The organism is Sorangium sp. So ce296, assembly GCF_051529605.1.
Lineage (GTDB): Bacteria > Myxococcota_A > Polyangia > Polyangiales > Polyangiaceae > Sorangium > Sorangium cellulosum_D.
The window spans coordinates 690,962-748,632 of sequence record NZ_CP150325.1; the positions used below are offsets into that span (position 1 = coordinate 690,962).

The following is a 57,671-nucleotide window of genomic DNA, read 5'->3' on the forward strand; positions in this document are numbered from 1 at the left end:
CCGCGACCTTCTTCTCGAGCTCCCGCTCGTGCGCCACGATCTTCCCGATCTTCTCGGCCAGATCGCCGCCCTGCGCCTTCGCGACCTGCCGCGCCCGCGCGAGCTCGGCCTCGACGCCCCGGGCGTACGCGAGCGCGTTCAGCCCCGTCGACGCGAGGATCCGGCGCACCCCCGCGGCCACGCCGCCCTCGCTCGTGATCTTGAACAGCCCGATGTCGCCGAGCGCGCGCGCGTGCGTGCCGCCGCAGAGCTCCACCACCTCCGGCGTCATCGTGAGCATCCGCACGGTGTCGCCGTATTTCTCCTCGAAGATCGCCATCGCGCCCCGCCGCCGCGCCTCGTCCATCGGCAGGATCTCGGTCGTCACCTTCGCGTTCGTGAGGACCTTCTCGTTCACGAGGTCCTCGATCCGCGCGATCTCCTCGCGGGTGAGGGGCCGGTTGTGCGTGAAGTCGAAGCGGAGGATGTCCGGGCCGACCCGCGAGCCCTTCTGCTGCGCGTGCTCCCCGAGCACCTTGCGCAGCGCCCAGTGCAGCACGTGCGTGGCCGAGTGGTTGCGGCGCGTCGCCGACCGCGCCGCGTGGTCCACCTCGAGGTGGACGCGCTGGCCCACCGCGATCGCCCCCTCGCGGACCACGCCCTCGTGCACGACGAGCCCCGCGACCGGCTTCTGCGCGTCCTTCACCTCCACGCGCGCCCCGTCCGCCGTCAGCTCGCCGCTGTCGCCGACCTGGCCGCCCGACTCGGCGTAGAACGGCGTCTCGCGGACGACGATCTCGACCGCTTCCCCCGCCTCCGCGCGCTCCACCAGCGTCCGCACCTTGCGCGCCCGGTCGCCCTCGCCCTGCACCTCCACCCGGAGGATCGCGGCGATCTCGCTGTCGCCCTCCTCGCGCTCGTAGCCCGTGAAGACCACCGGCTGCGCGAGCTTCGCGCGCGCCTCGCGGTGCGCGGCGTCCACGGCGGCGTTCGGATCGATCGGGCCGTCCGCCTCGGCGGCGCCGCGGATGACCGCCTCGGCCCCCTGGACGTCGACGTCGAAGTTCGACTCGGCGCAGATGACCTGCGTCAGATCCAGCGGGAATCCGTAGGTGGTGTAGAGATCGGCCGCCGCGGCGGCCGGGAGCGTCCTCTCGCCCGACGAGCGCATCTCGTCGAAGCGCTCGTCCAGGATCTTCATCCCGCGCTTCAGCGTGGAGCGGAAGCGGATCTCCTCGTCCTCGGTGACGCGGGCGATGAGCTCGCGCCGATCGCGCAGCTCCGGGTACGTCTCGCCCATCCGGCGGACCACCTCGAGCGCGACCTCGTGCAAGAACGGCCGATCGATCCCGAGCCGGTGCCCGTGGCGGATCGCGCGGCGCATCACCCGGCGGAGCACGTACTCGCGCCGCTGCCGCTCGGGCATCACGCCCTCGGCGATCAGGAACGCGGTCGTCCGCGCGTGATCGGCGATGACCCGCATCGACACGTCGTCGTCGGCGCTCCCGCCGGTGTACGGCTTGCCGCTGAGCTCCGCGGCCTTGTCGACGAGCCCCCGGAGCAGGTCGGTGTCGTAGTTCGCCGTCACGCCCTGGAGCACGCTCGCGATCCGCTCCAGGCCCATGCCGGTGTCGATGCTCGGCGCCGGCAGCGGCACGAGCGGGCCGTCCTTCTCGGCGCGCTCGTACTGCATGAACACGTTGTTCCAGATCTCGGTCCAGCCCGTGCCGTCGATGCGCGGCTCCTCGCCGAAGCGCGAGACGTCGGGCTCGTTCCCGTGGAAGAAGTGGATCTCCGAGCAGGGGCCGCACGGGCCGACGTCGCCCATCGTCCAGAAGTTGTCGGCGAGGCCCAGCCGCAGGATCCGATCGTCGCCGAAGCCGGTGACCTTGCGCCAGATCGCCGCGGCCTCGTCGTCGGCCGGAAAGCCCCCCTCGCCGTTGTAGATGGTGACCACGAGCCGCGACGGGGGGACGTCGTAAACCTTGGTCAGGAGCTCCCACGCGAAGGCGATCGCGTCTTCCTTGAAGTAGTCCCCAAAGCTGAAGTTGCCGAGCATCTCGAAGAACGTCTGATGGCGCGCGGTCACGCCGACGTTCTCAAGGTCGTTGTGCTTGCCGCTGATCCGGATGCACTTCTGGCTCGAGGCGGCGCGCTGGTAGGGGCGCTTGTCCTTGCCCGTGAAGACGTCCTTGAACGGCACCATACCCGCGTTCACGAACATCAGCGTCGGATCGTTCTGCGGCAGGAGCGGCGCGCTCGGGACGACCTCGTGCCCGCGCTGGGCGAAGAACTCGAGGAACGTGCGTCGGATCAGATCGGAGCTGGCAGGCGTTGCGATGGGCATAGGAGGAGGCGCGGTCTAGCACGACCGGAGAGCGGCATCCGCCCGCTCGAGGGGGCGAGCCCGGCCGCCGCCGCGGCGGCCGGAGGCCCGGGTCGACCCCCGCCGGCGCGGGCGCCGGCCGATCGAGCGCCGCGGCGCGCTGCCCGAGCACCGCACGCGGCGGTCGAGGACCGCCGCGCGCTGGTCGAGCGCCGCACGCGGCGGTCGAGGACCGCCGCGCGCTGGTCGAGCGCCCGCGGCGCGCCGGGTCAGCGGCCGGCGGGGACGACGCTGCTGCCCGAGGCGGCCTCGAGGGCGAGCGGCGCCCGCTGCAGCGCGCTCTCGATCGCTCCCGCGACGGCGTCGGTCTGCAGCTGGGCGAGCTCTCGCCGGCCGCTGGCGCGCCGCGCCTCGGCGACCGCCTGGGCCGATCCGGTCATCGAGCCCTTCAGCGTCTGGCTCGGCATCTCGCGGATCACGAACTCGACCTTGGCCGCATACCCGATGCCGTCGGCCCCGTGGCGCTTGCTCAGGTGCGTGACCGAGCCGTCCAGCGTGAACGCCGGCAGCTTGCGGCTCTTGCCCTCCGCCGCCACGTCCGCGCCGTCGGCCACGATCTCGATGTCGGCGAACTGCATCACCCGGTTGCGCGTCTGCTGCTTGAGGAGCGACCCGAGCATCGCGTCCTTCACGCCCGAGCGGTTCTCGAACTTGCCCAGGCTGACCAGGAAGCGCGCCTTCGCGGACAACTTGGAGAGCCGCTCGATGGCCGCCTGGATCGGGCGCTTCTGGCTGGGGGTGGACTCGACGGTGAGCGCCGCCTTGAGCGCCGGGACCGCCGCGGGGTTACCGAGCGCGCCGAGCGCGGCCGCGGCCGAGGCGCGCACCGCCGGGTGCGGATCCTTGAGCGCCTTCTCGAGGGCGGGCCTCGCGCCCGGGCTCTTCGAGCGGCCGAGCGCCAGCGCCGCCGCGACCCTCAGCCGGTAGTCCTTGCCGACGGCGATGTCGCGGAAAGCGGAGGTGTCGGCGTCCTGCGCGCTCGACAGGGACGTCGCGCCGAAAACCATCGAAGTCGCCAAGAACATCGCAATGAAGAGACGACGAACCATCACGTCCCTCCGGAGATCGGCGGCTCTCGCCCCTCGCTCTCCTCGGTGATCCACGGAAGTCTCGCGACGCGCCTGGCGTCCAGACGGTCTTATCCTTGGCCAGGACGGTCGCGAGATCAAGGCCCCTTTGGCCCGCGATGGCTCATGCAGGAGGCGTGACGAGCCCGGCAGACGTCGTCGTCACACGCCGGAGCGCTCCGGTCTACCGCCCGGAGCGCTTATTTCCAGACACACTGCCACGGCTGAGCCTGGATCGGCTGACCAGCTCAGAAATCGGCTGACCAGCTCAGAAGAGGATACCGAGATACCAGCGCACCGTCTGTGCGGTCTCGAGATCGATCGGCTGGAGGTTCTTCTCCCCCTGGAGCTGGCCGAGCCCACCGAGCGGGAACAGCACGCCGTACTGCACCGCCGTGTAGAAGCCGCCCATCTTGTCGGGATCGTCGTTGAGCGTCCCGTCCTTCGACTGGAAGTACAGCTGCCCGTTCAGCTCGATGCCGAGATCCCTGGCGTTCCCGGGCGCCTGCACGAACTCCGAGGCGCGGCTCCAGATGGCCGCGGCGCCGAGGCCGGCGCGCTGGCCGTTCTTGTCACGAGCGAAGTCCCAGTCCACGCCGGGGCGGAAGTAATAGGCCCCCTGGACCCGAGACAGGATGTTCCTGAACAGGATCTGGTCGACGCGGTAATCCGGGTGGAAACGGAAGGTCGAGTAGGTGCGATCGGTCGAGTTCTGGGGGTCCATGCCCCCCTCGCCGACGGGCTTCAGGGAGGGCACGTCGTCGTCTCCGGTCGCGTAGCCGAAGCCGAAATGGATCCGCAGGCGGCCTTCCATCTCGGTGAGCTCGGCCTGGGTCGCGATCCCGAACTGCCGGACGCCCCAGCCCGTGTCCTCCGGCGAGAGGGCGTTCGCGTAATCGCTCTCGTCCTGCCCGCGCAGGTCGAGGGACCCGTAGATCATCGCCGCCTCGAGCTCGAAGCGGAACTTCTTGTAGAGGAGCTGGAACCACACGTCGGGGATGACCATCTCCGCGCCCCGGTGCACGTACCCGCTCGCGACGTTGTCGATGGTCTGGCCGAGCGAGGCGGTCTTGTCTTCGCCGCCGCTGCCGGTGTTGTCGTTCGCCAGGGTCTGCTTCCGGTAGGCGAAGTAGACGCCGCCGTTCATGACCGCGTTGCCGCGGGCGAGCTCGAGCTTCTGGAGCTCCGGGTTCTTGCGGCGGACGGCGACGAACACGTACTGATCGACGTCATCGGACTGGGCGAGGTCGTAGGGCTGGCCCTCGAGCTCCTGGAGGGAGGCGCTCGTCGCGCCCTCGTTGGCCCAGTCCCACGCGCCGGCGAAGTAGAGGTCGTATTTCTTGATCCCCGTGACGAACATCAGCCGATCGACGGTCGACTGGTAGTCGGAGTCGTGCCCATCGCCGCTGTTCGCCACCATGCCGAGGCCCCAGTGGTTCGGCATCCGGCCGAAGCGCAGGAGGCCCACGGGGGTCATGTACTCGCCCCAGATCCGCTTGACGGAGATCGAGTCCCTGGTCGAGTTGATGCCGGCGCTCGGCGCCCACTGGGTGCTGGAGAAGGCCCCGAGCGGCGAGTACCCGCCCCGGCGGGCGACGTCGTAGCCGCCGCGGATGCGCCCGCTCGGCTGGTTCGTGTAGCCCTCCGGGGTCGAGCCGAGCACGACGTTGTCGAGGAGATCGACCTGCGAGAGGATCCGCAGGTTGTCGCTGATGTGCAGCTCGGGGTTGAGCCGGAAGCGCATGTTCGCCCCGGCCTGGGTGTCGCTCTTGCACCAGTGGAAATCGCGCGAGCCGCCGCTCGTGGTCTCGCTCGGGTCGCAGAGGTTGACGAAGTGGCTCGAGTCGTAGGAGTTGTCGGCCGGCTGCGGCCAGAGCGCCGCGTTGCGCGGGTCGACGCGGCCGAGGGCGAAGCTGTTGAAGAGCTCCCACCGGAGCCGGTAGTAGCCGTGGAACTCGAACGTCGGCCGCGCGTGGGACCACCAGTCCTCGGCGTACACCTCGCTGGGCCGGGCGCCGATCTCCCCCTGGGTCGCCTTCCGCTCCGTCCCCTCGGCGGCCGCCGCGGGCCCCTCCGACGCGGCCGGCCTGGCCGGCTGGGGCGCGGCCGGCGCGGCCGCGTCGGCCGGCGGCATGAGCGGCTCGCGCGTCGGCGCCGGGGGCTCGAGCGCCTCCACGTCGCTGCCGCCGACCGGCGCCGCGCCGGGCTGCGCCGGGGTCGCCCCGGGCTGCGCCGCGCCGGGCTGCGCCGGCGGCGCGGTGGCCGCCCCGGGCTGCGCCGCGCCGGGCTGCGCCGCGCCGGGCTGCGCGGGGGCCGCGGTGGCCGCGCCGGGCTGGGCGGGTGCGGCGCCGGGCTGCGGAGCAGGAGCGCCGGGCTGCCCGGCGGGCGGCGGCGCCGCCGGCGGCTGGGCCGGCCGGCGCGCCGGCTGGGCGGACGCGGAGGACGCGCCCAGCACGAGCGCGAGCGCGAGGCCCGACCGGAGGCGACGGCGAGGGGTGCCAGGGCTGCACGACGTTCCCGTAGACCGCGACGAGATGGGCATCTGCTTGGTTTCGTTCGCGCGTTTGGCCCCGCGCGCAGGATGAGGTTGATGTTCCGAGCTCTCGGCGGCCCGGAGGCCGGGCGCCGATGTCTCATGCCCGGCTTGTGTGGTCAAGGCGCCGCTCGGCCCCGACCCCTGGAACCCGCCCCCCGGAACGCCCCCGGGCGCCCCCGAGCCGGCGCCCTGCCGCGCGCGCGCCCGGCGCCACCCCGGCCGCCCCCGACCGCGCCCGTCCCGCCGCCCCCGACCGCGCCCCCGACCGCGCGCCCGACCGCGCCCGTCCCGGCGTCTCCGACCGCGCGCCCCGACCGCGCCCGTCCCGGCGTCCCCGACCGCATGCAGCGGCTTCTTTGAGCCCTCTTGGAATTCTGCGCATGATCCGGGAACATCCACCGCGTTGCGTTGGATGCCGCCGCGCGCGCCGGCTGCCGTACTCGCCTCACCGTCCGCGCGAAGCGCCTCCGTCCCAGCGAACGTCCATCCTGGAACGGCCGTGCGCTGCCGGAGGCTCACCGACCGGGAAGATGCCTGAAAGGGGATAGATGAGAACGCTGCGAGCGCTGTGTCTGCTGTCGATCATGGGCGCTGGGGTGGGGCTCGCCTCGGGCGCGGCGCGCGCGCAGGAGGCGGTCCGCGAGGGGGAGTTCTCGGTGCAGCGGTTCGAGCCGGCGCCGGGCTCGAAGAACTACCTGAGCGTCGAGGGCGCCCGGATGGAGGCGTCGCTCGGGATCACGGCCGGCCTGATGTTCGACTACGCCCGGGAGCCGTTCGTCCTCGAGAGCTGCGTCTCGACGACCGACTGCTCGTCCCCGGACGCCCGGGACCACCGGGAGCTGCCGGTCATCTCGGACATGCTGACCGGGAACCTGCTGGCCTCGATCACGCCGACGTCGTGGCTCCAGGCCGGCCTGCGCTTCCCGGTCGCGTACGTGAGCGGCCAGGGGGTCGACGCCGCCACCGGCGCGGCGGCCGCGGAGGGGCTGAAGGCGTTCGGCGCGGGCGACCCGACGCTCGAGGCCAAGGTGCGGTTCTTCGGCGGGCCGCGCGATCCGCTGGTGCTCGGCGCCGCCGCCGACGTGAGCTTCCCGCTCGGGCACGCGACGAGCGAGGGGAGCTACCTCGGCAGCTCGTCGCCGGTGACCGCGGGGCTGCGCCTCATCGTGGACGGCAGCGCGGGGCCGCTCTCGTTCGGGCTCAACCTGCGCGGCAAGCTGCTCCCCGAGGCGGCGCGGATCGCCTCGACCGAGGTCGGCCCGGTCGAGTTCCGGTACGGCGGGGCGCTCGGCTACCAGATCACCCCGGCGCTCCGCGTGCTCGCCGAGGGGTACGGCGCGACGCAGTTCAGCGCGCAGGGCGGCACGAACTCGCTCGAGGTCGACGGCGCGCTCCAGATCGCCCCGCGCGACCTCGGCCTCGTGTTCACGGTCGGCGGCGGCGCGGGCGTGGTCGAGGGCATCGGCGTGCCCGTGGCGCGCGGCATCGCGGGGATCATCTTCGTGCACGAGCCCGGCGACGGGGACGCCGACGGGGTCGGCGACGCGGCGGACCAGTGCCCCGCGCTGCCCGAGGACCGCGACGGGATCGCCGACGAGGACGGCTGCCCCGAGGACGACGGCGACGGGGACGGCATCCCGGACGAGAGCGACCGCTGCCCGGCGAAGGGGGAGGTGATCAACGGGCTCGACGACAAGGACGGCTGCCCCGACGAGGTGGCGGATCGCGACAAGGATCGGGTCCCCGACGCGCAGGACAAGTGCCCGGATCAGGCGGGGCGGGTGCTCCTGCCCGCGCATTACGGCTGCCCCGACAAGGACGAGGACGGCGTGCCGGACCGGGTCGACAAGTGCGCCGACGCGCCCGAGGACACCGACGGGTTCGAGGACGAGGACGGCTGCCCCGACCCGGACAACGACCGCGACGGCGTGCTCGACCAGCAGGACGAGTGCATCGACCAGCCCGAGGTGAAGAACGGCTTCAAGGACGAGGACGGCTGCCCCGACGAGCTCCCCGACAGCGACGGGGACGGGATCCCGGACGACAAGGACCGGTGCCCGAAGCAGCCGGAGAACCTGAACGGCGTCGAGGACCTGGACGGCTGCCCGGACCGCGGCGCGAGCCTGGTGCAGGTCGGCGACGAGGACATCAAGATCCTCCAGCGGGTCGAGTTCGCGCTCAACAACGACAAGATCCAGGGCGCGCAGAGCTTCGCGGTGCTCGACGCCGTGGTGTCGGCGCTGAGCATCCACCCGGAAATTTTCAAGGTGGAGGTCGCTGGCCACACGGACGACGCCGGGCCGGCGGACATGAACCGATCGCTCTCGCAGCGGCGCGCCGAGGCGGTGGTCGCTTACCTCGCGAGCAAGGGCGTCGACCGGGCGCGGCTCGTGGCGCGGGGCTACGGCCCGGACAAGCCGATCGACGACAACAAGACCGCCAAGGGCCGCCAGAAGAACCGGCGCGTCGAGTTCGTCATCGTGCACTCGGTGAAGAAGCCGCAGCAGGCGTCCGCGGAGCCGGGGGCGGCGGCGCCGTCGCCGGCGGCGCCGTCAGCGCCGCCCGCCGCGCAGGCAGCGCCGCCCGCCGCGCCGGCAGCGCCGCCTCGGGCAGCGCCGCCGGCGGCTCCGCTGCCGCTCGCGCCTCCGCCGCCGAAGCCCTGATCCGCCCTGTCCTGCGGCGGAGGGCCGCGTGGACGGGCGGATCTCGCCGTCCTCTCCTCTGGATCTCTCGGCCGAGCTGAGCGAGGCTCCCGCCCGCAGCATCCCGCTCCGCGGGACGGAGCCATGGAGAAAGCGCTCATGAACCGGACACTCATTGCACTACCCCTCGTGCTGTCGTCGCTGTTCGCCGCGGGCTGCGGCCACTCCGAGCAGGAGTGGAAGGCGCAGCTCGGCAAGTACAACGACCTCCAGAAGCGGAGCCAGAAGAGGGAGGCGGAGCTCGAGAAGGAGCTCGCCGACGCGAAGCAGCGCGTCGAGGAGCTCGAGAAGAAGCTCGCGGACCAGGGCGCCGACATCTCGAAGATGAGCTCGACGCTGGAGGACCGCGAGAAGGCGCTGGCGGAGTACAAGGCGCGCGCGAAGCAGCTGGAGGCGATCCAGGCGCGGTTCGACCTGCTCCGGAAGAAGCTCGAGGAGCTGACCAAGCTCGGCCTGGAGGTGCGGGTCCGCAGGAACCGGATGGTCATCTCGCTGCCCGGGGACGTGCTGTTCGACTCCGGGAAGGACAGCCTGAGCAAGGACGGCCAGGAGATCCTGAAGAAGATCGCGGACGTCATCCGGGGCGACAAGTCGCTTGTCGATCGCGACTACCAGGTCGCGGGGCACACGGACAGCCAGCCGTACAAGAACGGCCCTTTCTTCGACAACTGGGGGCTTTCGCTGATGCGGGCGCGGTCCGTGCTGCTGTTCCTCATCGGCAAGGACGGCCGTCTGCCGACGCGGCACTGGAGCGCGGCCGGGTTCGCGGACACGGACCCCGTGGCGGACAACACCACGCCGGCCGGCAAGCAGAAGAACCGCCGGTGCGACCTGGTGGTGGTGCCGGACGTGGACGAAATGCTCGACCTGACGAAGCTCGCCACGAAGTGAGGGCGAGCGGGTGAGCGGGGCTCGCAGGGCGGGCCCCGCGAGCGGCGCGGGGGTGGCGCGGCCGGCAGATTCGTGATTCAGATCACGTCAGCGTAAAAAGTTGGGCGATTTCGGGGACCTGGCTCCTGGGTCGACCACAACGCGTTGAGGTGGCGGGCGTCCGGGGACGCCGGCGACCACAATGCGTTCTGGTGTCCGGGCGTCCGGGGACGCCGGCGACCACAACGCGTTCTGGTGGCGGGCGTCCGGGGACGCCGGTGACCACATCGCGTTCTGGTGCCGGGCGTTCGGGGACGCCGGTGACCACAACGCGTTCTGGTGCCCGGGCGTCCGGGGACGTCGTTGACCACAACGCGTTCTGGTACCCGGGTGTCCGGGGATGCCGGCGACCACAACGCGTTCTGGTAACCGGGTGTCCAGGTTCGCGAACGACGGGCGAACGCCACCACCAGGGCACGCTGGCCACCTCGTGCTCCGCTCTCTAGACTCGCGCTGCGATGCCCCGCTGGTTCAACACGGCAGGCCCCTGCAATCCGGCCGATCACTACATGCTCCCGCCAGAGGAGCGCCTGCCTGGCGTACGCGACCTGATCGACCGCAAAGCCTGCTTCGTTCTGTATGCGCCGCGGCAGATCGGGAAGACGACTTCGCTGCTGACGCTCGCCCAGGCGCTCACGCGCGAAGGGCGTTACGTCGCGATCCGCGTCTCGATGGATGTCGGCGCCCCTTTTCCGGACGACCCCGGTGCTGCGGAGCTCGCGATGCTGAGCGAGTGGCGCGGCCTCGCCGGCTCGCAGCTGCCGGCCGAGCTCCAGCCGCCGCCGTTCCCCGACGCGCCCCCTGGCGAGCGTATCGGCGCCGCGCTCGGGGCCTGGGCTCAGGCGGCGCCGCGACCGCTCGTCGTCTTCCTCGACGAGATCGACGCCCTGCGGGACATCACGCTCATCTCCGTCCTGCGCCAGCTCCGGAGCGGCTATCCCGGTCGCCCCCACGGCTTCCCGCACGCGCTCGCGCTCGTCGGCCTTCGCGACGTGCGCGACGTGCGCGACTACAAGGTCGCCTCCGGCGGAGGCGGCGGCTACCGACTCGGCACCTCGAGCCCGTTCAACATCAAGGTCGAGTCGCTCACGCTGCACAACTTCACCCGCGACGAGGTCGCCTCCCTTTATGCCCAGCACACGGCCGAGACGGGCCAGGGCTTCCAGTCGAGCGCCGTGGATCGCGCCTTCGAGCTCACCCAGGGTCAGCCGTGGCTCGTCAACGCGCTCGCCCGCCAGCTCGTCGATGTCCTGGTCAAGGATCGCGCGCAGCCCATCACCGCCGCGGACGTCGTTCGCGCCAAGGAGATCCTCATCGAGCGGCAGGACACGCACCTCGACAGCCTTGTCGAGCGGCTGCGCGAGCCGCGCGTCCGCGCCGTGATCGAGCCCATGCTCGCCGGCGGCACCCTCGGCCGACCGGCGATTCGCCGTCGATCTGGGCCTCGTGCGCCGCGCAGCGGAGGGTGGCCTCGTCATCGCCAATCCCATCTACCGCGAGATCATCGTACGCCAGCTCACGAGCTGCTTGCGCGAGTCGTGATCAGGGCCTGATCTCAGCCATCCAGCATCGCCCCCCGCTCGCGCGGGGCGATGCTCGTCTGTCCGTCCTGCCAGCTACGGAGCCTGCGGGCAGCAGCCTCGCTCGTCGCAGCCGCACTCCGAGCAGGACCGCGCCGACGTCGTCCCGCAGTGTTCCTCCAGGCGATCTCTCAACGCCTTGCGGGCGCGGTGCAGCCGCACCATCGCGTTGCCCGGCGTGACACCGAGCTCGGCCGCGACCTCCGTGACCGCGACACCGTCGACGATGACGCGCTTCAAGATGAGCGCGTACTCGGGCTTCAATCGATCGGCCTGGAAGAGCACGCACCCGCAGTCGACGCTGTCCTCCTCGACGGAGGAAAGCTCGAGCTCATCGACCGGGAGCGCCACGTCGTGCTTCCTGCGCAGCTCGTCGAGGAGGACGTTGCGCACGACCCGCCCCACCCACGCCGCGGCTCGTGCCGGGTCGCGCACCTGGTCGCTCCGGACAAGCGCCCGCTCGAGGGCGCGCTGGAGCACCTCCTCGGCATCGACGCCTGCCCTGGCCCTGCGTCGCACGCTCTCCAGCAGCGCGCCGCGCTGAGCGGCCAGGGCTTCGCGCACGGCCTGGGCCGCTCCGGTCAGCTTGTCGGGGTCCATGGACACCTCCGATTCTGCTCACGGCGGGCTCTTCTCTCAACCCTCCCAGAAAATTTTGCGGCGCAGCGAGACGGGCCTCCGCGAGCCGCCTCGGCGTCGGCTCGCGGCATCGGCGTAAGGTTGGAGGGGTCGGCCCGTCGATCCTTGCGAGGTGGAGGCCCGCGATGGAGATGATCGGTCGTCCCTGGTTCGCCCTTGTTCTGTACGGCGTCTACATGGCGCTCGCGTTCGGATGGCGGTCGCTCCGGCAGCGCCGCGCGACGGGATCGACGGGGTTCCGCGGCATCTCGGGGCCGCCGGGATCGCTGCCCTGGCTCGGCGGCGTGCTCTTTGCGGTCGCGATCCTCCTCGGCCTGGCCGCCCCGGTCGCGGAGCTCGCCGGCTGGATCGGGCCGCTCGCCGAGCCTGGCAGCCTCGTCGTCGGGCTCGGGGCCGCCGCGATCCTCGCAGGGATCCTCGGCACGCTGTGGTCCCAGGGGGCGATGGGGGCGTCGTGGCGCATCGGCGTGAGCGAGGCGGAGCGCACGAGCCTCGTGACGCGAGGGCCGTTCGCCGTGGTGCGGAACCCCATCTTCAGCTTCATGATGCTGGCTGCGCTCGGGATGGCGCTGATCCTCCCGAACGCCGCTGCGCTCGCCTCGTTCGCGGCGCTGGTCACCGCGATCGAGCTCCAGGTCCGCGCGGTCGAGGAGCCCTACCTGCTCCGCACCCACGGCGAGGCCTACGCCGCGTACTGCGCGAAGGTGGGGCGCTTTCTGCCAGGCCTCGGCCTCGCCCGCCGATAACGGCGGTTTCGTGACGACGATGGCAGGAGCTCGACATCACCAGCACCGGCGAGCTTACGGAGAGGTCGACCGGTGAGCCCTTATGTGCCGCTCAGCCGCCGAGCCACTGCCGCGCGAGCTCGAGCGTGCGGGCGTTGTCCGGAACGTCGCGGAGGAACCGCTCCCGCCAGGTCGAGTCGCTGAGCTTCTCGGCGCGCGCGAGCAGCGCGTCCCTGGCCGACGCGATGGCGGCGCTCGCCTCGGCGTGCCGGCCGCTCGCGGCGAGCGCCTCGGCGTACGTCAGGCGGACGAGGGACTCGCCCTCTTCGAGGGTGCCGAACGATTCCAGCATGGAGCTCGCCTCGGCGGCCGTCCTGGCAGCCTCGTCGACGCGACCGAGGCCCAGCAGCGCGCGCGCGAGGACCGCGTATGCATGGACGCCGGGCGTCGGGGCGCCCGGCGCGAGCGCGACCGCGGCGCGCGCCTCGTCGTCGGCGGCCTCGAAGTCGCCGCCGGCAAGGGCGACCTTTGCAAGGTAGCAGTGAGCAGCGAGCTCCGTGCGCACCAGACCCGCTTGTCGGCTCGACGCCGCAACAGACTCGGCGAGCGCCCGCGCCTCGGCCATCTGACCGCGCCACGCGAGGACCTGCGCCAGGTTCGCTTCCACCGAGAGCTTCAGCTCCTGCAGGTGCATCCGGTCAGCCTCCGCCAGCGCTGCTCGCAGCGCCGAGTCCGCCTTCTCAAAATCGCCGAGTTCCCCATAGATAGCGCCCAAGTTGGCGCGTGTGGCGCAGGCGTTGCGGCGATCACCGGCCTGCTCGAAGGCAAGGCTCGCGGCTTCCATACCACCCGCGCTGGCGGCGAGATCGCCCGTACAGATGGCATAAGAAGCGCGCGCCTCGTGAAGGTGCGCGGCGACCTCGACGTCAAACGAGTCGGCATTCGCACCCGCGCGCTCGACGATGTCGAGCAGCGCGCGCCCTTCCGTGTAGCGACCTACCGTCGACAGCACCCCTGCGCCGGCCGCAAGACAGATGAGCTTGACGCTCTGCGCGTCGGCCATCGCGACAGTGCCCGCAGCCACGGTTGTCCAGCGCTCGATATCATCGAATCGGCCCAGCTTGAAGGACGCAATGACCACCTGCGTGATGGCCGAGAACCATTCCGTCGAGCCACGCTCGAGCCGCTCGACCGCTTCGAGGGCCCGCTCCACGGCTTTGGAGACATCCCCGCGCCAGAGGTGTGCCTCGGCCTGGGCCCGGCGGAGCCTGCCGGCGACTTCTGGCGCCGCCCCGCAGCGGATGCCGCGGTCGGCCCGCTCGATCACCGCGGCGAGGTCGCCACCCCGGAGCGCCTCGTCGGCCGCGCGCAGGTACGCGTCCGCCGCCCGCGCCGGCACCCCGCCGACCTCGAAGTGCTCCGCCAGGGCCATGGCGTCGGCGCCGCCGGCCCGATCCAGCCAGTCGCCCGCGAGGCCATGCCCGACGCGGCGGTCACGCTCGGTGAGCATCTCGTACGCGGCCTCCCGCACCAGCGTGTGGCGGAACTCGTACTCGACCTCGCCGGCGATGCGCGCCTGGGGCCGCCGCCGGATGAGCTCCCGGCGGGCGAGCTCGGCGAGCTGCCGCGCCACCGGCATACCGCCCACCAGGGCCCGGGCTCCGCCTTCCCAGAACGTGTCGCCGAAGACGCTCGCCGCCCGCAGCACGCGCCGCTCCTCGATGCCCAGCGCCTCCAGCCGCGCCTGCACCAGCGCGAGCGCCGTCTCGGGCATCCCCGCGCTCCTGCCCTCGGCGACGGCACGGATCTGCTCCTCCAGCACGAACGCGTTGCCCTCGGCGCGCGCGACGAGCCGCTCGACCTGGTCGGCATCGATGGCATCGCCGAGCACCTCCCGGACGAGCCGCTCGCCCGCGCGCCGGGGCAGCGGCGCAAGGCGGAGCCGGAGCCCGTGACGCTCGGTCCAGAGCGTGGGGAAGAGCTCGTGAACCTCGGGACGGGCGAGCGCCAGCACGAAGAACGGCAGGCTCCCGGCGTGCTGGAGCGCGGCGTCGACGAGGGTCACCGTGGGCAGGTCGCCCCAGTGCAGATCCTCCAGCACGAGGATCAGCGGCCTCCGCTGGCATTCGGCCCAGACGAAGTCCTCGAACACCTCGCGGAGGCGATCGCTCATCAGCATCGGGCTCTGCCGAGCTGTATGCAGCTGCACATCGCCCACGTCGGGGAACTTCGCCCCTACGAGCTCGCCGAGGAACGCCGCGACGTGCGGGGCCTTGGCCCCGAGCGCGCCGAGCCGCTCCACCCGGGCGAGCACCTTGCGCCGACGCGCCTCCAGCGGCTCGTAGTCGAGGATGCCCATGGCGCGGCGCAGCGCCTGGGCCAGCAGGCCGAACGCGGAGCCGGCGGCCATCGGATCGGCCCTGCCGATCCAGATCTCGGCTGCGTCGCCGTTTTCCGTGAGGGAGCGGAGGAACTCCCAGGCGAGGCGCGACTTGCCGAGACCCGGGGCGCCCACGACGACCGCGGCGCTCGCGGAGGGCTCGTCCACGCAATGGCGCCACTCGGCCTCGAGCTGCGCGAGCTCGCGCTCACGCCCGAGGCAGGGCGTCGGCTTGCCGAGGAGCCGCGGGACCGTGTCCGGCTCCTCCTTCGGGCCCCGGAGCCACGCGCCTTCGTCCACGTGCGCCATATCGAAGGACCTGGCGAGCAATCCTGCGGTCGCGCCGTCGAGCCGGATGCCCGACTCCAGCGGTCGAGAGCGCTGCGGAAAGAGCTGCACGACGCGGTCGATTAGCGCGCCGACCGGCAGGCGCCCGGCGACCTCGGCCATCCCTGTGGCGACGGACACCGGAACGCCCCCGAGCTCTGCGCGGAGGGCGAGCGCGCAGTGGGCCGCGCGCGCGGCGAGATCCGTCGGGGCCTCGGCGCCGGACAGCGCGACGAGCAGCCACTGCGATTGCAGGAGCTCGAGGCGCCCGCCGTGGCGCGCCGCGACCTGGCGCAGCGCCTCGGTGCGAGCGGCGCATTCGGCCTCGGAAAGCGTGGCGTCCGCCTCCGCGCTGCCATCGGCAGCAAGGAGGACGCACATGACCCGGCGTTCTGCCGTCGTGATCTCCACGCTCGGCGCGGGCGGCTCCGCGGTATCGCGCGCGCCGGCGGGGGGCCCTGCCTGCGCCAGCGCAGCGAGCTCCTCGGCGACGGCGGCGCCGTCGCGCGGCCGATGTTCCACCGGCTTCGAGAGCATCCGGGCCACGAGCCGCTCGAGCGGCTTGGGGACGCCGTCGCGGAGTTCCCCGAGCCGCGGCGGATCTTCCAGGACGACCTTCATGATCAGCGACAGCGCGTTGTCGCCCACGAAAGGCGGGCGCCCCGCGAGGCACTCGAACAGCATGCAGCCGAGCGCGAACACGTCGGCGCGGGCGTCGATCGTCGACTCACCGCGCGCCTGCTCGGGGGCCATGTATCCGGGCGTGCCGAGGATCGCGCCGGGCGCCGTCAAGCTCCGCGCGAGCCGGAGGTCGCGCGCGATGCCGAAGTCGAGCAGGGTGGCGCGCTCGATGGCCCCGCCCACGAGCATCAGGTTGCTCGGCTTCAGGTCGCGGTGGACAACGCCGAGCCGGTGGATCGCGCCGAGCGTCGTCGCCACGTGCGCCGCCAGGGTGACGCTCTCGGCGATCGAGAGCGGTCCTCCGGCGAGCCGCTCCTCCAGCGTCACGCCGTCGAGCCACTCCATGGCCAGGTACGGACGTCCTGCGCCGGTCATCCCGTGCGCCACGTACTGCACGACCCCTGGCAGCCGCAGCGTGACGAGCGCCTCCGCCTCCCGCGAGAGCCGGCCCAGATCGCGTACGCTCGCGCTCTGCAGCACCTTGAGCGCCACCGCCTGCCCGGACAGCCGGTCGCGCGCGCGGTAGACGTCGCCCATGCCACCGGAGCCGGCGAGCCGCTCGATCTCGAAACGATCTTCGACCACGTCCGCAGGGCGCATCGCTGTTCTTATGTACTGCGAGTGAGCCCCCGTGTCTGTGTTCTCCGAGGGACGGCGCCGCGATATTCCGCGCAACCACCCCCCGTAACTCAGTGAACACAATATCAGGAATTCGACACCACCAGCGCCCGCGCGTACGCAGGGATCGACCTGCTGGCCGCTACGCGTCGCTCAGCCGCCGAGCCACTGCCGCGCGAGCTCGAGCGTGCGGGCGTTGTCCGGAACGTCGCGGAGGAAGCGCTCCCGCCAGGTCGGGTCGCTGAGCTTGTCGGCGCGCGCGAGCAACGCGTCCCTGGCCGACGCGATGGCGGCGCTCGCCTCGGCCTGCCGGCCGCTCGCGGCGAGCGCCTCGGCGTACGTCAGGCGGACGAGCGGCTCGCCCTCTTCCAGGGTGCCGAACTCCGAGAGCAGCGCGCTCGCCTCGGCGGCAGCCCGCATCGCCTCGTCCGTACGCCCGAGCCCAAGGAGCGCGCGCGCCAGCACAGCGATGGCCTGCACGCCGAGCGTCGGGGCGCTCTCCAGGAGCGCGATGGCGGAGCGCGCCTCGCGCTCGGCCGCCTCGAGGTCCCCCAGGCCGAGAACGATGTTCGCGAGGTAGCAGCGAGCGAAGAGCTCGGTGCGCACCATGCCCGCTCCCTGGCTCGACATGACCGCCGCCTCGGCGAGCGCCCGCCCGTCGGCGAGTCGACCACGGCACGCCAGGACACGGGCGAGATTCGACTCCGCCGAGATCTTCAGCTCCTGCAGCCGCAGCCGGTCGGACTCCTCCAGCACTTCGCGCAATGTCGATTCAGCCGCTTCGAAGTCGCCGAGCTCTGCATAGACGGATCCGAGGTTTCCGCGTTCACCACAGGCATTGCGTCGATCCCCGGCCATCTCGAAGGCGAGTATCGCGGCTCTCATGCGGTCCACGCCGGCGCCCAGATCGCCGGTGCAGATCGCATGGTAGGACCGCGCCAAGTGAAGCCGCGTGGCGACCACCTCGAGGCCTCCTGCCTCGACGCCCGCCAGCGCGCGCTCGACAGCCTCGACCAGCGCACCGCCCGCCGCGTAACGTCCGTTGAGCAGCAGCGCGATCGCACACTCGGCAAGGCAGATGAGCTTGACGGCCGTGTCGTCGCCCCGAGCGGCGGTATCCGCCGCGATCGCCGTCCAGCGCTCGACCTCATCAGGCCGGCCCAGCTTGGACGAGGCCAGCACGACCTGGGTGATGGCCGAAAACCACGCGGCCGAGCCGCGCTCCACCAGGCCCGCCGCCTCGCTCCCCCGCTCCGCGGCGAGCGCGAGATCGCCTCGCCACACGTGGGCCTCCGCCTGGATCTGGCGGAATCTGCCGGCGATCTCCCCGGCCGCGCCGCAGCCGATGCCGCGGTCGACCCGCGCGATCGCCGCGTCGAGATCGCCGCCGCGCAGCGCCTCCTCGGCCGCGCGCAGGTACGCCTCCGCCGCCCGCGCCGGCGCCCCGCCGATCTCGAAGTGCTCGGCCAGCACCATCGCGTCCGCGCCGCCGGCCCGGGCCAGCCAGTCGCCCGCGAGGCCGTGGCCGACGCGGCGGTCGCGCTCCGTGAGCATGCCGTACGCCGCGTCGCGCACCAGCGCGTGCCGGAACTGGTACTCCACCTCGCCCGCGATCCGCGCCTCGGGCCGCCGCACCAGCAGCTCGCGCCGCGAGAGCTCCGCGAGCGGCTGCTCGACCTGCGCCCCGCCCACCAGCGCCGCCATCGCCCCTTTCCACGACGTCTCGCCGAACACGCTCGCCGCGCGCAGCACCCGCCGCTCCTCGACATCCAGCGCCTCCAGCCGCGCCTGCACCATCGCGAGCACCGTCTCCGGCATGCCCTCGCCACGGCCCTCGGCCACCGCCCGGATCTGCTCCTCCAGCACGAACGCGTTGCCCTCGGCCCGCGCCAGCAGCTCGTCCACCTGCGCCGCGCTCACGCCGTCGCCGAGCACCTCGCGCACGAGCCGCTCGCTCGCGCGACGCGGCAGCGGCGAGAGGCGCAGCTGCAGCCCGATCCGATGCCGCCAGAGCTCGGGGAACAGCTCGTCCACCTCCGGGCGCGCCAGCGCCAGCACCAGCAGCGGCAGGTCCCTCGCGTGCTGCAGCGCCGCGTCGATCAGCCGCACCGTCGGCAGGTCGCCCCAGTGCAAGTCCTCCAGCACCAGCAGCACCGGCTGCCGCTGGCACTCGGCCTTCACGAAATCCTCGAACGCCTCGCGGATGCGGTCGCCCATCAGCACCGGGTTCTGGCGCGCCGCCTGCAGCTGCACGTCCCCCTCGTCGGGGAACGGCGCCCCCACCAGCTCGCCGAGGAACGCCGCGACGCGCAGGCCCCTCGCCCTGAGCGCGTCGAGCCGCCCCACCCGGTCGAGCACCTTGCTCCGCCGCACCTCCAGCGCCTCGCCGTCGAGGATGCCCATGGCGCGGCGGAGCGCCTGGGCGACGAGGCCGAAGGCCGAGCCGGCCGCCATCGGGTCGGCCCTGCCGATCCAGATCGCGGCGCCCTCGCGCTGCTCCTTGAGCGTGCGGAGGAACTCCCAGGCGAGGCGCGACTTGCCGAGGCCAGGCGCGCCCACCACCACCACCGCGTTCGCGGAGGGCTCGTCCACGCAATGGCGCCACTCGGTCGCGAGCTGCGAGAGCTCGCGCTCGCGCCCCACGCAGGGCGTCGGCTTGCCGAGGAGCCGCGGGATGGTGTCCGCCTCCTCCTTCGGGCCGCGAAGCCAGCACCCGCCGGGCCCCCGCACCGTCTCGAAGCGGCTCGCGAGCAGGCTGGCGGTCGCGTCGTCGAGCCGGATCTCCCCGGGCGGAGGGCCATCGCGCCCGGCGATGAGCTGCGCGACCCGATCGATCAGCTCGCCGACCGGCAGCTTGCCCTCGACCTCGGTCAACCCGGTCGCGACGGACATGGGCACGGCGCCGAGCACCTTCCGGAGCGCGAGCGCGCAGTGGACCGCCCGCGCGGCGAGATCCGTGGGCGACTCGGCGCCGGACAGCGCGACGAGCCCCCAGCGCGCTTGCAGCCGATCGAGGCGCCCGCCGTGCCGCGCCGCGATGTCCCGCAGCGCCTCGGCCTGCGCGGCGCCGTCGTCCTCCGAGAGCGTGACGCCGGCCTCGGCGCCGCCGTCCTCGGCCAGGATGACGCACATCACCTTGCGCTCGGCCGTCGTGATCGCCTCGCCCGGCGCGGCCGGCGCCTCGGCCGCGCTCGCCCCGATCGAGAACCCCTCGCCGGCCACGGCCGCGAGCTCCGCGGCGGCGGCGGCGCCGTCGCGCGGCCGCTCCCCCGCGTTCTTCGCCAGCATCCGCGCCACCAGGCGCTCGAGCGGCTCCGGGATACCGTCGCGGAGCTCCCCGAGCCGCGGCGGCTCTTCGAGGACGACCCGTATCAGGAGCGCGAGCGCGCTGTTGCCGAGGAACGGCGGGCGCCCCGCGAGGCACTGGAACAGCACGCACCCGAGCGCGAACACGTCGGCGCGGGCGTCGACCGGCGCGTCGCCGCGCACCTGCTCGGGCGCCATGTACCCGGGCGTGCCGAGCACGGCCCCGGGCGACGTGAGGATCGGCGCGAGCCGGAGGTGGCGCGCGATGCCGAAGTCGAGCAGCGTGACGCGCTCGACCGCGCCGCCCACGAGCATCAGGTTGCTCGGCTTGAGGTCGCGGTGAACGACGCCGAGCCGGTGGATCGCGCCGAGCGTCGTGGCCACGCGCGCGGCCAGCGCCACGCTCTCGGCGAGCGTGAGCGGCGCCCCGGCGAGCCGCTCCTCCAGGGTCACGCCGTCGAGCCACTCCATGGCCAGGTACGGCTGCCCTGCGCCGGTCACCCCGTGCGCGACGTACTGCACCACGCCCGGCAGCCGCAGCGTCACGAGCGCCTCCGCCTCCCGCGCGAACCGGCGCAGGTCGTCAACGCTCGCGCCCTGCAAGACCTTGAGCGCGACCGCCTGCTCGGACACCCGGTCGCGCGCGCGGTAGACGTCCCCCATCCCGCCGGAGGCGGCGAGCTGCTCGATCTCGAAACGATCCTCTATTACGTCCGCTGAACGCATCGCCGTTCTCATGTACTTCGAGGGAGCCCCCGCAGGTGCTCTCCCAGGGCGATACCTCAGGTTCTCCGCGCCGGCACGAAGCCACCCGAGGACGACGAGGCCAGGAGCTCGACGTCACCAGCGCGGGCGAGCCTGCGGAGAGGTCGATCCATGGCCCCTACGTGCTGCTCAACCGCCGAGCCACTGCCGCGCGAGCTCCAGCGTGCGGGCGTTGTCCGGAACGTCGCGCAGGAACCGCTCCCGCCAGGTCGGGTCGCTGAGCTTGTCGGCGCGCGCGAGCAGCGCGGCCCTGGCCGAGGCGATCGCGGCGTTCGCCTCGTGCTGCCTGCCGCTCGCGGCGAGCGCCTCGGCAACCGTCAGCCGGACCAGCGACTCGCCCTCTTCGAGGGTGCCGAACGACTCCAGCATGGAGCTCGCCTCGGTGGCTGTCCTGACGGCCTCGTCGACGCGCCCGAGCCCCAGCAGCGCGCGCGCGAGGACCGCGTACGCCTGGACGCCGAGCGTCGGGGCGCTCTGCGAGCGCGCCACCGAGGCGCGCGCCTCGTCCTCGGCGGCCTCGAGGTCGCCGAGGGCGACGCAGATCTTGGCGAGATAGCAGCGAGCAAACAGCTCCGTACGGACCGCGCCCGCTTGCCGGCTCGCCGAAGCAGCCGCCTCGGCGAACGCCCGCCCCTCGGCCAGCTTACCGCGACACGCGAGGACCTGCGCGAGGTTGGCCCCCGAGGAGAGCTTCAGCTCATGCAAATGCATCCGATCGGACTCCTGGTGAGCCTCGCGAAGCATCGACTCCGCCCTCTCGAAGTCGCCGAGCTCGGTGTAGGCGACGCCCAGGTTGGCGCGTGTGCTGCAAGCGTTGCGGCGATCCCCGGCCTGCTCGTAGGCACGGCTCGCGGCTTCCATCCTGTCCGCGCCGGCGACCAGATTGCCCGTGCAGATGGCATAGTAAGAGCGCGCCTCATGGAGCTGCGCGGTCGCCGCCACGTCTCGTGCATGGGTGTCCTCGAATGCGCGCTCGACGGCCTCGATGAGCGCGCGCCCCTCCACGTAACGGCCGACCACGGTCAGCATGGCCGCGCCGTTGGCAAGGCAGACGAGCCTCGCGCTCTGCGCATCGGTCGTGGGGACAGCGCTCGCCGCCACGGTCGTCCAGCGCTCGAGCTCGTCGAGCTGGCCCAGCTTGGACGTCGCGAGGACCACCTGCGTGATCGCCGAGAACCATGCGATCGAGCCGCGCTCGATCCGCTCGATCGCCTCCGTGCCTCGCTCCACGGCCAGGAAGAGATCGCCGCGCCACACATGGGCTTCTGCCTGGACCCGGCGGAGCCTGCCGGCGGTGTCCCCGGCCGCCCCGCAGCCGATGCCGCGGTCGGCCCGCGCGATCGCCGCGGCGAGATCGCCGCCGCGGAGCGCCTCCTCGGCCGCGCGCAGGTACGCCTCCGCCGCCTGCGCCGGCGCGCCGCCGATCTCGAAGTGCTCCGCCAGCGCCATGGCGTCCGCGCCGCCGGCGCGCTCCAGCCAGTCGCCCGCGAGCGCATGCCCGACGCGCCGGTCGCGCTCGGTGAGCATGCCATAGGCGGCCTCCCGCACCAGCGCGTGCCGGAACTCGTACTCGACCTCGCCCGCGATGCGCGCCTCGTCTCGCCGCCGGATGAGCTCCCGGCGGGAGAGCTCGGCGAGCCGCCGCGCCACCGGGGCGCCGCCCACGAGGGCCCGAACTCCGCCCTCCCAGAGCTGCGGAGCTTTTGGTAGACGCAGGAGAGGCGGAAATTCCGGCTGAAACCGGCGATTTGCTCAGCTTGGCCGGCCGGAGTAGGATCAACCTTTTGGACAGGCGCAACAAATGAAAGACGCAATCCCCAACACCGCGATCCGTCGGACCCTCGGCTACCCGCGCGTGTCAACGAGGGAGCAGGAAATCGCGGGCGTCTCCCTGGACGCCCAGACCGAGAAGATCGGCAACTACTGCCGGCTCCACTCGCTGCCGGAGCCGATCCTGTTTCCGGAAGTCGAGAGCGGCGGCGAGGAGAACGAAGCGAACAGGAAGAAGGTCGCCGCGCTCCTGGCCGACGTCCGCCGCGGCGACATGGTGATCGTGACGGACATCGACCGCTTCGGCCGCGACGTGGTCTTCATCGTGAAGAACGTCCGGCAGATCATGCGCAAGGGCGCCGTGTTCGTCGCCATTGACAAGGGCTTCGATTCGCGTTCGCCGATGGCAGAGGACACGCTGGCCAACTGGGCGGTCGGCGCGGAACAGGAGCGCCGTCGGATCAAGGAGCGGACCGAAGGGGGGCGCAAGCACCTGCGCGTCCAGGGGTACTTCGTCGAGGGGCAGCCGCCGTTCGGCTACGAACGCCAGCCGAAGCCCAAAGGAACGAAGACGCCGCTGCCGCTCCGCGTCGTTCCGGAGCACGCCGCGGTGGTGCGCCGCATGTTTGCGCTCTCGCTCGAAGGCTGTAGCGTGTTTCAGATCGCGAAGCGGCTTCGCCAGGAGTACGGCAACATCAAAGCCTTCGGACGCGCCTGGGTGGTGGTCGCTCTGCGGAACCGCGTCTACACGGGCCGTATTGCAAAGACCGCCGTGCGGCCGAAGGCCACACGCGGCGCCGTGCAGCTTCCGGCGGAATGGATCCCCGCTCACGAGGCGATCGTCGACGATGAGACCTTCAACAACGTCCAGCTTGCACTGAGAGACCGGCGCCGCGGGAGAAAGCCACAGGCCGAGTCTGTGACGGCGAACCACTTGCTGCGAAGCATCTGCCGCTGCGCGGAATGCGGCCGCAGCGTCGCCGCGATTCCGCCGTCACGCAGCGGCCGACACAAGGTAGGCTACTACGTCTGCCGCGGCCATGTTGAGCAGAAAGAGAAGGGCGTGCGGTGCAAGTCCTCCGCATACCTCCGTCAGCCGGACGCGGACGCCGCTGTGGGAGAGCAATTCCTGGCGTTTGCTCGCTCGCTACTCACCTCGCTCACCAGGCCGCCGCGCCAGATCGAGAAGCCCGATTTCGCCGCCCAGCGGCGGGAGATCAAGATCGCGCGACAGCGCGTCGTGGAATTCGTTGCAAAGGGACTCTTCACGGTCGAGGACGTGAAGGTAGAGCTGAATCGCCTGGATGACTCGCTTGCAGCAATCGAGGCGAAGGAAGCCGAGCTCAAAGAAATTGCGGGCAACGACACCATCGAGACTAGAAAGCACGCACATGCCTATGTTCAGCAGATAGTCGACGAGTGGAGCATCTTGCATGTAGACATCCAGCGCGCGCTGATCCGCGCGTTCGCCTTGAAAGTCGAGGCGACGAAGGACAAGCAGATCAGAATCACGTGGCGCGATCCGTCGCAGATATCAGCGGCGCATGGAGCGCGGGAGCTGCCGGCGCTCCGCCCTGCGCCGGCCGTCGCTGCGCTCCCCGCCCCCTCGCCCGTCGCCTTACCGTCCCCGATCGTCGCTGTGCTTCCTGCGCCAACCATATCTGCGCGTGATTACCTCGGCTCGCCAGAACGTGCCGTCGCTCCCGTCGAGCGTCGGCAGAGCTGACGCGCCGCTCGGTGGGTTGCAAGTTGCAGGCGGGCTGGTCGCGCGAACGGCTCGACGAGCTGCTGCCCGACGCGTGGGCACGAGCGTCGCTGGCGGCTGCGACCGCTGACGACGCCGACGCGTCCTGAACGACGCGAACCTCAATCCTCGCCGCCGGGGGGTCCGGGGGGGAGAGCACCTCGCCGGCCCTCTCGTGTCCGCCCGCGTCTGCCCGGACCATCGGTAGGCGCCGCCCCGCGCCCAGCATCGTCGACCCCGTGAGAGCCGCAAGCGGTCGCCCATGGCGATGGTCGGGCGCTTACGAAGGGCCTCCTCTGGCCCCCCAGCCCGCGGCGCTGCTCATCCAGCATGTACGGCTCTGCCGGCACGTGCCCGGCGGCACCGTGATCGACGTCCCCTCGTAAGCGCCCGACCATCGCCACCGTGATCGTCGGCGCGCCCCCACACGTCGGTCATCAAGCCCGAGTTGGGCGGCATTTTTCCACGGTGGATTCCTTACTTCAGATGCGCTCGGAGGCTCCACAACTTGCAACAACAAACTCCTCGACCTGCGCGAGATGTTCAGAACAATTCCATTGCAGTTCATGCTCGGCAAATCCGGGCATCCGCAAAGCGGCACGCATCATTTCGACCTTGTTAGCCGACCCCCAAACGCTTCTTCCTTTTGCCAAAGGGCGCGCGAGATCACGCTTATTATCATCGGTCACCCCCTTTGCAATGAGATGTGCCGCCAGAGTCTCGTGATACGCATCGTATTGAGTAACAGAGAATCCCTCATCCGCGAGCTCAGACGCATACTTTGCGGAGTCCGCCCATAGTGTCCGAACCGCATGCAGAACTGCCCGCGTAGGTAAGTAATTCTCGATCTCTCTGCCGGCAGTCCACAAAAGGAGGGCAGCGCCAGGCCTCTTTGAATTCAGGTCCACGATCTGCTTGTAGAGTCGCGTGGCGCCTGACTTCAAAAATTGATCCGGAGCCATTCCTGCGGGCTCGACGCGCAAATCCGAATCGAGCAATATCACAGGATGTCTGCACAAGCTAAGCAGATCAAACGCTGACTCGAATTGAGATTCGTCGGCAGCTGAGACGTACGAAATGAGAGCGCCGCCGTACTGCATAAATGTGTAGTGAAAACCCTCAACCAGCTTGCGCTCCGAAAGGCGTGCGTTCAACCAATGTCGATAGAAAATCAATTCGGTTGGCCCCTCAACCCAGATCACGACGTTGGCAGTAAACAGCGTTCTCGCGGGGTGTATCCCGAGTGCCTCAAGCGCACTGAAGGCATCGCGCCGATTAGCCACATGTTGAACACTAAGCCGAATGCTAAGGCTCTCACGATCGTAGTCAGACGAACAGCGAAACGCCTTACCTTGCGAGGAGAAGATGGGAGCCAACTCCGACGCATGCGTTGCAAGCACGTACTGTCGACCGTCAGCAAACATGAGATCGAGCAGCCTAGCCCGCCGCGTGGGATGCAGCCCGTTTTCAGGCTCATCCCACAGAATAAGGCAATTACGTTTGCCCAATCTGGTCAGACCAAAGAACGCGAGGGTAGTTTCAGTTCCTGACGACGCATTCTGATATGGAACGCCGTCAATGTGGAGAGATTCTCGACCATCGATGTCTGACAGATCGACGTCGGCCTGTAGTAAGTGACTGAGGCGCGCAGTAACTGCTGAATACTCGGCGAAATGGTGCCTTCGTCCTTTCTTCAACTTCATGAGTTCCGAGATCAGCGCAGGAATCGCAACGTCGGGAGACTTGCGCGGTGGGACATAAACTGGCGCGGGAAAAAGGAGCGACGTCCAGAACTTGTCAACCTCAGGGCGTGAAAAAGAAACTGGAGTTTCGGAGCCCGAGACCTTTGCCTTTACCGGCATACTTTGTTCCAGGTCGCGCTTCTGACGCTCAAGCACTTTGGTCAGCTCGTTAACTTGGGATTCAACTTGCGCACGCTGATTTGCGTTACCCTGCGTGGCATTCTGCTGGGCGTCCTTGAGGCGGTTCTGTGTCTGGGCGACTACAGCCTCCTGCTGAGTGATCCTGGTCCTAGTGTTCTGGGACGCCGCGAATTCGATTGTGCGTCCATCGCTGTGCACACGTCGCAGCACAAAGATTGAGCCAGTACACTCGATATGCAATTCAATTTCGTTGAACGACTCGCCCAGATGTTCGCCAAATCGCTCGAACTTTGTGCGCACCGGTGCACGGAACCGCAACTGCGCTCTCGTAAACCGCTGCCAAGTGTCGTGCTTGGGCAGCTCGTCACAAAGGGTCTCCATGTGGAGAATCGTCAGGGCGAGATCCAGGACCTTTAGGATGGTACTCTTCCCTGCTCCGTTGGGTCCAACGAGTGCCGTGAGCGCGACAAGGTCTCCGAGGACAAGCGTCTTGAATCCAGGAAGACCTTCGAATTGGCAGTACGTGAGCTGCATCATTGGGGCCGTACCGAAGGCAGGGGATCATAGCTCGGACATGGCGTCAAGGCCCGCCTGCCGTTTCGTCATGACCCGCCAGCCCGCCCAACGGGATGGCGTGGACGAGGGCGCCGCGGTAGACTAAGCGCCCAGCCATCGCCGTGGGGCTACCCCTTGCGGCTCTCGCCGGGGTCGACGATGCTGGGCGCCGGGCGGCGTCGGCCCACGACTCGGTGCGGCCACGGGCGGTCATGCAGGGGGCCCGGCGAGGCGGCCTGCGCACTCCTTGACGCACCTGGAGCTGCACGACGTCGCCCGTGCACCAGCGTCGCCCGCTCCCTGAATAGGATCGGCGAGCGGGCGCGGTAGGCACGCGTGGGAGAGGTACGCGGCGGAAGTGCAACGAGACGCCGCTTCATGTGCTCGACTGGCGCGCTTCTCACCGGGCAGCGCTGGACCGCAGATGAGCATGCCGATCGCCCGGACGTGAGCTTGGGACCGCGAGCGTCCCGCGCTCCGCCGCCTCCCACGCGGCTCGCAGGCTGCTTGCAAGTTTTCCTCCCCCCTCCATCGGCGGTCCCATTCGCTTCAGCGCCTCCAGGCGCGCAGCCTCCAGCCTCGACCGGCGCGGCGCCGTCGCCCGGCGCTTCTCCACGAGCTCACCGAGCACCTGCTCCGCGCGCTCCCACTGCGCCGCGGCCCCCGGTGCGTGCGCGATCCTTCGCACGGCGTTCCACGGCGCCTCAAGCTGATCGCACAGGTTGCCGATCTCGGGGTGCAGCCGTGCAATCGCGCGCAGGTGGCACCGGGTCTGCTTGTTCATCTGAAAACACTCTTCGAGGACGTGGCTCGGCGCGCGGACGACTCCGCACGCAAGCTCGTACCAGCGCCGCGAGCTCATGCGCCTACAAAAGCACGGAGTCACAGACCTGCCACAGCGAAGCCTTCATTTTTTCGTTCAACCTTAAAGAGCGTTAAAGCAGAGTACAAGAGTCGGCACCATGCGAGGGCGACGTCATCAAAGTGTGATGTAGCGTGCGACCACCAGGACGCCGGGTCTCACGTGACACCGTGACCTGACTGGCATCCGCTGCGACCCGATCACGTGCCCGCGGTGTGCGGGGTGACCCCGCCGGCGATCCCACGGTCCGGCCGTCGAGCGGGGCCAGCTCGCCCGGCGCCGCGGCGGGCCACGCTGGCGTCCGCCTGGGCGAGCTCCGCGTTGCGCCAGCCTCCCGCCTGGACGAGCTCTCCGGCCCCATGCGCTGAGCTCGCGCCCCGCCACGTGCTCGGCTCCAGACCCAGGCCGCCCCGGCGTCCGCCGGGACCAGCTCGTGCCGCGCCGCTTGGGCTGCCCCGCGGTCGTGCCCGCCGTGCGCCGCCCTGTCGCATATGTATGCGACAAAACGGAGGTGGCCGACGCGCCGGAGCCCCTCAGCCGACCCCGCGCAGAATTACCAAATCGACCCCATCGCGCCCCCCCAAAACCGGCCCCTCGGGCGCTCCCTCGAAACGACCTAACTGCGCGGCACCAGAGCGGGTTCCCCGGCTGAGCAGATCCCGGTAACTCGCGACGAGTTACCGGATCGTCAGAATTACCATTTCGGGCCTCCTGGCGGGCTCTCGTTCAGGCTCGGCCCCGAACCCGAAACACCACAACAACGGAGGTTCGATATGGCAGGAGCAGCTACCCCTGCGCCGTCAGCGGCTCCAGAAGGGCGGTCGTCGGGCCGCGCCGGCAGGCGACGCTGCTGCACAGGCGGCATCGTGCGCAGCCCCCCGGTGTTCGGCCGTCAGCGCGCCGTGACCGCGACCTGTCCCACAACGCGCTCCGACGAGCCGCCTGCGCGCGGAACGGTCACGCACGGCGACATCGTCCCGTTCCAGACGCGCAGCCCGCGGACGTCGCCACAGCAGCGGGCCCGCCCCGGGGCGGTCGTCGTGCGCCTCCGTGATGCCGCTCACGCTATCCGCGCCCGCCATGGGTGGGAGACCGAGCGACAGCGGTGGCCTTCACGTCAGACCGGCCAGACCCGGCGATGGGGCGCGGACGTCCAGGCATGCCGATCCAGCCGGCGCACGGCGACGCTGAACGCGGGCGCCACAGTGGAGCCCTGCGCACGTCGATCGAGCACGAGAGCACGGGGGCGCCGGCCGACGTCGCAGGCGCCGCGACGTGGAAGACGTGGAACCAGAGGGTGACGCACGGGTCGGCGGGCTCGGTGACCGGCCGACACTGACGGCCTCGAACCGCGGTCCGCCAGCGCCGAGTTCGGCGCCTATTCTTCGCCCAGGAGCGCGCGCATCTTGTCGAGCAGATCTCGCCTGACCCGCTGCCGGTTCAGGTCGTCCTCGTAACCGGCCTCGACGGGTGCCACCTTGACGACGCCTTTGATCATCATAAGAGCGTCGATCATTCGCTCCGCCTCATGGTCATCCAAGTCACGCCGGAAGTGAACAACCAGCCCCTTGGCGCTCACTGCAGCCGCGCTCTCCGCGTGAAGGTCTCTCCGGCTTCCCGACACCTGATGATGTCGCGTAGCGCTCCGATGGCCCTTGTGCGTCGCTTGTATATCGTGGAGAGAGGCACCCCTGCGTCTTGGGCTACCTGGGCCATCGGAACTCCGTTCAGGTCGTGTGCCACGAGAACAAATCGCAGCTCCGGAACGAGCTTATTCACCGCATCGATCATGTTGGCCCTGACGTCGTCGGACTCCATCACAGCAGCAGCATCCGGCGCCGGATCAAGCACCTCGATCAGATCGACCAGCTCCTGCCTGCGGTGCTGCGCACGCTCGTGGTAGTGCGCGGCAACGTGTACGGTGATCGCGTTCAACCAGCGCTCCGGCCTGCCGAGCTTCGGATCGAACCTGTGCCAGCTCTCGCAGACATTGACCCAGACTTGGCCCGCGACATCGCCACGGTGGCACCGTGGGACCCCCAGCCTCTCCAACCAGCGCAGCACGGAGCGGACCAACATCGGGCAAAACAAGCGCGCGTACGCCTCAGCGCGCTTGCCTTCGTTCGGACGATCCATGGCCTTACCCCCTTGGGCGATCGCACCCTATGATGAACGCGACGCACAGCCACGCTCACCCATGGCTCCCTACTCCCGGAAATGTCTTGTTCAGAGGAGAGCGCTCGGCCTCCTCCGAATCGGACGCGTCGGCAGAGCTCGCCCCCCCTTCGTCACGCTGTAGCGGGAAGCTCGTCAGCGTCCCAGCGCGCCGGGCGAGCTCGGTCCCCATGGCGGCGCGGACAGGGAGCGGCGACCGAAGCCGCGGCAGTGGAGGCGGCGGCAGCTTCGCCCGCGGGCTCCTGGCCGCAACCTCGGGAGACGGCACCACAGGCGGAGGAACATCGAGCGCGCGAGGAGGTATCGTCGGCGGAGTCAGCGGCGCCGACTCCGCGTGACGCGCCGCGCTCTCGCGCTTGGTGACGGGCTCGCCGACCTGGATCATCACGGTCTCCTCTGCGTCCGTTCGGCGGTCGTCGTGTAGCCGCCACAGGCGCTCCCAGTACCGAGCGGGCGTGCCGGTGAAGGCCTCGAGCTGCCGGGCGAGGCCGGGCGTCATCGGCAGGTCGCTCCTCAGGAGCCGCTCCACCTCCGTCGGCTCCAACCCCGTGCTCTCGGCCAGCTTCCTCCTCCACGAAGGCATCGTCGCGCAGCACGACTCGAGGACCCTTCCTGGCGAGGGGACGGGTCGCGCGCGGACGTCTGCCGGCTCGGCGAGCACCGCATCGACGTGACAGTCCAGAAGGCGCCGGTATCGGTCCCGCTCCCCCTCTGCCTGCTCCTTCGCATCGGTGAGGGCGGCCTCCTCGTCATCGTGCGCGTGCTCGCGCGCCTCGCGAATCCCCCGCTCCCGTCCCAGCGCTTCGCGCGCGGTGACCGCGTAGCCGATCGCGACGCAGGCTATCATCGCGAGCCCGAGCGGCGAAATGAGCCACATCGCACCAAGTAGATCCTCCATCGTATTCATCGCGTTTCGTCTCCTGGACGTGATCGTTCTTGTCGGGACGCGAGGCGGATCTTCGCCTTGTGCCGTCCGAAGACGTCACCAGGGTCACCGCCTGCTAGCTGCCGAAGGACAGGCGAGGATTCAGCGAAGCTGCCGGAGGAGCGCTTCGCGCTCGGCGACCAGCCGCCCACGGGGGAACTCCCGCGCGTGGGTCTTCAGCAGCCGGAGAGCCTCGACGTTCGCCGTGGCGTTGCGGGCCTCGACGGCCCTGCGGGCCTGGTTGATCAGGCTCCTCTCGCGCTCGCTGCCGGTCGGTCGAACGGCGCTCGCCGAAGACGCGGGCCGGCGCTCGGTCGTCGCCGAGGGAGCGGGCCGGCTGCTCGCCACCGGCTGCGCGCGCGCGCCCCCTTGCTCCTTCGGCGACGAGATCTCGCGCGCGATCGGCGCGGCCGGTGGCGCCGCGCTGTGCGCGCGTTCTCCGCCGGTGGGCGTCGCGGCGCTGGGCGCGCCGTCTCGCGCAGGGAACGCGGCAGCCTCCTGCGCAGCGTGCGAGGTGGCAGGGATCGCAGCCGCCCCGAGCCACGCTTCCGGGTCGGGCAACGATGCCGCCGAGGAGACGAGCGCGCCGGTCAGCACGACGAGCCCGCCCTGGACAAGGATCCTCAGGCCCAGACGGCGCAGCGAGGCCACCCACGACGCGCGACGGCGGAAGCCCAGTGCAAGCGGCACGCAGGCGCTGTCGTCCCATCCCTGAGAGCGCTGTTGCTCCTGCCACCGCTCCCGCTGGACCCTGAGCGCCTTGCGCGCCCGCCAGTGTCGCGTTCTCACCGTGTCCAGCGGAAGTCCCTGCTCGGCCGCGATCTCGGCGAGCGGAACCCCTTGGAGGTCGTGCTTGATGAAGACATCTCGGTACTTGGGATCGAGTCGGTCCAGAAGCTGCCGCGCGATCTCTTCCCGCTGCCGTCTCCGGAGCAGCTCTTCCGGCGTGGGGCACTCATCTTGGATCTCGCACCCATCGAACGATGTCAGCACCTCGCCGCGGCGGTGTGCGTCACGGACGTGATTGCGCGCTTGGTTGATGGCGATCGTGACGTGGTACGGGCCTGGGTCTGCCCCCGGCTCGATCCGCTTGTCGGCCTGCAGGCCCCGCAGCAGCGCGTCCTGGGCGACATCCTCGACGTTTCGCGCCGGCACACCGTGGCACCGGGCGAGGCGTCGGAAGAGCTCGAAGCTGGGGGAGACGGTCGCGGGCTTGTCCACGGTTAGCAGCACACTTGAGCCACCCCCAATGCTTCAGAGAAAAGAACCAACGAGCGATTTTTGGTCGGCCAACGTGTGCCAATATGCCACTTTTGCCTACACCCGAGCGGTCTTATCAGGACGGCCGAGCTCATTCCGTCATACGGCCGCCGATTCTCACCCAAACGGCCGACTTGCCGCGGCCCCCGCCGGTTGACGCCGAACGGCCGGCGGAAGTACCGTCACCGGATGCGTTGCATTGCGCATTCGCTCTCGATTTCTCTCATGCTCGGGGTCGCAACAGGCTTCCCGATCGCGGCCAGCGCGAATGATGGCCCCCCGAAGGCGCAACAGGCTTCACGAAGTCTGCCAGCGCCGCCGATCTCCCCCCCACAGGCGAGATCGCGCGAGAGCTCATCGGTGAAGGATGATGTTCGCCGTGGTCAGAGAGCGCGCAACGCCGGGCGGTGGACGGAGGCATATGCTGCCTACAAGGCCGCTTTCGAGGCCGCAGACCCGACGACCAGCACCGAGCGAGAGCGGGCGGAGATCGCCGGCGAGCTCGGCCTCTGCGAGGTCGCGTTGCGCAAGTACCGCGATGCGGCCGAGCACCTTGCCAAGAGCCTCGAACAGCGCGAAGCGCTGCCGGACGCGCTCGAGCGGCGATTCGAGGCAGGCCAGCGCGAGGCAGTGAAGCGCGTCGCTACGCTCGTGCTCTCGGTCGATCCGCCCGACGCCGAGGTGCTCATCGGCGGCGAGCGCGTCGGGAGGACCGCGCGGACCTACACGCTCTTCTTCGAGCCGGGCCAACACGTCATGGTGCGGGCTCACGCACCGGGCCGCACGGAGGCGTTTCAGAGTTTCCGCAGCGTGGTGGGCGCGGAGCACGAGATGACGCTGGAGCTGCTCCCCCGTGCGGTGGCGAGCAGCGCCAACGAGGCCAGCAGCGCCAAGGATACCGCGCCAGCGACGCCGCCCCCCTTGCGCACGTTGCCCGCTGCGCGCGCGCAGGCTCCCAGCCCGTGGGCCTCCTGGCCGGGGACGCTGCGCATCACGGGGATCGCCGTCACGACGGCCGGCGTGACGGTGGGCACCATCCTCATGGTCCGGGCGGGCAAGCTCGACGACGATCTGAGCGCCCGGCGAGCTCGGCTCGAAAGCGAGCCGTCATCGAGCGCGTCGATGTGCTGGCAAGCGCCTCGGAGCTCGCCGTGTGGCGAGCTGGCGCGCCTGCTGGACGCGCGCAACATGCACGGCCGCGCCGGTCTGGCCGCGGTGATCACCGGCGGTGTCGTCGGTGCCGTGACCGCCGCGTCGTTCTTCACGGACTTCTCCTTCCTGCGATTCACGCCGGCTCAGGATCGGGTCGATGTCTCACCCGTGGCGAATGGGAGCGAAATCGGCGCGCGAATCGAGGGGGTATGGTGAGCGCGCGGGGGGCCGAGAGGACGGGTTCGCTCGCGGGCCGAAGCGCGGTGACGTCGGTCGCCGCTCTCGCTGTCTGCGTGTGGGGAGCTAGCACGCTGACAGCTTGCGCGGCGTATCCCGATGATTGCTCGGCAAAGCTGGCGTGTGCTCCGGATCCGGAGCCACAGCCCGACCTCTGCGCGGGAGAGCCCGGCACAGCGCCAGCGCTGGACAAGTGCGGGGTGTTCGTCAGCGAGCAGGGCGACGACAACAGCGCCGGAACGAAGCGCGCGCCGGTGAGGACGTTGCAGCACGCGATCGGGCTCGCCGCGCGCGGGCGAAGCCACGGCGAGCTGCCGACCCGGCGCGTGTACGCGTGCGGCGGGTTGTTCGAGGAGGCCATCTCGCTCCCCCAGGGTGTCGACCTCTGGGGCGGTCGTCTGTGCGCGGGCGGCGACTGGTCCTACGGAGGGCCGCTCGACGGGCAGCACGCGTTGACCGTCATCGCGCCGCCCGTCGGGATCCCGGTGCGGGTTCTCGGGGGGGACGATGGGGGCATCGCGGGGGACGACACGACGTCGGTGATCTTCGGCGTGCGCGCCCTGGCGGCCGACGCCTCCGCGCGGGATGGCAAGTCGTCGATCGCGATGATCCTGGAGCATGGGGCCAGGGCGATCGTGCAGTCGAGCGTGATCCACGCAGGCGACGGCAAGGACGGAGAGCCTGGCGAGGACGCGCCGAGCTACCGCGCGAACTCTGGCGTGGTGGGGAACGACGGCGCGGATGCCTGCAGCGCGAACGTGGCGCCGGGCGCCCTTCCGGTTGTGACCGTGTGCGGCGACGGCATCGAGTCGACGGGTGGCCAGGGGGGCGACGGAGGCCTCGAGTCGGGCGGCGACGGGACGTCAGGACTGCCGGAACCGCTCGGGACTCCGGACAACCTCGGCCGGGGCGGCTTGGGCGCGTCCAGCATGGCGTGCAAGGACGGGGAGCGGGGAGCAGACGGCGCCGATGCGGAGCGCGCTGCCGGAGCAGTGGATCCTGGTCTCCTGGACGTCGATGGATGGATCGGCGGCCGCGGGAACGATGGGAAGCCAGGCGGCGTCGGCCAGGGCGGCGGCGGGGGAGGTGGCGGCAAAGGGCGCAACGACACCTTTGCGTGTCCGGCAGGTCGGTCCCAGGGCGGCGCGGCCGGCGGATCGGGTGGCAGCGGCGGGTGCGGGGGCAAGGGGGGCAAGGGGGGCAACTACGGCGGCGCGAGCATCGGGATCGTCGCCTTACAGGCGAGCGAGCTCACGGTCGATGCCAGTACGGTCCTCGGGGCCAAGGGCGGGAACGGCGGCGTCGGCGGAACCGGCCAGTGGGGAGGCTTAGGCTGGGACGGCGGCCGAGGTGGACGCGGTCATGTGACCGACACGTCGCCGTCGCGAGGGTGCCGCGGCGGCGGTGGCGGCCACGGCGGTCGCGGGGGCGACGCCGGCGGCGGTCTCGGCGGCCACTCGTTCGGCATCGCTTCCGTGGGCGCCTCCGTGGCCATCTTGCAGAATGCGACGGTCTCGCCCGGCCAAGCCGGCACCGGGGGGCTCGGCGGCAATACGACCCCGGAACGCCCGCTCGGCCAGGGGCAAGACGGGACTGCGGCGTTCTGGTACCGGTTCGATGCGCCAGCCCCGGAGCCGCCTCGATGAACCGCCCTGTGCTGGCCGCCCCCTCAGGAGACGCACATGAGAAAGAGCACCGCGGCGACCTTGATCCTTCTGCTGTCCTCGTGGGCGACCGGCTGCGGGACTGCGCCCGGCGTGAACGATCCTGGCGTGACGCCGTGTGAGGGCACCTCGTGCGAGGACGAGCCGCCCCCGGAGTCGGTCTGCGTCGAGCACGTCGCCGCCGATATCATCGACGACGGCTGCGGCGTATTCGTCGCCGGAGCCTTGGGTGGGGGCGACGACAGGAACCCCGGCACGAAGGCGAAGCCGGTGTTCACCGTCGAGCACGCCGTCGAGCTCGCGCGCACTGGACGAGGGCGCGTGTTCATCTGCAATGACGGATTTGTTGTGCATCAGATCAGGGTGCCCTCCGGCGTGGACCTCCTCGGGGGCTTCGACTGCCGGAAATGGGTCCGCAGCGACCTACCCAAGCGGTCCTCGTTTTTTCACGAGCGCGTCGCCGGCCCCATGGTGATCGTCGAGCCCGCGGGGCCCGAGGACAGGGGGGCCGCGGACGGGGTGTCGACGCTCGCCGATCTCTACGTTCGCTCGTGGGGCCCGGTCGGTGTGCTCGTTCAGTCCAACGCGGCGGTGGAGATCGTGCGGAGCGAGATCTCCGCCAGCGTAGGGGATGGAAATGGACACGGCGAGAAGTGGCCGACCACGCAACCGGACGGACCGGATGGCATGTTCGGTGGGGACGCATGCTCGGCGACCGTCGTCGCCGGCGGGCCTGCAGCCGTGAATCAGTGCGAGAGCGGGCTCACGAGCATCGGTGGCAAAGGAGGCAACGGGCGGCCCGACAGCGCCGAGGATGGCGGCGACGGGGAGCCCGCCTACTCTTCGCCCTCGCACGGCGGTCTCGGGGAGCAGGACAACCGCGGTTGCAGCAGCGGATCCGAGGGGGGCCCAGGGGCTCCGGGAACACAGGGCGCACCGGGCAAGGGCATCGGGCGTCTCACCGAGACAGGATGGGAGGGCGACACGGCGGGCGAGGGGACCTGGGGCACGCCGGGCCAGGGCGGCGGCGGCGGCGGCGGTCGTCGGGGCGGCCTCGCCGTGTGCGGCGCGGCCTCCAAGGGAGGCCCAGGCGGAGGCTCGGGAGGAGCCGGCGGTTGCGGAGGCCGAGGAGGCCGCGGGGGAGCGAACGGTCAGCCGTCCATCGGCGTCCTCGCGCTTCACGCGCGGGTGACCGTGCGCGACACCAAGATCACGGCGAACGCTGGCGGCAACGGCGGCGACGGCGGGCAACCCCAGCGCGGCGGCCGCGGCGGCCGAGGCGCACCGGGCGGAACGCTGGGGGATGAACTCGCCGCCTGCTTCGGCGGCCGGGGCGGCGAAGGAGGGCCCGGCGGCTACGGCGGCCCGGGGCGCGGCGGCGACTCGATTGGTGTCGCCTACATCGACGATGACCAGCTCACTCTTGAGGGCGTCACCATCGAGACCGGCGAGCCGGGCAAGGGCGGCACGAGCTGGAGCCACGATGGCAGCACGACGGTGGGAGAGAGCGGCGATGCCCACCCGACGCTTCGCTTTCCCGAATAGCCGAAGTCACGTCCCGACGAGGGGCGCAGAGCTCCACGACGGCTACGAGGGAGCTGCGGAATCCGAGTCCACGAGCCAGCTATCCAGGAAGCTGGAGGCCCAAGCGACCATGGAGGTCGGCGGCTCGCCTTCACCGTCCCACGAAGCGACCAGCGCTTCGAGCTCACGCTTGGCGGCCATGGCGCGGAGAGTCGCCGGCGATTCGTCGTGCGCGCGCATGCGCGCAAGCTCCTCCAGCATCTTGTCCTTGTGCAGAAAGCCATCCGTCGACGCTGACAAGAAAACCGCTGCCGACTGTCGTTCTGACTCCGGTAACCTTCGAACCATCGCAGGCCACCTGAGAGTCCATCCAATCTGGTGATGCGCCCGGAGCACAGTAAGCACCGCAACGAACCGATCCGTGAGGCTGCTCTCATCGACCTTTGCACGGGGTGCCGGCACTTCGGACGGCGATGGCTTCACCCATGTGTGGCTATCCGAAAACAGGCAGTCGTAGAGCCTGACTTCCCCCGGAATCCGCAGATTCGTCGCCACCCCCGGCACGAGTACGGTTCCGACCTCTGGCGGCATGCGCTCGCAACCGAAGGATGCTTCGATCTCGTGGGCGATCCAGTCCGCGTACGGCTGCTCGTCAGGCGCCAGATCGAAGCTGACGTAGTCCCGCGTTATGGTGACGGTCCTTCGGCGCTCATGGTCCGGATTTGAGATGAGCCTCGGATCGAGCGGACTTCGAGACACGATGAACAGCATGCCCCGGAAGGAGATCGAAAAAGCATCCCTTAGATTCTTCACTATTTCGATCGTGCGAGGACTGTGAATGATGTAGTAAGGAGCGAGAAAGCTCACTTCAAACCAGAGCGTTCGGCCGGCAGGTTGTGGCAGATTGATCGTAAAGGAATAACAGCCATCGCAGCCACCGCCGTGGAGATGCAGCGACTGATCCGTGAGCATGCCGGGAAAGCGTTCTCCGATGCGACGCCGCATGGCGTGCCAGCGCTCATCCTTCGAAGCCTGGATCCGCGCGGCCACTAGCCGGGCATGCTCTTCGGTTTCATGGCGGAGCTGTTCGTCGACATCATCGGCTATCCCAACACCGCGCGGATAGTATCTGTAGACAATTTCTAGCAGCTCGTCCAGGTTGTGTTTCATGGACTCATCACCCTAGCACCGAGACCCTCGTACCTCTTCGCAAATCGTATTCTCATCTCGCTCTTGAGCCGATCGCAGAATATGCCAGGTGGAAGATCCTCGCCTCCTTGATTTTCGTACAATTCTCTCGCCGACGCATTCGTCACATCAGCGCTGATGGATGCTGCTCTGTCCGGGGAGATCTTGCCCCAGGCGTCACTTCGGATAGGCATCCCGATGCGAATCACACACGCGTCATCGCCCTCTTGGTTGTGACCAAAAAACAGGTTTGCCTTTGCCTCCTGCCAACCGCTCACGGTTCCGTCGTCGGCGACGATCGTAACAAAATTGAATGCCCGCGGGTCAATCGGTTTGGTACCTGTGCACCCCATGCTGGGAGCGCCGCTCTGCTGGCAGGGCTCTGCCGGCTTCTCCGGGCTCGGTGTCGGGCGCGCGTCTTCCTCCGCCTCCTCTTCTTCGTCCTCCGTTTTGTTGCACTGGATCTTGCGCTCGCCGCCTTCCGGCGGCTCCGCCCCGAAGTCACCCGACGCGACGGAGGTGATGACAGGAACTGGCGGCCCGACTGGGCCACCTGCACCTTCACCCTTCACCCACTCCTCGCGGGGATAGCAGTCTCCTACCGTCCAATTGCATGCCGCCAGGACGCAGATGGCAAAACCCACGATCAACAGCAGAACCATTCTTACGTTCATCTTATGCTCCATCGAAGCACGGGACCGACGACGACAAGCACGGACACGTAACCTGAGAGCACAAGGCTGCTCCCGCCGATCCAATCCACATTAGCGCTCACCGACACGCCGAGCGGCCCTGCGACATACGCATTGGTTTGCGCATGCGCGCCCACCGCCATCCCGGCGACGTGCCCACACAATGTGCCTCCGCAAGCCGGCATGAAGTAGATCGCGACGGATGGGCCAGCGCTGAGATCGCCATTCTTCCAACCATATCCGAGAGCGACGATGGTGCTATTGTAGACACCGACCCCACCCATCTGAATTGGAGGCACGACGCTGAGCAGATCGTGAACATTTAATAGGATGTTGCCGTTGATGCGCCACGATATTCCCGCGTGCGGGCTGACCGCCAGGTGCGTCACGGTGCCAGCCTGGATCCCCCCGAAGCTAATTCCGGCACTCAGCTCGGATGCGTCTGCCCGCGTCGGAACGACATTGAGCAGGAGAGCGAACACTGCCGACGATGAGATCTGCCGGTCTGTCGTTCTCATCGTCTCCCTCCCGGTCCTCCGAAACACGCGAGCAACGTGGCGACGCGACCCATTCTTCTGAGCACAGGATCGGCGTCAAACGGAATCTAGACGAGACCACTACACGGGCCAGGGATCGTACCGTCCAGAGCGTGCGCCAGCGCGCAGCGACCTGCGCGGCTCCGGCGCGTGTCGGCCTGCTGGCGCCAGCTGCGTGCCCACGCCGCCGCGAGAGCGCCCTACCGACCACGCGCCCCGGGCTGCGCGTATCGGCTGCAAGCCCGACCCAGCGCGGCGCCGCGCGCAGGCAGCGGTGACCGCGCGCCGTGACGTCCACGCGCATGGCGCGGCACGACATCGCCCGCGCGGCCACGCCGCCCGCGAGCGCAGCGCCTGACGGTGGCCTGCGCGATCGGCGGCGACGACGCGCTAGTACTCACGCGCCTGGAGCTGCACGACGTCGCTCGCGTGTCCGCGTCGGCGCGAGCGTCACGCGTCGTGGTCCCATCGGCGCGCAGCCATGAGACCGGCTACGGATGGCCCGATAGGGCTTCGCGGGCCCGGCAGCCCGGACGACCCCGCGGGCCGCTCCGCTGCTCAAGGGCGTCCCCGCGGTGGTGTTGCGCAGGTGCGCAGGCGGCTACGCGGCGGGAGTGTTCGCCAACCAACTGGTGGACGAACAACCGCGCTGCGGACGCAAGCGGCCCCGAGCTCGACCTGGTGGACGGCGACGGCCCCCGAGCTCGCCGGCGCTGAGCACCGGTGCCCTGTCACCAGCGCCCGACGTGGCCCTCGACCTGCGCGGCCACCCGAGCTCGCCGGCGTACTCCTCGACGCCGCGGCCCCGCTGCCTGCTCCGGCGCCATGTACGACGCCAGCGCGATCGCGAGCTCGCTGGCGTCCACCTCGCCCCCGCGGCCGCTCCACGCTCAGCCAGGCCGGGGCACGGGCCCGCGCTCGATGACCTCACCGGCGACGTGGCCGATCTCGGCCGGGTGGATGGCGACCGACCCGAGCCCGCGGCGCTGAGCACCGGTGTCCAGTCACCACCGCCCGACGTGCCCCATCGACCTTCGCGGGCCGCTCCGCGCCGGCCAGGGCGTCGACGGCCCCGAACTCGCCGGGGCCATCTCGACCCCGCGGCCGCTCCGCGCCTGGACAGGTCGCGACCGCCACGCGCTCGAGGACCTCGCCGGCGAGGTGACCGAGCCCGACCAGGTGGACGGCCACGGTCCCGTGCTCGCCGGCACTGAGCACCGGTGTCCAGTCACCACCGCCCGATGTATCACTCGACCTTCGCGGCCGCTCTGCGCCCGTCCCGAGCTCGCCGGCGTCCACCTCGATGCCGCAGCTGCCCCCCGCGTGCCGCTCCGGGTCCGATGCAACACTAGCGGAGGGCTACACCTGCGTGTACTATTGTGGCATGCGACCGGGAGCGCAAAGAAGCGCACTGATCGCGCCGCGGAGGAAACACTGGATGTTCACACAAGACGATCTGGAAGCGGACGACGCAGTCGCCGTCCTCAAGGTGTACTGGCCCATTGGGCAACGGCTCGATGATGCAACAAACGAATGGGCGAAGTGCCATGACCATTACCCTGGATACGCACCGATGCGGGCATGTCTGCAACGCACACTTGAGGCATCGAAAGCCGCGGCCCGTGAAGTGCCACACAAGAAGATGGCGCGCTTGCCTTGTGGGATGGAGATAGAAGACGCGCACCTGCGGTACATCGAAAGCCAAATTGCACACTTTACCCGGATGACAGAGTGGACCGAACGAAACGCGAGCAACCTGGAAGAACGGATGCGCGACAAGCCGCTCGCGGAGGTCTGGACCGAGATCGCCGACAAATATCCGATCGATACGTCCAATGGGTACGCACAGATCATGGATGTCGAGCGCACAAAAACTCTGTTCCAGTGCGGACCGGAAAACAACGTTGCTTGGATAAACAAGGTTGCGGCGCGGCTCAAGTTGGGCCCAGAGTCAGACGGCGGTGGCCCCCTGCGCGTTCGTTCATCGCAACGTGTTCTCGTTCCTTGAAGTGTGCCGAGCACCGGCTCGCGAGCCCCACTCGCCGTCGCCGTGCTCAATAGGTTCCGCATCGAGCTCCGCCAGCCGACTTTCAGTGGCCCGCGGCTGTTCGTCAGACAACCGGTGGACGAACGGCTAGTCACCAGCGCCCGATGCGTCCCTCGACCCTCACGGCCGGTCCGCGCACCTGCCCGGCGGACACCGACGGCCCCGAGCCCGGCTCGCGGGCGTCCACCTCGCCCCCGCGGCCGCTCTGCGCTCAGCCTGGCCGCGGCACAGGCCCGCGCGCGAGGACCTCACCGGCGACGTGGCCGAGCTCGGCCGGTTCGATGAGCCCGTGCTCCAGGGAGTGGCCGTCCTGGCGGCTGGTAGGACGGGCGCGCCGGGAGGCGCACCACGCCATCTCTCCCACCTGTGCTCGTCCGCGTCATCGAACGGCCGGTAGTTCGCCGTCAGGTTTGGCCGTTGGCTCCGCGTTCCCGTTGCGCTACTCGCCCGAAGAATGACCAGTCATCATCGACGGATCCAGACGTACATGGACCTTGAAACGAAATCGCTGCTCGTTGCTGCGGAGCGTGCCCGCGTGCTTGACCACAACGGAAACCGCGGTTTCGACGCAGAGCACGCCATCAGGGAGTGGCTGCGGCGCCGCGTCGAGCCCGAGTACACCGTTTCCTCTGGCGAGATCATCGACGCGTTCGACACCGACGCAGACCTAAAAAGCCGACAACAAGACATCGTCATCCATCTCAATAACAGAGAATCGAATCGACTGGCACTCCCAAGCGGACTTCGTCTTATACCAATCGAGACAGTCGCAGCCATTGTCGAGGTAAAGCTGACACTAGACAAGACTGCGTTGTTCGACTCTGACAAAGCTGCTACCCAGACCGCCAACCTCCGTCTTTCCGTCGAGTGGGAGCCCGCCCCCGCGCGCGGAGCTGGCGGCGTCCCCCAAGACGCTGCCGCGGCCGAGGAGTTCAACCGTGAGAAGGCTCCGCAAGGCGTGAAACTCTGGGATCGAGAGGTCCGAAATCGAACGACGTTTGCCGTTTTTGGCTTCAACGGTCCGTCCAACCTCCACACCATGGCCGAGTGGATGAAGGAGACGGCCACGGTCAGCTTGGCTGCATGTCTAGAAACCGGCTGCGTGTTCCGCCGTCCTCCGTCGGGGGCCATTCGCGAGCCATGGGAAAACCGATCGATTGTCTATCCTAGCGACGAGGCGTTGATGGCGTTCGCAACGCTTATAGATGCTGCCATCGACAAACACCGGGAGAGCTCGAGCAAGTTCGTGTGCCAGATCCGAAGGTACACTCAGCTAAACGGCGTCCCGCTTGAGGACAGTAGCAGCAGCGGCTAGCTGCCTCGCCGCCGGCGCGCTCGACGAGCTCGCGCTCCAGGGTCTCGCCGCCGGCGGCGCCGTGCTCGCCCGGGTGGACTTCGGCCAGGCCGCGCCGCGCTACGAGCTCGCGCCCAGGGCCTCGACGCCGGAGTGCTCGACGAGCTCGCGCTTCAGGGCCAGTCACCAGCGCCAGAGGTGTCCCTCGACCGTCGCAGCCGCTCCGCGCCCCGGTCAGGTGGACACCGACGGCCCCGAGCCCGAACTCGCGGGCGTTCACCTCGCCTCCGCGGCCGCTCCGCGCTCAGCCAGGCCGCGGCACCGGCCCGCGCTCGCGGACTCGCCCACTCCGCCTACATGTTGCTCAGCACACAAACACGCAGGTGGGACATCGCCGCGGCCACAGCGAGCCGCGGCCCGGCGCAGAGCTCTGCCTCCCGCGCGGTCAGCGCCTCATCGAGGCCCGAGCTCGCCCACGTCCGCCTCGACGCCAGCCGCGCCGAGCTCGGCGAGGTGGCCGCCTGCGCCGCGCAGCACAGCCGTGGACGTGCTGAGGGCGTCGCGGGGAGCTCGGGCGGGCGCTCGTCCTCGGCAGGCGGGCCGCAGCGCCGTCCAGTGGAGGTGTGGGCGCGCCGCAGGCCGAGGTCGCCGGGGTACGCCTCGACCTTCACCCCGCGCTAAAACTCAGTATTGTGATGCAGAGCTCGGCCACTAGCATGCGCCTCGACCTTCATCGCCGCGGCCGTGATCGGAGGGTCGGCGTCCGGAGCCCGCCGCTCGAGCTGCTCGTCCTCGCCGGCATCGTGGTCCGCGCTCGGCCGGGTGGACGGCACCGCCGGATCATCTCCTCCGGAGAAGCGCCGCAACGCTGAGCTCGGCGTGGTACCTGGTACCGGCCCCACTGCCCGACCATCGGAAGTCGGCGTCGACCGCGCGGTAGCTGGCGCTGCAAGTGATTGCTCTGGAAGGAGACGCCGGCGGGGGGAGGCCCCCGCCGGCGACGCGGTCAACGCAGCAGGACCCTGACCGGGCCGGGGTACACCTGGATCTCGACCTGACGACCGAGAAGCAGGGCGATCACCATCAAGATGGGGATCAGGACGAGCACGACGACGCGCTTGCCGCGCGTACCTCGCCGGACTAGCCTTCCGGTGGGTTTAGGGCCCGCGACGCTGCACCAGGATTCCAGGGCGCTCTTGGACGGGGCTCGCCTGGTGGTTCTGGGTGCGGCGTCGATCTTTGTGGGCTTCGTGCGCTTCGATGGCCTGGATGTCCAGGGTGCGGCTGCATCTCGTGGGCGAGACGCAGCGCCTCGTGGGCTGATGTTCATTTCTTGGAATTCACTTTCTTATAACGGTTATACTGGCCGGGAGTGACCAGCTCACCGGCCGACCAGTCGGCAGGTGAGCCCTCGCGTCGTAGCCTATCTGCCATGCCCTGGCAACTACGATCTTCCGGGCGGACAACAATTCTCCAGCGGCGCTCGGCAGGACTCGCCAGACTGCGGTGCAGCGGCGCTGCACTGCATCGCCGAGAGCTTATCCATGAAAGAGCTTTTCCATGAAACGACGCCCTGAACCTGGGCGGCGGAAGTGTTCACTTCTTCTTCTCCCCAGAGGTTGTCTTGTATGACCAACACCTGGGCGGCCGATCCACGGCGGCTTCTTCTTCTCCCCGGAGGTTGTCTTGTATGGCTAACACCTGGGCGGCCGATCCACGGCGGCTTCTTCTTCTCCCCAGAGGTTGTCTTGTATGACCAACACCTGGGCGGCCGATCCACGGTGGCTTCTTCTTCTCCCCAGAGGTTGTCTTGTATGGCTAACACCTGGGCGACCGATCCACGGCGGCTTCTTCTTCTCCCCGGAGGTTGTCTTGTATGGCTAACACCTGAGCGGCCGATCCACGGCGGCTTCTTCTTCTCCCCGGAGGTTGTCTTGTATGGCTAACACCTGAGCGGCCGATCCACGGCGGCTTCTTCTTCCCGGAGGTTGTCTTGTATGGCTAACACCTGGGCGGCCGATCCACGGCGGCTTCTTCTTCTCCCCGGAGGTTGTCTTGTATGGCTAACACCTGGGCGGCCGATCCACGGCGGCTTCTTCTTCCCCCGAGCTTTCCTCGGGGGTTGTGGTGCATGACCAGAACCTGGGCGGCCGAAGTGTCTACATGACGAGCCAGGGCGCCGCGCTCGGTGAAAAGCCTTATCGAAGCTCGAATCTGTACAGCCCCAACGGATGGCATGCTGGCGCTCTGGTCCAGGACCGGGCCGGGCGGCCGCTGTTCAGTACCGCGGGGTGTTCGTCAACCAGGTGGTGGACGAACAGCACCCACACAGGAATCTGCCGCGTCACGCACGATGCCGCTTGACAACGGCGGCGACACCGTTCTTGCCGGCATGCGCTTCGACCTCTACGACCGGAGCGGCGCCGCGCCGAGCTCGCGCCCGCGCTCCTCATCGCCGGCACCACTCGTGCGCTCGGCCAGATGGGCGACGGCGCTACGCTCGCCCTCGAGCTGCTCGTTGCCAGCATTGCTCCTGCGCTCGGGCGCGTGGAGAGCCACTGGCCAAGCTGGCCGACCTCCGCCTCGACATCTGCGACGGCCCCGAGCGTGCCAAGGTGGACGACGGCGGCCCCGAGTTCGTCGGGGGCCTCGACGCCGGCCAGGCGTGGAGCGGCCCCCGGCCCGACGCTCGCGCGGCGGCGAGGGATCGCGCCGATCGGCTCCGGCGCCATGTGCGCGACGGCGGCCGCGCCGAGATCCTCCTCGTCGAGCTGCTGGATGGTGAACGACCGCAGCCCCGAGCGCGTGCCCCAGACGCAGCGATCCGAAGCCGCGCCCGTAACGACCCGCGATCGCCAGCACCGGCACGAGCGCGCGCCCATGGTCCCCTACAACTCCCCGGCTCCCCGCGCCTACCGCCGCAGCTAGCGGGCACAGCAGCCAACATGCTGGATCCATTCGGGATTGTTTTTGCGTCTCTGAATCGTTTCCCCCTTGCAGAACGTCTCCCCGAAGACGCTCGCCGCCCGCAGCACGCGCCGCTCCTCGATGCCCAGCGCCTCGAGCCGCGCCTGCACCAGCGCGAGCGCCGTCTCGGGCATGCCCTCGCTCCTGCCCTCGGCGACGGCGCGGATCTGCTCCTCCAGCACGAACGCGTTGCCCTCGGCGCGCGCGAGCAGCCGCTCGACCAGATCGGCATCGACGGCATCGCCGAGCACCTCCCGCACGAGCCGCTCGCCCGCGCGCCGCGAGAGGGCGGCGAGGCGGATCCGGAGGCCGTCGCGCTCGCTCCACAGCGCCGGGAAGAGCTCGTCGACCTCGGGACGGGCGAGCGCCAGCACGAAGAACGGCAGGCCTCGCGCGCGCTGGAGCGCGGCGTCGACGAGGTTCACCGTGGGCAGGTCGCCCCAGTGCAGATCTTCGATCACGAGGATCACCGGCCTCCGCTGGCATTCGGCGTGCACGAAGTCCTCGAAGGCCTGGCGGATGCGGTCGCCCATCAGCACCGGGTTCTGGCGCGCCGCCCGGAGCTGTACATCGCCGTCGTCGGGGAACGTCGCTCCCACGAGCTCGCCGAGGAACGCCGCGACGTGCGGGGCCTTGGCCCCGAGCCCGCCGAGCTGCTCGACCCGGGCGAGCACCTTGCTCCGCCGCGCCTGGATCGGCTCGCCGTCGAGGATGCCCATGGCGCGGCGGAGCGCCTGGGCCAGCAGGCCGAACGCGGACCCGGCGGCCACCGGGTCGGCCCTGCCGATCCAGACCTCGGCGGCCTCGCTCCGCTCCTTGAGCGTGCGGAGGAACTCCCAGGCGAGGCGCGATTTACCGAGCCCCGGGGCGCCCACGACGACGACGGCGCTCGCGGAGGGCTCATCCACGGCGTGGCGCCACTCGGCCGCGAGCTGCGCGAGCTCGCGCTCGCGCCCGAGGCAGGGCGTCGGCTTGCCGAGGAGCCTGGGCACGGTGTCCGGCTCGTCCTTGGGGCCGCGCAGCCAGGCCCCTTCGGCCCCTTGTATCGTGTCGAAGCGGCTGGCGAGCAGGCCCGCCGTCGCGCTGTCGAGCTGGATGCCGGACTCCGGCGCTCGGGCGCGCCTCGGGAAGAGCTGCACGACGCGGTCGATCAACGCGCCTACGGGCAGCCTCCCTGCGACCTCGGTCAGCCCGGTGGCGATGGACATGGGCACGCCCCCGAGCTCTGCGCGCAGGGCGAGCGCGCACTGGGCGGCGCGCGCGGCGAGATCCGTCGGGGTCTCGGCGCCGGAGAGCGTGATGAGCAGCCACTGCGATTGCAGGAGCTCGAGGCGTCCGCCGTGGCGCGCCGCGATCTGGCGCAGCGCCTCGGTCCGCGCGGCGCCCTCGGCCTCGGAGAGCGTGGCGTCCGCCTCCGCGCTGCCGCCTTCGGCAGCCAGGATGACGCACATGACCCGGCGCTCCGCGGTCGTGATCTCCACGCGCGATGCGGGCGGCGCAACGGTCTCGCGCGCTCCGCCGGGGAGCCCTGCCTGCGCCAGGGCGGCGAGCTCCTCGGCGACGGCGGCGCCGTCGCGCGGCCGATGGTCCACCGGCTTCGAGAGCATCCGGGCCACGAGCCGCTCGAGGTGCTTGGGGACGCCGTCGCGGAGCTCCCCGAGCCGCGGCGGATCTTCCAGGACGACCTTCATGATCAGCGACAGCGCGTTGTCGCCCAGGAAGGGTGGGCGCCCCGCGAGGCACTCGAACAGCATGCAGCCGAGCGCGAACACGTCGGCGCGGGCGTCGATCGTCGGCTCGCCGCGCGCCTGCTCGGGGGCCATGTACCCGGGCGTGCCGAGGATCGCGCCGGGCGCCGTCAGGCTCCGCGCGAGCCGGAGGTCGCGCGCGATGCCGAAGTCGAGCAGGATGGCGCGCTCGACGGCGCCGCCCACGAGCATCAGGTTGCTCGGCTTCAGGTCGCGGTGAACGACGCCGAGCCGGTGGACCTCGCCGAGCGTCGCCGTTACCTGCGCCGCCAGGGTCACGCTCTCGGCGATCGAGAGCGGCCCTCCGGCGAGCCGCTCCTCCAGCGTCACGCCGTCGAGCCACTCCATGGCCAGGTACGGACGTCCTGCGCCGGTCACCCCGTGCGCCACGTACTGCACGACCCCCGGCAACCGGAGCGTGACGAGCGCCTCTGCCTCCCGCGAGAGCCGGCTCAGGTCGCGCACGTTTGCGCTCTGCAGCACCTTGAGCGCCACCGCCTGCCCGGACAGCCGGTCGCGCGCGCGGTAGACGTCACCCATGCCGCCGGAGCCGGCGAGCCGCTCGATCTCGAAACGATCCTCGACTACGTCCCCGGCGCGCATCGCTGTTCTTATGTACTGCGAGTGCGGCCCCGTGTGTGCGTTCTCCCACGGGTGGCCCTGGAGCATCTCCGTGCAGGCGCCACGTAACTCAGGGAACACGACGCCGGGAGCTCACCGCAGCCAGCCGCCCGCGAGCATGCCGGGAGGCCGACCAGCTAGCCCTTGCGTACAAACAGCTGAATTTTCTGACGTGACCGCGTCAGGGTAGCAGGAACGACGTGATCACCGAGTCCGTGCGCACCCATGGCGATACGGCGACGCGGTCGATGCACCCCTTGTAGAAGCCGTTCACGCTGTCCACCCCGTTGCAGACGGCGTCGCATGAACCCACGATCTCGAGTGCGCCACATGGCTGAGCTAGCGTGGCGCCGGTCACGGGGTCCACATTGATGTGACCGGCCGCACAATCGCGCTGCACCTGGCGCGCACGTGCAACACCGCTCGGAGAATAGCAGGCTTGTAGATACGGCGCCTCGATATGAGTAAACACATTTCCCCAGAAGGCGCCCTCTCTTACCGTGTAGGTCGCTCGCTCCGACGTCGACGATGAGGCTTCGACGCCGCGAAGGGAGATCATGACCGAGACACCGTACCAGTTCACCCGCGACGCGAGACATGCGGTCAGCGTGCGCTGGACATAAGCATCGTTCGCTATGGGGGTTGATTTCCACCAGTGCGCAAGCCCAAGCTCGCCCCGGTATGTCTCTGAATGGACGCCCCCGCTGCTGTCGGTCCAAGAGAACGCGAACGACTGATCCGGCTTGAGCGCGCAGCCCACGATGTAGCGCAGGAGCTCCCTGGACAGGTTGCCGCGCGTACCCGGATCCTGGATGGCGCTGAGCGCGTTCGGGCTGAGCGCGTTCGGGCTGAGCGCGTTCGGGCTGAGCGCGTTCGGGCTGAGCGCGTTCGGGCTGAGCGCGTTCGGGCTGAGCGCATTAGCAAGGAAGCCGTTTTCAGCGACGGCCGCGCTCTCTTCTACCTCGACGAACTCCTCCGACGCCTCATCGATGTCGGCGCCAATACAGGCGGTGGTAGCCAGAGAGACGGCGAGGAGCACAACCATGCGAGGATAGAAAGATACCATCAGGATCCTCCTTTCGGCGCTGGGTGTCAGCGTAAGGCCACGCAGCGACAAACTCTCAATCTATCATTTCTAAGCGCTCCTGTGCAGGGTTTAGCAATATCCCCACGGGGTCGGGAAGACACACCCCTACGCAGCCCCTGACGCACTGCACAATGAGGAGGCCGCATCCTGGGTGGGTAGTGGTCAACTTTGCCCAGAGAGAGTCCACATGAAGGCGGGAAGATCATTAAGGTTTTCTTCCCGCCTTCCCGCCTTCATGTTCAAATTTGACCACTACTGTCAGCTGGAAGCGATCGGCAATGCGCGACGGAACGAGGTCCACGCTCTTCGCATGACGGGAAGGCATACGAGCGGGGAGCTCGCCGCGGAGGCGCTCAGCGTCGCGCAGAGCACCCGCTCGGGGTCGGGCAGCGCGCTGGAGCACGCCGCCCGCCGCACGCCGGCTCCGTTACTCCGTGGTCGCCGCCGCGTCCCCCGCCCCGGCCGCCGCCGCCGCCGCCTCCACCTCGCAGCGCACGACCAGGACCTCGCCATCCGCGAGGTCCGGCCGCTCCACGAGCTCGTGCGCGCCCGCGCGCACCGCCGTGAGCACGTCCCCCAGCGCCGGCTTCAGCCGCGCCAGCGTCGCGGCGTTCGCCCCGAGCGCGAGGTCCGAAACGACGCGCCCCACGCTCGCGCCGAGCTCGCTCTTGCGCTTGTTGACCGCCGCCATCGCCGCCGCCGCCAGATCCAGGAGCCCCGGATCCGAAGGCGCCGCGACCGCCGCGAAATCCGCCGCCGACGGCCACTTCGCCCGGTGGATCGAGGCCTCGCCCGTCTCCTCCGCGTACACCCAGCGCCAGACCTCGTCGGTGATGTACGGCAGGACCGGCGCGAACAGCCGCAGCAGCACCGACAGCCCGAGCCGCAGCGCCGCCACCGCCGAGCCGCGCGCCGCCTCCCCGGCGCCGCCCTCGCCGCGCGCACGCGCCTTCGCGAGCTCCAGGTAGGCGTCGGTGAACCAGCGCCAGAAGAAATCCTCCGTCCGCTCGAGCGCCGCCGCGAACTCGTGCTCGTCGAACGAGCGCGTCGCGTCCTCCACCACCGCCGACAGCTTGTGCAAGAGCGCCCGGTCGAGCTCCTCGGAGATCGGGTGGACCTCCGCCGACTGGCTGAGCACGTACTTGCTCGCATTCCAGATCTTCGTGACGAGCCGCTTGCCGATCTTCAGCACCTTCTCGTCGAACGCCGTGTCCGTGCCGAGCCGCGCGCTCGCCGACCAGTAGCGGACCGCGTCCGAAGAATACGTGTCGAGCAGGTGCATCGGCGTGACGACGTTGCCCTTGCTCTTCGACATCTTCTTGCGATCCGGATCGAGGATCCACCCGGAGATCGCGATGTGGTGCCACGGGACCGACGACTCGTGCAGCATCGCCTTCGCGATCGTGTAGAACGCCCACGTCCTGATGATGTCGTGGGCCTGCGGCCGCAGATCGGCCGGGAAGAGCCGCGCGTGTCGCGCCGGATCGTCCCCCCAGTGAGAGCTGATCTGCGGCGTGAGCGAGCTCGTGAACCACGTGTCGAAGACGTCGGTCTCGGCGGTGAAGCCGCCCGGCTGATCGCGCTGCGAGGCCTCGTACCCGGGGGGCACGTCGACCGTCGGGTCGACCGGGAGCACCTCGCGCGCCGCGAGCAGCGGCCGGCTGTGGTCCGGCTTGCCCTCGGCGTCGAGCGGATACCAGACCGGGAACTGCACGCCGAAATACCGCTGGCGGCTGATGCACCAGTCGCCCTGGAGCCCCTCGGTCCAGTTGCGGAACCGGAGGCGCATGAAATCCGGGTGCCACTTGATCTTCTCGCCGAACTCGAGGAGCTCGGCCTTCTTGTCGGCGAGCCGGACGAACCACTGCCGCGTGGGCACGAACTCGAGCGGCTGGTCGCCCCGCTCGTAGAACTTCACCGCACGCTCGATCGGCCTCGGCTCGCCCCGCAGCGCCGGCCCCCGGCCGGGCGCCGCCGCGTGCTCGTCGCGGCGGAGCAGCTCGACCACCGCCGCGCGCGCCTGCTTCACCCCCTTGCCCTGGAGCGGGGCATAGGCGGCGTTGGCCGCGGCCGGGTCGCGGCTCTCCCACGGGCCCTCGCCGAACGTCACCGGCAGGACACGGCCGTTCTTGCCGAGCATCTGCCGGAGAGGGAGCTTCTGCTCCCGCCACCAGATCACGTCGGTCGCGTCGCCGAAGGTACAGACCATCAGGATGCCCGTGCCCTTCTCGCGATCAACGAGCGGGCTCGGGAAGATGGGCACCGGCGCGCGGAAGATCGGGGTGAGCGCCGTCTTGCCGAAGAGGTGCTGATACCGCGGGTCCTCCGGGTGCGCCGTGACGCCGACGCAGGCCGCGAGCAGCTCCGGGCGCGTCGTGGCGATGACGAGCTCCTCGCCCGTCCCCTCCACCGCGAACGCGATGTCGTGGAACGCGCCCGACTGCGGGCGATCCTCGACCTCCGCCTGGGCGACCGCGGTCTGGAAATCGACGTCCCACATCGTCGGCGCGAAGACCGAGTAGAGGTGGCCCTTCTCGTGGAGATCCAGGAACGACAGCTGCGCCGTCCTGCGGCAGTGATCATCGATGGTGGCGTACTCGTGCCGCCAGTCGACCGAGAGGCCCACCCGGCGGAAGAGCGCCTTGAAGACCTGCTCGTCCTCGCGCGTGACCTTGTGGCAGAGCTCGATGAAGTTGGGCCGCGACACGATGCGCGGCGGGTCCTTCTTGATCGTCTCCGGCGCGGCCTGCGGCAAGGTCAGGCCGCGCTCGTACGGCGTGCGCACGTCCGTGCGGACGTGGAAGTAGTTCTGCACGCGCCGCTCGGTGGGCAGGCCGTTGTCGTCCCAGCCCAGCGGGTAGAAGATGTTGAAGCCGCGCATCCGGCGCTGGCGGACGACGACGTCCGTGTGCGTGTAGCTGAAGACGTGGCCGATGTGCAGCGAGCCCGAGGCGGTCGGCGGCGGGGTGTCGACGACGAAGGTCTCCTCGCGGGGGCGCGACGGGTCGTATCGGTACGTCCCGTCGGCCTCCCACACGTCGGCCAGGCGCAGCTCGGCGACGGGCGAGTCGAAGTGCTTCGGGAGCGTCGCGGGATCGATGGAGCGGAACGTCTTCTTGATCGTCACGTGGTCACCTGCAGAACAGACCCCGCAGGAACCGCCCGCGGGGGTGGCATCCTACGTCGTACCCAGGGTGCCGCTCAAGGAGGACGCCGGCGGCGCCGCGGAGATCGCGGAGAGGCTGGCGCCTCGCTCGCGGCGCGGCCGGGGCTCAGTCGTAGCGCTCGACGTGGACGTGCTTGCGGGGGACGCCGAGCTCGCCGCGGGCGAGCTCGCGAACGGACGAGACCATCCGATCGAGGCCGCAGATGAAGACGTGCGGGGCCGGATCGCCGCTCTTCTCCGCGAGCTCCCGGTAGAGCTCGGGCACGTGCGCCTGCACGTAGCCGCGGCGGCCGGCCCAGGACGGGCCGCCGCGCGAGAGCGTGATCTCGTAGCGGATCCGGTCGGATCCGCGCGCGAGCGCCTCGAGCTCGTCGCGGTAGATGACGTCCTCCTCGAAGCGCGCGCCGAACAGGATCCACAGGTGGGGCGCGGCCAGCCCCGCGCGCAGGGAGGCGCGCAGCATGCTCCGGAGCGGCGTGATGCCGGTGCCGGTCGCGACGAACAGGGAGGGCGCGGAATCCCCGGGATCGCGGGTGAACAGCCCGTGCGGGCCGATGGCGCGGAGCGTGGCGCCGGGCTCGAGCCGGTGCAGGTGCTCCGAGCCCGCCCCGCCCTGCACGAGCGTGACCGCGAGATCGAAGCGCGGGGAGCCGTCGGGCGCGGAGGCGATGGAGTAGGCGCGCTTCACCTCGCCGCCCGGGAGCGGGAGGACGAGGTTGACCCACTGGCCCGCCTCGAACAGAAACGACCTCCCGTCGGCGCGCTCGAACGAGAGCTCGCGCACGAAAGGGCTGAGGGGCCGGGCGGCGACGAGGCGGGCTTCGAACGGTTCGGCGTGGATCATGGTCGGGCCCCGGCGGGGCTCGGCTGCGAGGCCGCGCGGGTGGCGAGGTCTTACCGCAGCCTGCGCCCCGGCCCAATCGCGATCGCCTCCGAAAGGGCGCCGCCGGGGGGCGCGCAATCGCGGGAATCGCGGGCTTCCGCCCCGCGCCGCCGGAGCGCGCGGCCGGGCCGCCGCCCGGGCCCGCGCTCCGGCGGGGGAGCCGTCGCGGGCTCTACCGCACGCCCATGCGGCGGCGCTGCGGGATGTTCACCGCCGGCCGGGAGCGATCCAGGTTGGGGAGCCCGCGCGGCGGGCGGGGATCCCGGTGCGCGGGCTTCGGCGCGGGGAGCTGCCCGCGCTGCGCAGGCGTCCGGTCGGGCGATTTGGCCGAGCCCGACGCGAGATCGGAGACGGGGAGATGCGCGCTTCGCTGCATAGGATCCTCCATGGAATCGGTCATCAACACATCGGGAAGAGCACCCAGGCGGAACGAGACCTTCGAAGAACCGACTCTCATACACCCTCCATTCATCGTACGTCCCCGGACTCAGGGCGGATCGAACCCGTGAGGGACGCTGTCTCTCTGGGCCTCTCCCTGCTCGCTCGACCGGCGCTCTCTCGACGCAACTCCGCCGCTCGTCGGGGCGGGACGGTCCGCCTCGCCGCACGCTCCCCGTCGAGACGACTCAGCGTCTCGACGTCAGGAGAGAGGACGATTCGGCCCGTCGCGCCACGAACGCTCCGGCTCGGTGCTTCGAGCGCGCGGCCAGCGAGCGAGGGACGATCGCCAAGAGATCACGAATCTCCCGGTCGTCGGCCTCCAGCGCCTCTGGCTCGTCCGCGCGTCACCCCGCTCCGTCCCAGCGCGCACACGACGCGAGCTCGCGCGGGGATCCGCGGGTCGCCGTCGTGGCTGCTCATGCGCGACGATACAGGGGGGGGCCGTGCCTACCTGGGCAACAGGCGCTCATCTTCTACCACGGCGAGCACTGCGTGAGTGTTGCCGTGAGTAGGCCCCTGAGGGTCCGCGCGACGGAGCGTGGTGTCAGTGAGAGATGCGCATGGTGGACGCGGGCTACGCGTCGAGAGGGACACTAGCACTCGACCTCGATCTTGCCCAGCACTTTTTGTGGAGGAGGGGTGTCCTCCCGCTCGCTTCACGCTGGCCGCTTGGCCGCTGGCGCGCGGCCCTGCCCCGGGGCCGCGCACATCGAACATGGATAATCGCTGAGCTGGAGACACCGGCGCTCGTGAAGGATCGGCGCGCCGCTGCGGATCCTGCCCGACCACGCCTGCGCGACCGCCGCGCAGCACGCGCGGTGCCATGCCGTGGCCGGCGGGACGGCGATCGAGGCGGTGTGGGAGCGCCTCGGCGGGTGGTGATCGCGCCCGGCGCTCAGAACGCGACGCGCAGCCCCGCGCTCAAGGGGCCTGCGCCGGGCGACGCGGCCACGGCGCCCGGGCCGACGAGGAGCCGCGCGACGGCGGGCGCGCTCGGCGCGTCGTCTCGCCGCACCCGCCGCTTGCCGAACACGTAGAGCGGCAGGCCGACGGCGATCCCGGCCACGCCGCCGAGCGCGGTGGCGATCGCCACCCTGGACGCCTCGGTGCGCGCGGCGGTGCTGTTGTCGTGGCTCGCGAGGACCAGCGCCGCGCCGCTGAGGATGGCGGCGCCGCCCAGGGTCGTGAGGACGAGCCCCGAGATCACCATGACCGGGCTGTTCCACTCCGTCGTCCGCTCCTCGAAGTCGCGGAACGCCTCCCTCGCCGCCGCGAGCTCCAGCTCGATCCGGCGCTGCTCGGCGCGCCGCTCGTCCGCGGAGCCGAGCTCGTGGACGCGGCGGGCCTGGCTCTCCAGCGCCGCGATGCGCGCCTCGTGCGCGGCGGCGGTCGCTTCCCACGTGGCCCCGGGCGGGACCCCCGCCACGGCCGGCGCGGCAGGGGGCGCCGGCGCCGGGGTCGAGGCGGGAGGCGCGGGCGGCTCCGCGGCCACCGAGGGCGCGGCCGCCGCGGGAGGCGCGGGCGGCTCCGCGACCACGGAAGGCGCGGCCGCCGCGGGAGGCTCCGCGGCCACGGAAGGCGCGGGCGGCGCGGGCGGCTCCGCGGCCACGGAAAGCGCGGGCACCGCGGCAGCCAGGCCCAGCGCCCACGCGACGACACGACGACGCGCCACGGCCGCGCGCGGGCGCGCGAAGCGGAGGTGGGCCTGCTTCATGCGCGCAGCGTCACCCCTCGACAGGGCCGGGTCAAGGCGCGGGTGTCCGAGAGCACGAGACCTCCGCTCCGCAGGAAACAGGCGCGCCGGCGGTCCACGCGGCGGCTCGCCGCTCACCCCTCGCGCGGCCGGCCGCGGCGCCGCTTCCCCTCCCCGGCCGGCCGCGCGTCGGCGGCCACGCGGAGCAGCTCCCGGAAGTGCCGCTCCACCGGGCCGAGATCGATGCCGTCCATGAACGACGTGAACGCGAAGTACGGCAGCAGCGTCTGCCAGGCGCGCAGCCAGCCCGGCAGGAAGCGCGGCCGCTCCAGCACGCCGGCGGCGCGCAGCTCCGCCAGCACCGCGATGTCGTCGAGCGCGATCCGGCCGCACACGAGCAGCTCCACCTCGTCGCGCAGCCCGCCGCGAAGGACCGCGGCCAGGAAGGCGTAGACCTCGAGCAGCCCGGCCAGGTAGCAGGCGTCCTTGGTGAACGGCGCGCCGCCCTCGACGAGCCCGCCGCGGCACACGCGCTGGGCGTCGAAGTAGGCGTCGCGGCGCTCGGCCCCGCGCTCGCGCAGGTGGCGGTAGAGATCGAGGAAGCTCGCGCCCTGCTCGGCCATGTCCACGAGCCGCACCCGCTCGGCGAGCCGGGTGAGGCGGCCGATGGAGAGCGAGCGGCTGTAGAGCTCGGCGAAGATGGCGAGCCCCTCCTGCGTGCGCGTGGTGCGGGGGCCGCCCGAGCGCAGGAACGCGCACCGCGGCTGCGCCGCGCCGTTGTGCGCGGTGAGCGCGTGCGTCTCGACCTCGTGGTGCCACAGTCCCTCGGCCTCCCAGGAAGCGAAGGTCGCCTCCGGCCGGATGCGGACCCGGCTCATGCCGGCGACCACCTTGGCCGTGACGCGCGGGTCGAGGGTGACCTCGATGTCGAGCCGCGGCGCCCGGGCGGCCACGCGGGCGGCGAGCATGTCCCGGAGCGCGCCGGCGTCGAGCGGCTCCTCCTCGGGATCGCTGGCCTCGTCCCAGCCGTGGACGCGCAGGCGCTCGGCGAGGTGCTCGGCGAGGTCGATGTTCCTGAGCGGGCCGCCGAAGAACCGCGAGCGCGCGCCGCCGTAGAGCTCCTGCGACCGCGCGGAGAACGCGCGGGTGCCCGCGGCCTCGAGCAGCTCCGCGGCCTGGATCTGCGCGCGGACGTTGTCCCGCAGCCAGTCGAGCGCCGGCGCGTCCCCGTCGATGGACCCGAGGAGCTCGCGCAGCTCGGCGACGCGACGCGCGAGGCCGTCGCGATCGACGCGGTGCTCGACCTCGGGGAGGCGGTCCTCGCCGGCAGCGAAGAAGCGCTCCTCCACCTCGCGCGGCCAGGCGATGTCGTCGAGCAGCTTGAGGGCCTTGCCCTCCGCCAGGCGGCCGCCGACCCGATCGAGCTGCTCCAGCACGGCGCGGTCGATGCTCATCGAACGCAGGATCGCCGAAGTCGCGAGTCGCGGGAACCGCCATTCCCTCGACGAGGCAGCGATTGCCATCTTCCGTCCTTTTTTTGAGCGCCGTCGTCGCGCTCGACGGCGGGCTCCGGCGCTCTGGCGCCGTTGCACGCAGCGAGGGTGTTCCGGGGCTGGCTCGGGAGCGTCCTTTGGCCCACACCCGAGACACGAAGGCTCCGCGCCGAGCGCGGTTGACCGTGGACCCGCCGGAGAGCCGATGATACGGTCCGGCCGATGTCGGAGAGTGTAGCCCAACTCGAAGAACACCGCGCGGCGCTCACTGGACACTGCTACCGGATGCTGGGTTCGGTGGTCGACGCCGACGACGCCGTCCAGGAGACGATGGTGCGCGCCTGGCGGAGCCTCGATAAGTTCGACGGGCGCTCGTCGCTGCGCACCTGGCTGTACCGCATCGCGACGAACGTCTGCATCGACCTGCGGGCCGACCGCGCGCGCCGGGCGCGCCCCATCGAGGAAGGCCCGGTCGGCACGGTGGACGACGCGCTCGAGACGCGCCCGCGCACCCACTGGCTGGAGCCCGTCCCCGACGCGCACGCCCTGCCGGCGGACATCGACGCCGCGGAGCGGGCGATGCTCCGCCAGAGCATCCGCCTCGCGTTCGTCGCGGCGCTCCAGCACCTGCCGCCGAAGCAGCGCGCCGCGCTGCTGCTCACGGAGGTGCTCGGCTGGTCCGCCGCGGAGGTCGCCGACAGCCTCAACACCTCGGTCGCCGCGATCAACAGCGCGCTCCAGCGCGCGCGGGCGACGCTCGCGAGCCGCGATCTCGGCGACGCGCGCCCCTCGCTGCCGGAGCCGCAGTCCGCGCTGCTCGACCGCTACGTCAACGCCTTCGAGCGGTACGACGTCGACGCGCTCACGGCGCTGCTGCACCAGGACGCGACCCTGTCGATGCCGCCGTTCACCCTGTGGCTCCGCGGCCACGAGTCGATCCGCGCCTGGCTCGTGGGCCCGGGGGCGGGCTGCCGCGGGTCGCGGCTCATCCCGACGGCGGCCAGCGGCTCGCCCGCGTTCGCGCAGTACCGCCCGGCGCCGGAGGGCGGCCACCGGGCCTGGGCGCTCATCGTCCTCGACGTCGCGGGGGACCGCATCGTCAGCATGACGTCCTTCCTCGACACCGAGACGCTCTTCCCGCGGTTCGGCCTGCCGCTCGATCTACCGGCCTAGCCGCGGGCGCCCTGCCGGCCTGACCGCGGGCGCCCTACCGGCCTAGCCGCGGGCGCCCGGTCAGCGACGGCGCGACGATTTTTTTTCTGAGCGACCGATGATTCCTGACGGGGGCGGGGGTCTACGGGGGTGAATCCAGCACGGAGGCACCCATGACCGCGAGCGTCGCCAGCATCAATCATCGTGACCAGAATCTCGTGACCCGGCCCCAGGCCGAGGCGCCGGCCCCCGCCACGGCGCCCAACGCGGCGCCGTCCAGGCGAGCCGTGT

At 70.4% G+C, this 57,671-nt stretch carries 34 protein-coding genes and 3 pseudogenes (2 of these 37 running past the window's edge); 13 read left to right on the plus strand and 24 right to left on the minus strand.

Going from position 1 to position 57,671, the window contains the following annotated elements; translation table 11 throughout:
• The 3 genes from alaS to WME98_RS02680 form a co-directional block, all read right to left on the minus strand.
• A protein-coding gene (gene alaS / locus WME98_RS02670) for an alanine--tRNA ligase (protein ID WP_437332003.1) crosses the window boundary here: on the minus strand, window positions 1-2,326 show its 5' portion. It extends 428 nt beyond the left edge of the window; only the first 2,326 of its 2,754 coding nucleotides appear in the window; the start codon lies at window positions 2,324-2,326; its stop codon lies beyond the left edge, outside the window.
• A gap of 248 nt (window positions 2,327-2,574) precedes the next feature.
• Window positions 2,575-3,372 carry a HEAT repeat domain-containing protein gene (locus tag WME98_RS02675; RefSeq protein ID WP_061623020.1) on the minus strand — a complete coding sequence of 266 codons (798 nt, stop codon included), beginning with the start codon at window positions 3,370-3,372 and terminating at the stop codon, window positions 2,575-2,577.
• A 328-nt stretch (window positions 3,373-3,700) separates the two neighbouring features.
• Window positions 3,701-5,974, minus strand: a complete 2,274-nt coding sequence (locus WME98_RS02680) for a TIGR04551 family protein (RefSeq protein WP_437949818.1) — start codon at window positions 5,972-5,974, stop codon at window positions 3,701-3,703.
• 542 nt (window positions 5,975-6,516) lie between these two features.
• Between WME98_RS02680 and WME98_RS02685 the strand changes: the two genes are divergently transcribed.
• From WME98_RS02685 to WME98_RS02695, 3 genes and pseudogenes are all read left to right on the plus strand, one after another.
• Entirely contained in the window at window positions 6,517-8,631 is a 2,115-nt protein-coding gene (locus WME98_RS02685; protein WP_437949819.1) for an OmpA family protein, read from the plus strand.
• Between the two features lie 138 nt (window positions 8,632-8,769).
• Entirely contained in the window at window positions 8,770-9,561 is a 792-nt protein-coding gene (locus WME98_RS02690; RefSeq protein ID WP_061626026.1) for an OmpA family protein, read from the plus strand.
• Between the two features lie 497 nt (window positions 9,562-10,058).
• Window positions 10,059-11,139, plus strand: a pseudogene (locus WME98_RS02695) (ATP-binding protein); the annotation flags it as partial.
• Window positions 11,140-11,216: 77 nt separating this feature from the next.
• On the opposite strand, the gene WME98_RS02700 reads toward WME98_RS02695, so the two are convergent.
• Entirely contained in the window at window positions 11,217-11,780 is a 564-nt protein-coding gene (locus WME98_RS02700) for an RNA polymerase sigma factor (RefSeq protein WP_437949820.1), read from the minus strand.
• 164 nt (window positions 11,781-11,944) lie between these two features.
• Between WME98_RS02700 and WME98_RS02705 the strand changes: the two genes are divergently transcribed.
• Window positions 11,945-12,565: a methyltransferase family protein gene (locus tag WME98_RS02705; RefSeq protein WP_437949821.1), complete on the plus strand. Its 621-nt coding sequence runs from the start codon at window positions 11,945-11,947 to the stop codon at window positions 12,563-12,565.
• A gap of 91 nt (window positions 12,566-12,656) precedes the next feature.
• Here the strand turns inward: WME98_RS02705 and WME98_RS02710 are convergent, their stop codons facing one another.
• From WME98_RS02710 to WME98_RS02720, 3 genes are all read right to left on the minus strand, one after another.
• On the minus strand, window positions 12,657-16,532 hold the full coding sequence (locus tag WME98_RS02710; protein ID WP_437953952.1) for a protein kinase domain-containing protein: 3,876 nt from the start codon (window positions 16,530-16,532) through the stop codon (window positions 12,657-12,659).
• 171 nt (window positions 16,533-16,703) lie between these two features.
• Window positions 16,704-20,582 carry a protein kinase domain-containing protein gene (locus WME98_RS02715; RefSeq protein ID WP_437949822.1) on the minus strand — a complete coding sequence of 1,293 codons (3,879 nt, stop codon included), beginning with the start codon at window positions 20,580-20,582 and terminating at the stop codon, window positions 16,704-16,706.
• A gap of 168 nt (window positions 20,583-20,750) precedes the next feature.
• On the minus strand, window positions 20,751-22,286 hold the full coding sequence (locus WME98_RS02720) for a hypothetical protein (protein WP_437949823.1): 1,536 nt from the start codon (window positions 22,284-22,286) through the stop codon (window positions 20,751-20,753).
• 136 nt (window positions 22,287-22,422) lie between these two features.
• On the opposite strand from WME98_RS02720, the gene WME98_RS02725 reads away from it, so the two are divergent.
• On the plus strand, window positions 22,423-24,117 hold the full coding sequence (locus tag WME98_RS02725; protein ID WP_437949824.1) for a recombinase family protein: 1,695 nt from the start codon (window positions 22,423-22,425) through the stop codon (window positions 24,115-24,117).
• A gap of 500 nt (window positions 24,118-24,617) precedes the next feature.
• Here the strand turns inward: WME98_RS02725 and WME98_RS02730 are convergent, their stop codons facing one another.
• The 7 genes and pseudogenes from WME98_RS02730 to WME98_RS02760 form a co-directional block, all read right to left on the minus strand.
• Complete coding sequence (locus tag WME98_RS02730) at window positions 24,618-26,555, minus strand: ATP-dependent nuclease (protein WP_437949825.1); 1,938 nt, start codon at window positions 26,553-26,555, stop codon at window positions 24,618-24,620.
• Window positions 26,556-26,973: 418 nt separating this feature from the next.
• Window positions 26,974-27,357, minus strand: coding sequence for a hypothetical protein (locus WME98_RS02735; protein ID WP_437949826.1), 384 nt, complete (start codon window positions 27,355-27,357; stop codon window positions 26,974-26,976).
• A gap of 1,456 nt (window positions 27,358-28,813) precedes the next feature.
• A complete protein-coding gene (locus WME98_RS02740) occupies window positions 28,814-28,951 on the minus strand; it encodes a hypothetical protein (protein WP_437949827.1) in 138 nt (45 codons plus the stop codon).
• A gap of 59 nt (window positions 28,952-29,010) precedes the next feature.
• Window positions 29,011-29,571: a sigma-70 family RNA polymerase sigma factor gene (locus WME98_RS02745; protein WP_437949828.1), complete on the minus strand. Its 561-nt coding sequence runs from the start codon at window positions 29,569-29,571 to the stop codon at window positions 29,011-29,013.
• 55 nt (window positions 29,572-29,626) lie between these two features.
• Window positions 29,627-30,487, minus strand: coding sequence for a helix-turn-helix transcriptional regulator (locus WME98_RS02750; RefSeq protein ID WP_437949829.1), 861 nt, complete (start codon window positions 30,485-30,487; stop codon window positions 29,627-29,629).
• Window positions 30,488-30,637: 150 nt separating this feature from the next.
• Window positions 30,638-31,225, minus strand: coding sequence for a hypothetical protein (locus WME98_RS02755; RefSeq protein WP_437954172.1), 588 nt, complete (start codon window positions 31,223-31,225; stop codon window positions 30,638-30,640).
• Between the two features lie 117 nt (window positions 31,226-31,342).
• A pseudogene (locus WME98_RS02760) lies at window positions 31,343-31,768 on the minus strand (RNA polymerase sigma factor); the annotation flags it as partial.
• Window positions 31,769-32,317: 549 nt separating this feature from the next.
• On the opposite strand from WME98_RS02760, the gene WME98_RS02765 reads away from it, so the two are divergent.
• From WME98_RS02765 to WME98_RS02775, 3 genes are all read left to right on the plus strand, one after another.
• The gene (locus tag WME98_RS02765; RefSeq protein WP_437949830.1) at window positions 32,318-33,163 is read left to right on the plus strand and encodes a hypothetical protein; all 846 of its coding nucleotides are present in this window, start codon (window positions 32,318-32,320) and stop codon (window positions 33,161-33,163) included.
• Window positions 33,164-33,384: 221 nt separating this feature from the next.
• Entirely contained in the window at window positions 33,385-34,830 is a 1,446-nt protein-coding gene (locus tag WME98_RS02770) for a hypothetical protein (protein WP_437949831.1), read from the plus strand.
• Window positions 34,831-34,866: 36 nt separating this feature from the next.
• On the plus strand, window positions 34,867-36,393 hold the full coding sequence (locus WME98_RS02775) for a hypothetical protein (RefSeq protein ID WP_437949832.1): 1,527 nt from the start codon (window positions 34,867-34,869) through the stop codon (window positions 36,391-36,393).
• A 42-nt stretch (window positions 36,394-36,435) separates the two neighbouring features.
• Here WME98_RS02775 and WME98_RS02780 read toward each other — a convergent pair whose 3' ends face one another.
• Genes WME98_RS02780 through WME98_RS02790 form a run of 3 tightly spaced genes read right to left on the minus strand, consistent with a single transcriptional unit; the run spans window position 36,436 to window position 38,770 of the window.
• Complete coding sequence (locus WME98_RS02780) at window positions 36,436-37,542, minus strand: hypothetical protein (RefSeq protein WP_437949833.1); 1,107 nt, start codon at window positions 37,540-37,542, stop codon at window positions 36,436-36,438.
• Window positions 37,539-38,234: a hypothetical protein gene (locus WME98_RS02785; RefSeq protein ID WP_437949834.1), complete on the minus strand. Its 696-nt coding sequence runs from the start codon at window positions 38,232-38,234 to the stop codon at window positions 37,539-37,541. Before WME98_RS02785 ends, WME98_RS02780 begins: the two co-directional genes overlap by 4 nt.
• A complete protein-coding gene (locus WME98_RS02790; protein WP_437949835.1) occupies window positions 38,231-38,770 on the minus strand; it encodes a hypothetical protein in 540 nt (179 codons plus the stop codon). Before WME98_RS02790 ends, WME98_RS02785 begins: the two co-directional genes overlap by 4 nt.
• 1,456 nt (window positions 38,771-40,226) lie before the next feature.
• Between WME98_RS02790 and WME98_RS02795 the strand changes: the two genes are divergently transcribed.
• Together WME98_RS02795 and WME98_RS02800 are read left to right on the plus strand one after the other, a co-directional pair.
• A complete protein-coding gene (locus tag WME98_RS02795) occupies window positions 40,227-40,796 on the plus strand; it encodes a hypothetical protein (RefSeq protein ID WP_437949836.1) in 570 nt (189 codons plus the stop codon).
• Window positions 40,797-41,322: 526 nt separating this feature from the next.
• Window positions 41,323-42,150, plus strand: coding sequence for a DUF6602 domain-containing protein (locus WME98_RS02800; RefSeq protein ID WP_437949837.1), 828 nt, complete (start codon window positions 41,323-41,325; stop codon window positions 42,148-42,150).
• A 2,903-nt stretch (window positions 42,151-45,053) separates the two neighbouring features.
• Here WME98_RS02800 and WME98_RS02805 read toward each other — a convergent pair.
• From WME98_RS02805 to WME98_RS02825, 5 genes are all read right to left on the minus strand, one after another.
• Window positions 45,054-47,447, minus strand: a complete 2,394-nt coding sequence (locus tag WME98_RS02805) for a protein kinase domain-containing protein (RefSeq protein WP_437949838.1) — start codon at window positions 47,445-47,447, stop codon at window positions 45,054-45,056.
• A gap of 199 nt (window positions 47,448-47,646) precedes the next feature.
• Window positions 47,647-48,531, minus strand: a complete 885-nt coding sequence (locus tag WME98_RS02810) for a hypothetical protein (protein WP_437949839.1) — start codon at window positions 48,529-48,531, stop codon at window positions 47,647-47,649.
• A 448-nt stretch (window positions 48,532-48,979) separates the two neighbouring features.
• Window positions 48,980-51,679, minus strand: coding sequence for a valine--tRNA ligase (gene valS / locus WME98_RS02815; RefSeq protein ID WP_437949840.1), 2,700 nt, complete (start codon window positions 51,677-51,679; stop codon window positions 48,980-48,982).
• A 145-nt stretch (window positions 51,680-51,824) separates the two neighbouring features.
• Window positions 51,825-52,562 (minus strand): ferredoxin--NADP reductase, encoded by a 738-nt coding sequence (locus tag WME98_RS02820; RefSeq protein ID WP_020738144.1) that lies wholly within the window; start codon window positions 52,560-52,562, stop codon window positions 51,825-51,827.
• A 211-nt stretch (window positions 52,563-52,773) separates the two neighbouring features.
• Window positions 52,774-52,977, minus strand: coding sequence for a hypothetical protein (locus WME98_RS02825; protein WP_437949841.1), 204 nt, complete (start codon window positions 52,975-52,977; stop codon window positions 52,774-52,776).
• A gap of 821 nt (window positions 52,978-53,798) precedes the next feature.
• On the opposite strand from WME98_RS02825, the pseudogene WME98_RS02830 reads away from it, so the two are divergent.
• A pseudogene (locus tag WME98_RS02830) lies at window positions 53,799-53,924 on the plus strand (DSD1 family PLP-dependent enzyme); the annotation flags it as partial.
• Between the two features lie 13 nt (window positions 53,925-53,937).
• Here WME98_RS02830 and WME98_RS02835 read toward each other — a convergent pair.
• Together WME98_RS02835 and WME98_RS02840 are read right to left on the minus strand one after the other, a co-directional pair.
• Window positions 53,938-54,756, minus strand: a complete 819-nt coding sequence (locus tag WME98_RS02835) for a hypothetical protein (protein ID WP_437949842.1) — start codon at window positions 54,754-54,756, stop codon at window positions 53,938-53,940.
• A 113-nt stretch (window positions 54,757-54,869) separates the two neighbouring features.
• A complete protein-coding gene (locus tag WME98_RS02840; RefSeq protein ID WP_437949843.1) occupies window positions 54,870-56,189 on the minus strand; it encodes a flavohemoglobin expression-modulating QEGLA motif protein in 1,320 nt (439 codons plus the stop codon).
• 261 nt (window positions 56,190-56,450) lie between these two features.
• Here WME98_RS02840 and WME98_RS02845 point away from each other — a divergent pair, with 261 nt between their 5' ends.
• Window positions 56,451-57,401 (plus strand): sigma-70 family RNA polymerase sigma factor, encoded by a 951-nt coding sequence (locus tag WME98_RS02845; RefSeq protein ID WP_437313400.1) that lies wholly within the window; start codon window positions 56,451-56,453, stop codon window positions 57,399-57,401.
• Window positions 57,402-57,553: 152 nt separating this feature from the next.
• On the plus strand, window positions 57,554-57,671 hold the beginning of the coding sequence (locus WME98_RS02850) for a DoxX family protein (RefSeq protein WP_437949844.1). The gene runs 374 nt beyond the window's last position; the window shows 118 of its 492 coding nt (coding positions 1-118); it begins with the start codon at window positions 57,554-57,556; its stop codon lies off the right edge, out of view.

Bases quoted from the DNA above. Each gene is read 5' to 3' on its own strand.
- WME98_RS02705 (WP_437949821.1), top strand. From the start codon at position 11,945: ATGGAGATGATCGGTCGTCCCTGGTTCGCCCTTGTTCTGTACGGCGTC.
- WME98_RS02785 (WP_437949834.1), bottom strand. From the start codon at position 38,234: ATGAACGTAAGAATGGTTCTGCTGTTGATCGTGGGTTTTGCCATCTGC.
- WME98_RS02685 (WP_437949819.1), top strand. From the start codon at position 6,517: ATGAGAACGCTGCGAGCGCTGTGTCTGCTGTCGATCATGGGCGCTGGG.
- WME98_RS02795 (WP_437949836.1), top strand. From the start codon at position 40,227: ATGTTCACACAAGACGATCTGGAAGCGGACGACGCAGTCGCCGTCCTC.
- WME98_RS02710 (WP_437953952.1), bottom strand. From the start codon at position 16,532: ATGCGCCCTGCGGACGTGGTCGAAGATCGTTTCGAGATCGAGCGGCTC.
- WME98_RS02835 (WP_437949842.1), bottom strand. From the start codon at position 54,756: ATGAAGCAGGCCCACCTCCGCTTCGCGCGCCCGCGCGCGGCCGTGGCG.
- WME98_RS02790 (WP_437949835.1), bottom strand. From the start codon at position 38,770: ATGAGAACGACAGACCGGCAGATCTCATCGTCGGCAGTGTTCGCTCTC.
- WME98_RS02810 (WP_437949839.1), bottom strand. From the start codon at position 48,531: ATGGTATCTTTCTATCCTCGCATGGTTGTGCTCCTCGCCGTCTCTCTG.
- WME98_RS02725 (WP_437949824.1), top strand. From the start codon at position 22,423: ATGAAAGACGCAATCCCCAACACCGCGATCCGTCGGACCCTCGGCTAC.
- WME98_RS02825 (WP_437949841.1), bottom strand. From the start codon at position 52,977: ATGCAGCGAAGCGCGCATCTCCCCGTCTCCGATCTCGCGTCGGGCTCG.
- WME98_RS02745 (WP_437949828.1), bottom strand. From the start codon at position 29,571: ATGGATCGTCCGAACGAAGGCAAGCGCGCTGAGGCGTACGCGCGCTTG.
- WME98_RS02735 (WP_437949826.1), bottom strand. From the start codon at position 27,357: ATGAACAAGCAGACCCGGTGCCACCTGCGCGCGATTGCACGGCTGCAC.
- WME98_RS02690 (WP_061626026.1), top strand. From the start codon at position 8,770: ATGAACCGGACACTCATTGCACTACCCCTCGTGCTGTCGTCGCTGTTC.
- WME98_RS02680 (WP_437949818.1), bottom strand. From the start codon at position 5,974: ATGCCCATCTCGTCGCGGTCTACGGGAACGTCGTGCAGCCCTGGCACC.
- WME98_RS02845 (WP_437313400.1), top strand. From the start codon at position 56,451: ATGTCGGAGAGTGTAGCCCAACTCGAAGAACACCGCGCGGCGCTCACT.
- WME98_RS02675 (WP_061623020.1), bottom strand. From the start codon at position 3,372: ATGGTTTTCGGCGCGACGTCCCTGTCGAGCGCGCAGGACGCCGACACC.
- WME98_RS02800 (WP_437949837.1), top strand. From the start codon at position 41,323: ATGGACCTTGAAACGAAATCGCTGCTCGTTGCTGCGGAGCGTGCCCGC.
- WME98_RS02775 (WP_437949832.1), top strand. From the start codon at position 34,867: ATGAGAAAGAGCACCGCGGCGACCTTGATCCTTCTGCTGTCCTCGTGG.
- WME98_RS02820 (WP_020738144.1), bottom strand. From the start codon at position 52,562: ATGATCCACGCCGAACCGTTCGAAGCCCGCCTCGTCGCCGCCCGGCCC.
- WME98_RS02740 (WP_437949827.1), bottom strand. From the start codon at position 28,951: ATGATCGACGCTCTTATGATGATCAAAGGCGTCGTCAAGGTGGCACCC.
- WME98_RS02730 (WP_437949825.1), bottom strand. From the start codon at position 26,555: ATGATGCAGCTCACGTACTGCCAATTCGAAGGTCTTCCTGGATTCAAG.
- WME98_RS02700 (WP_437949820.1), bottom strand. From the start codon at position 11,780: ATGGACCCCGACAAGCTGACCGGAGCGGCCCAGGCCGTGCGCGAAGCC.
- WME98_RS02750 (WP_437949829.1), bottom strand. From the start codon at position 30,487: ATGTGGCTCATTTCGCCGCTCGGGCTCGCGATGATAGCCTGCGTCGCG.
- WME98_RS02840 (WP_437949843.1), bottom strand. From the start codon at position 56,189: ATGAGCATCGACCGCGCCGTGCTGGAGCAGCTCGATCGGGTCGGCGGC.
- WME98_RS02805 (WP_437949838.1), bottom strand. From the start codon at position 47,447: ATGCGCGCCGGGGACGTAGTCGAGGATCGTTTCGAGATCGAGCGGCTC.
- WME98_RS02780 (WP_437949833.1), bottom strand. From the start codon at position 37,542: ATGAAACACAACCTGGACGAGCTGCTAGAAATTGTCTACAGATACTAT.
- WME98_RS02715 (WP_437949822.1), bottom strand. From the start codon at position 20,582: ATGCGTTCAGCGGACGTAATAGAGGATCGTTTCGAGATCGAGCAGCTC.